This is a genomic window from Terrabacter sp. NPDC080008, from assembly GCF_040702505.1.
Classification (GTDB): domain Bacteria; phylum Actinomycetota; class Actinomycetes; order Actinomycetales; family Dermatophilaceae; genus Terrabacter.
In genome coordinates this window covers 167,205-221,168 of record NZ_JBFBLC010000002.1, presented here as the reverse complement: position 1 = coordinate 221,168, position 53,964 = coordinate 167,205, and the positions used below count along the sequence as shown (strand labels likewise).

Annotated in this window: 62 protein-coding genes (2 of these 62 running past the window's edge); 25 read left to right on the top strand and 37 right to left on the bottom strand. The window is 70.3% G+C overall.

The features are described from left to right. A protein-coding gene (locus AB0316_RS06970; RefSeq protein ID WP_366271697.1) for a RecQ family ATP-dependent DNA helicase crosses the window boundary here: on the bottom strand, positions 1–629 show its start. 1,018 nt of this gene lie to the left of the window's left edge; the window shows 629 of its 1,647 coding nt (coding positions 1–629); its start codon is at positions 627–629; its stop codon lies off the left edge, out of view. Positions 630–757: 128 nt separating this feature from the next. On the opposite strand from AB0316_RS06970, the gene AB0316_RS06965 reads away from it, so the two are divergent. After that, positions 758–1,255 (top strand): hemerythrin domain-containing protein, encoded by a 498-nt coding sequence (locus tag AB0316_RS06965; protein WP_366271695.1) that lies wholly within the window; start codon positions 758–760, stop codon positions 1,253–1,255. Between the two features lie 69 nt (positions 1,256–1,324). After that, entirely contained in the window at positions 1,325–1,921 is a 597-nt protein-coding gene (locus AB0316_RS06960; protein WP_366271693.1) for a DUF2231 domain-containing protein, read from the top strand. A 19-nt stretch (positions 1,922–1,940) separates the two neighbouring features. On the opposite strand, the gene AB0316_RS06955 is transcribed toward AB0316_RS06960, so the two are convergent. Then, on the bottom strand, positions 1,941–2,225 hold the full coding sequence (locus tag AB0316_RS06955) for a hypothetical protein (RefSeq protein ID WP_366271691.1): 285 nt from the start codon (positions 2,223–2,225) through the stop codon (positions 1,941–1,943). 163 nt (positions 2,226–2,388) lie between these two features. Between AB0316_RS06955 and AB0316_RS06950 the strand changes: the two genes are divergently transcribed. Next, positions 2,389–2,748: a VOC family protein gene (locus tag AB0316_RS06950; RefSeq protein WP_366271689.1), complete on the top strand. Its 360-nt coding sequence runs from the start codon at positions 2,389–2,391 to the stop codon at positions 2,746–2,748. Between the two features lie 14 nt (positions 2,749–2,762). Here AB0316_RS06950 and AB0316_RS06945 read toward each other — a convergent pair whose 3' ends face one another. Next, entirely contained in the window at positions 2,763–3,011 is a 249-nt protein-coding gene (locus AB0316_RS06945; protein WP_366271687.1) for a hypothetical protein, read from the bottom strand. A gap of 65 nt (positions 3,012–3,076) precedes the next feature. Next, the gene (locus tag AB0316_RS06940) at positions 3,077–3,544 is read right to left on the bottom strand and encodes an ArsI/CadI family heavy metal resistance metalloenzyme (protein WP_366271685.1); all 468 of its coding nucleotides are present in this window, start codon (positions 3,542–3,544) and stop codon (positions 3,077–3,079) included. A gap of 104 nt (positions 3,545–3,648) precedes the next feature. Between AB0316_RS06940 and AB0316_RS06935 the strand changes: the two genes are divergently transcribed. The 7 genes from AB0316_RS06935 (at position 3,649) to AB0316_RS06905 (ending at position 9,647) form a co-directional block, all read left to right on the top strand. Next, on the top strand, positions 3,649–3,996 hold the full coding sequence (locus AB0316_RS06935; RefSeq protein ID WP_366272813.1) for a metalloregulator ArsR/SmtB family transcription factor: 348 nt from the start codon (positions 3,649–3,651) through the stop codon (positions 3,994–3,996). Beyond that, positions 3,993–4,673 (top strand): aquaporin, encoded by a 681-nt coding sequence (locus AB0316_RS06930; protein WP_366271683.1) that lies wholly within the window; start codon positions 3,993–3,995, stop codon positions 4,671–4,673. Before AB0316_RS06935 ends, AB0316_RS06930 begins: the two co-directional genes overlap by 4 nt. A gap of 13 nt (positions 4,674–4,686) precedes the next feature. Continuing rightward, positions 4,687–5,106, top strand: coding sequence for an arsenate reductase ArsC (locus AB0316_RS06925; protein WP_366271681.1), 420 nt, complete (start codon positions 4,687–4,689; stop codon positions 5,104–5,106). Between the two features lie 84 nt (positions 5,107–5,190). Further along, positions 5,191–5,763, top strand: a complete 573-nt coding sequence (locus AB0316_RS06920) for a GNAT family protein (RefSeq protein WP_366271679.1) — start codon at positions 5,191–5,193, stop codon at positions 5,761–5,763. Between the two features lie 66 nt (positions 5,764–5,829). Next, positions 5,830–6,357 carry an RNA polymerase sigma factor gene (locus AB0316_RS06915; protein ID WP_366271677.1) on the top strand — a complete coding sequence of 176 codons (528 nt, stop codon included), beginning with the start codon at positions 5,830–5,832 and terminating at the stop codon, positions 6,355–6,357. After that, positions 6,354–7,313, top strand: coding sequence for a hypothetical protein (locus AB0316_RS06910; RefSeq protein WP_366271675.1), 960 nt, complete (start codon positions 6,354–6,356; stop codon positions 7,311–7,313). The genes AB0316_RS06915 and AB0316_RS06910 overlap by 4 nt, the downstream gene beginning before the upstream one ends. A 144-nt stretch (positions 7,314–7,457) precedes the next feature. Continuing rightward, positions 7,458–9,647: a catalase gene (locus tag AB0316_RS06905; RefSeq protein ID WP_366271673.1), complete on the top strand. Its 2,190-nt coding sequence runs from the start codon at positions 7,458–7,460 to the stop codon at positions 9,645–9,647. 74 nt (positions 9,648–9,721) lie between these two features. On the opposite strand, the gene AB0316_RS06900 is transcribed toward AB0316_RS06905, so the two are convergent. The 3 genes from AB0316_RS06900 to AB0316_RS06890 all read right to left on the bottom strand — a co-directional run bounded on the left by AB0316_RS06900 (position 9,722) and on the right by AB0316_RS06890 (position 11,439). Further along, entirely contained in the window at positions 9,722–10,411 is a 690-nt protein-coding gene (locus tag AB0316_RS06900; protein WP_366271671.1) for a GPR1/FUN34/YaaH family transporter, read from the bottom strand. 265 nt (positions 10,412–10,676) lie between these two features. Next, positions 10,677–10,985, bottom strand: coding sequence for a hypothetical protein (locus AB0316_RS06895; RefSeq protein ID WP_366271669.1), 309 nt, complete (start codon positions 10,983–10,985; stop codon positions 10,677–10,679). Between the two features lie 13 nt (positions 10,986–10,998). Then, complete coding sequence (locus tag AB0316_RS06890) at positions 10,999–11,439, bottom strand: Hsp20 family protein (protein ID WP_366272811.1); 441 nt, start codon at positions 11,437–11,439, stop codon at positions 10,999–11,001. A 162-nt stretch (positions 11,440–11,601) separates the two neighbouring features. On the opposite strand from AB0316_RS06890, the gene AB0316_RS06885 reads away from it, so the two are divergent. After that, positions 11,602–11,907: a MerR family transcriptional regulator gene (locus tag AB0316_RS06885; protein ID WP_366271667.1), complete on the top strand. Its 306-nt coding sequence runs from the start codon at positions 11,602–11,604 to the stop codon at positions 11,905–11,907. Here AB0316_RS06885 and AB0316_RS06880 read toward each other — a convergent pair. Continuing rightward, complete coding sequence (locus AB0316_RS06880; protein WP_366271666.1) at positions 11,873–13,162, bottom strand: cytochrome P450; 1,290 nt, start codon at positions 13,160–13,162, stop codon at positions 11,873–11,875. The two genes, AB0316_RS06885 and AB0316_RS06880, sit on opposite strands and share 35 nt — an antisense overlap. 158 nt (positions 13,163–13,320) lie before the next feature. Here AB0316_RS06880 and AB0316_RS06875 point away from each other — a divergent pair, with 158 nt between their 5' ends. Continuing rightward, complete coding sequence (locus AB0316_RS06875) at positions 13,321–13,860, top strand: SRPBCC family protein (protein WP_366271664.1); 540 nt, start codon at positions 13,321–13,323, stop codon at positions 13,858–13,860. Continuing rightward, complete coding sequence (locus AB0316_RS06870; protein WP_366271662.1) at positions 13,857–15,032, top strand: zinc-dependent alcohol dehydrogenase; 1,176 nt, start codon at positions 13,857–13,859, stop codon at positions 15,030–15,032. Before AB0316_RS06875 ends, AB0316_RS06870 begins: the two co-directional genes overlap by 4 nt. 94 nt (positions 15,033–15,126) lie before the next feature. On the opposite strand, the gene AB0316_RS06865 is transcribed toward AB0316_RS06870, so the two are convergent. Continuing rightward, entirely contained in the window at positions 15,127–15,789 is a 663-nt protein-coding gene (locus AB0316_RS06865; RefSeq protein WP_366271660.1) for an HAD family hydrolase, read from the bottom strand. Between the two features lie 21 nt (positions 15,790–15,810). Continuing rightward, positions 15,811–16,695 carry an MBL fold metallo-hydrolase gene (locus AB0316_RS06860; RefSeq protein ID WP_366271658.1) on the bottom strand — a complete coding sequence of 295 codons (885 nt, stop codon included), beginning with the start codon at positions 16,693–16,695 and terminating at the stop codon, positions 15,811–15,813. Positions 16,696–16,926: 231 nt separating this feature from the next. On the opposite strand from AB0316_RS06860, the gene AB0316_RS06855 reads away from it, so the two are divergent. Together AB0316_RS06855 and AB0316_RS06850 are read left to right on the top strand one after the other, a co-directional pair. Continuing rightward, positions 16,927–17,676: a GAF and ANTAR domain-containing protein gene (locus AB0316_RS06855; protein ID WP_366271656.1), complete on the top strand. Its 750-nt coding sequence runs from the start codon at positions 16,927–16,929 to the stop codon at positions 17,674–17,676. A 50-nt stretch (positions 17,677–17,726) separates the two neighbouring features. Beyond that, positions 17,727–18,620, top strand: coding sequence for an SDR family oxidoreductase (locus AB0316_RS06850; protein WP_366271654.1), 894 nt, complete (start codon positions 17,727–17,729; stop codon positions 18,618–18,620). Between the two features lie 70 nt (positions 18,621–18,690). On the opposite strand, the gene AB0316_RS06845 is transcribed toward AB0316_RS06850, so the two are convergent. Beyond that, positions 18,691–19,065 (bottom strand): PRC-barrel domain-containing protein, encoded by a 375-nt coding sequence (locus AB0316_RS06845; protein ID WP_366271652.1) that lies wholly within the window; start codon positions 19,063–19,065, stop codon positions 18,691–18,693. A 179-nt stretch (positions 19,066–19,244) separates the two neighbouring features. On the opposite strand from AB0316_RS06845, the gene AB0316_RS06840 reads away from it, so the two are divergent. Further along, entirely contained in the window at positions 19,245–19,973 is a 729-nt protein-coding gene (locus tag AB0316_RS06840; RefSeq protein WP_366271650.1) for a TetR/AcrR family transcriptional regulator C-terminal domain-containing protein, read from the top strand. Positions 19,974–20,008: 35 nt separating this feature from the next. Here the strand turns inward: AB0316_RS06840 and AB0316_RS06835 are convergent, their stop codons facing one another. The 5 genes from AB0316_RS06835 to AB0316_RS06815 all read right to left on the bottom strand — a co-directional run bounded on the left by AB0316_RS06835 (position 20,009) and on the right by AB0316_RS06815 (position 27,701). Then, complete coding sequence (locus AB0316_RS06835) at positions 20,009–20,935, bottom strand: hypothetical protein (RefSeq protein WP_366271649.1); 927 nt, start codon at positions 20,933–20,935, stop codon at positions 20,009–20,011. A gap of 220 nt (positions 20,936–21,155) precedes the next feature. Continuing rightward, on the bottom strand, positions 21,156–24,008 hold the full coding sequence (locus tag AB0316_RS06830) for a cation-transporting P-type ATPase (RefSeq protein ID WP_366271648.1): 2,853 nt from the start codon (positions 24,006–24,008) through the stop codon (positions 21,156–21,158). A gap of 103 nt (positions 24,009–24,111) precedes the next feature. After that, positions 24,112–26,517: a phosphoenolpyruvate synthase gene (gene ppsA / locus AB0316_RS06825; protein ID WP_366271646.1), complete on the bottom strand. Its 2,406-nt coding sequence runs from the start codon at positions 26,515–26,517 to the stop codon at positions 24,112–24,114. Between the two features lie 64 nt (positions 26,518–26,581). Next, positions 26,582–27,415 (bottom strand): pyruvate, water dikinase regulatory protein, encoded by an 834-nt coding sequence (locus tag AB0316_RS06820; protein WP_366271644.1) that lies wholly within the window; start codon positions 27,413–27,415, stop codon positions 26,582–26,584. Positions 27,416–27,539: 124 nt separating this feature from the next. Further along, positions 27,540–27,701: a hypothetical protein gene (locus AB0316_RS06815; RefSeq protein WP_366271643.1), complete on the bottom strand. Its 162-nt coding sequence runs from the start codon at positions 27,699–27,701 to the stop codon at positions 27,540–27,542. 122 nt (positions 27,702–27,823) lie between these two features. On the opposite strand from AB0316_RS06815, the gene AB0316_RS06810 reads away from it, so the two are divergent. Continuing rightward, positions 27,824–28,021: a hypothetical protein gene (locus AB0316_RS06810; protein WP_366271641.1), complete on the top strand. Its 198-nt coding sequence runs from the start codon at positions 27,824–27,826 to the stop codon at positions 28,019–28,021. A 40-nt stretch (positions 28,022–28,061) separates the two neighbouring features. Here AB0316_RS06810 and AB0316_RS06805 read toward each other — a convergent pair whose 3' ends face one another. The 7 genes from AB0316_RS06805 to AB0316_RS06775 all read right to left on the bottom strand — a co-directional run bounded on the left by AB0316_RS06805 (position 28,062) and on the right by AB0316_RS06775 (position 37,121). Beyond that, positions 28,062–29,354, bottom strand: a complete 1,293-nt coding sequence (locus tag AB0316_RS06805; RefSeq protein WP_366271639.1) for an alpha/beta fold hydrolase — start codon at positions 29,352–29,354, stop codon at positions 28,062–28,064. A 452-nt stretch (positions 29,355–29,806) separates the two neighbouring features. Beyond that, positions 29,807–31,168 (bottom strand): hypothetical protein, encoded by a 1,362-nt coding sequence (locus AB0316_RS06800; RefSeq protein ID WP_366271637.1) that lies wholly within the window; start codon positions 31,166–31,168, stop codon positions 29,807–29,809. Between the two features lie 107 nt (positions 31,169–31,275). Continuing rightward, entirely contained in the window at positions 31,276–32,622 is a 1,347-nt protein-coding gene (locus AB0316_RS06795; RefSeq protein ID WP_366271635.1) for a hypothetical protein, read from the bottom strand. Between the two features lie 657 nt (positions 32,623–33,279). Then, positions 33,280–33,960, bottom strand: coding sequence for a hypothetical protein (locus AB0316_RS06790; protein ID WP_366271633.1), 681 nt, complete (start codon positions 33,958–33,960; stop codon positions 33,280–33,282). Positions 33,961–34,171: 211 nt separating this feature from the next. Further along, the gene (locus AB0316_RS06785; RefSeq protein ID WP_366271631.1) at positions 34,172–34,702 is read right to left on the bottom strand and encodes an EVE domain-containing protein; all 531 of its coding nucleotides are present in this window, start codon (positions 34,700–34,702) and stop codon (positions 34,172–34,174) included. A gap of 231 nt (positions 34,703–34,933) precedes the next feature. After that, positions 34,934–35,716: an alpha/beta fold hydrolase gene (locus AB0316_RS06780; protein ID WP_366271629.1), complete on the bottom strand. Its 783-nt coding sequence runs from the start codon at positions 35,714–35,716 to the stop codon at positions 34,934–34,936. Between the two features lie 382 nt (positions 35,717–36,098). After that, positions 36,099–37,121, bottom strand: a complete 1,023-nt coding sequence (locus tag AB0316_RS06775) for an aldo/keto reductase (RefSeq protein ID WP_366271628.1) — start codon at positions 37,119–37,121, stop codon at positions 36,099–36,101. 160 nt (positions 37,122–37,281) lie between these two features. On the opposite strand from AB0316_RS06775, the gene glsA reads away from it, so the two are divergent. Continuing rightward, positions 37,282–38,307: a glutaminase A gene (gene glsA / locus AB0316_RS06770; protein ID WP_366271626.1), complete on the top strand. Its 1,026-nt coding sequence runs from the start codon at positions 37,282–37,284 to the stop codon at positions 38,305–38,307. A gap of 90 nt (positions 38,308–38,397) precedes the next feature. Here the strand turns inward: glsA and AB0316_RS06765 are convergent, their stop codons facing one another. Continuing rightward, complete coding sequence (locus AB0316_RS06765; RefSeq protein ID WP_366271624.1) at positions 38,398–38,757, bottom strand: hypothetical protein; 360 nt, start codon at positions 38,755–38,757, stop codon at positions 38,398–38,400. Positions 38,758–39,432: 675 nt separating this feature from the next. Next, entirely contained in the window at positions 39,433–40,089 is a 657-nt protein-coding gene (locus tag AB0316_RS06760) for a TetR family transcriptional regulator (RefSeq protein WP_366271622.1), read from the bottom strand. A 71-nt stretch (positions 40,090–40,160) separates the two neighbouring features. On the opposite strand from AB0316_RS06760, the gene AB0316_RS06755 reads away from it, so the two are divergent. Next, positions 40,161–40,631 carry an SRPBCC family protein gene (locus tag AB0316_RS06755; protein WP_366271621.1) on the top strand — a complete coding sequence of 157 codons (471 nt, stop codon included), beginning with the start codon at positions 40,161–40,163 and terminating at the stop codon, positions 40,629–40,631. A 158-nt stretch (positions 40,632–40,789) separates the two neighbouring features. After that, on the top strand, positions 40,790–41,695 hold the full coding sequence (locus AB0316_RS06750; protein WP_366271620.1) for a haloalkane dehalogenase: 906 nt from the start codon (positions 40,790–40,792) through the stop codon (positions 41,693–41,695). Between the two features lie 74 nt (positions 41,696–41,769). On the opposite strand, the gene AB0316_RS06745 is transcribed toward AB0316_RS06750, so the two are convergent. From AB0316_RS06745 to AB0316_RS06735, 3 genes are all read right to left on the bottom strand, one after another. Continuing rightward, the gene (locus tag AB0316_RS06745; protein WP_366272857.1) at positions 41,770–42,234 is read right to left on the bottom strand and encodes a maleylpyruvate isomerase family mycothiol-dependent enzyme; all 465 of its coding nucleotides are present in this window, start codon (positions 42,232–42,234) and stop codon (positions 41,770–41,772) included. Continuing rightward, complete coding sequence (locus tag AB0316_RS06740) at positions 42,126–42,368, bottom strand: maleylpyruvate isomerase N-terminal domain-containing protein (protein WP_366272809.1); 243 nt, start codon at positions 42,366–42,368, stop codon at positions 42,126–42,128. Before AB0316_RS06740 ends, AB0316_RS06745 begins: the two co-directional genes overlap by 109 nt. A 68-nt stretch (positions 42,369–42,436) precedes the next feature. Further along, the gene (locus AB0316_RS06735; protein WP_366271619.1) at positions 42,437–44,041 is read right to left on the bottom strand and encodes a bifunctional NAD(P)/FAD-dependent oxidoreductase/class I SAM-dependent methyltransferase; all 1,605 of its coding nucleotides are present in this window, start codon (positions 44,039–44,041) and stop codon (positions 42,437–42,439) included. A 67-nt stretch (positions 44,042–44,108) separates the two neighbouring features. Here AB0316_RS06735 and AB0316_RS06730 point away from each other — a divergent pair, with 67 nt between their 5' ends. Both AB0316_RS06730 and AB0316_RS06725 read left to right on the top strand, forming a co-directional pair. Next, positions 44,109–44,675: an XRE family transcriptional regulator gene (locus tag AB0316_RS06730; RefSeq protein WP_366271617.1), complete on the top strand. Its 567-nt coding sequence runs from the start codon at positions 44,109–44,111 to the stop codon at positions 44,673–44,675. A gap of 113 nt (positions 44,676–44,788) precedes the next feature. Then, complete coding sequence (locus tag AB0316_RS06725; protein ID WP_366271615.1) at positions 44,789–45,193, top strand: hypothetical protein; 405 nt, start codon at positions 44,789–44,791, stop codon at positions 45,191–45,193. A gap of 15 nt (positions 45,194–45,208) precedes the next feature. Here the strand turns inward: AB0316_RS06725 and AB0316_RS06720 are convergent, their stop codons facing one another. Then, on the bottom strand, positions 45,209–45,805 hold the full coding sequence (locus AB0316_RS06720) for a GNAT family N-acetyltransferase (RefSeq protein ID WP_366271613.1): 597 nt from the start codon (positions 45,803–45,805) through the stop codon (positions 45,209–45,211). Between the two features lie 32 nt (positions 45,806–45,837). On the opposite strand from AB0316_RS06720, the gene AB0316_RS06715 reads away from it, so the two are divergent. The 3 genes from AB0316_RS06715 to AB0316_RS06705 all read left to right on the top strand — a co-directional run bounded on the left by AB0316_RS06715 (position 45,838) and on the right by AB0316_RS06705 (position 48,050). Beyond that, a complete protein-coding gene (locus AB0316_RS06715) occupies positions 45,838–46,236 on the top strand; it encodes a nitroreductase family deazaflavin-dependent oxidoreductase (RefSeq protein WP_366271612.1) in 399 nt (132 codons plus the stop codon). 78 nt (positions 46,237–46,314) lie between these two features. After that, the gene (locus AB0316_RS06710; RefSeq protein ID WP_366271610.1) at positions 46,315–46,740 is read left to right on the top strand and encodes a VOC family protein; all 426 of its coding nucleotides are present in this window, start codon (positions 46,315–46,317) and stop codon (positions 46,738–46,740) included. After that, positions 46,737–48,050, top strand: coding sequence for a cyclopropane-fatty-acyl-phospholipid synthase family protein (locus AB0316_RS06705; RefSeq protein ID WP_366271609.1), 1,314 nt, complete (start codon positions 46,737–46,739; stop codon positions 48,048–48,050). Before AB0316_RS06710 ends, AB0316_RS06705 begins: the two co-directional genes overlap by 4 nt. Positions 48,051–48,085: 35 nt before the next feature. Here AB0316_RS06705 and AB0316_RS06700 read toward each other — a convergent pair whose 3' ends face one another. From AB0316_RS06700 to AB0316_RS06665, 8 genes are all read right to left on the bottom strand, one after another. Further along, positions 48,086–48,739: a class I SAM-dependent methyltransferase gene (locus AB0316_RS06700; RefSeq protein WP_366271607.1), complete on the bottom strand. Its 654-nt coding sequence runs from the start codon at positions 48,737–48,739 to the stop codon at positions 48,086–48,088. A gap of 81 nt (positions 48,740–48,820) precedes the next feature. Continuing rightward, on the bottom strand, positions 48,821–50,458 hold the full coding sequence (locus AB0316_RS06695) for an SLC13 family permease (protein ID WP_366271605.1): 1,638 nt from the start codon (positions 50,456–50,458) through the stop codon (positions 48,821–48,823). Continuing rightward, positions 50,458–50,997: a gluconokinase gene (locus AB0316_RS06690; RefSeq protein ID WP_366271603.1), complete on the bottom strand. Its 540-nt coding sequence runs from the start codon at positions 50,995–50,997 to the stop codon at positions 50,458–50,460. The genes AB0316_RS06695 and AB0316_RS06690 overlap by 1 nt, the downstream gene beginning before the upstream one ends. Before the next feature lie 100 nt (positions 50,998–51,097). After that, entirely contained in the window at positions 51,098–51,931 is an 834-nt protein-coding gene (locus AB0316_RS06685) for a hypothetical protein (protein WP_366271601.1), read from the bottom strand. Between the two features lie 438 nt (positions 51,932–52,369). Beyond that, positions 52,370–52,750 (bottom strand): hypothetical protein, encoded by a 381-nt coding sequence (locus AB0316_RS06680; RefSeq protein ID WP_366271599.1) that lies wholly within the window; start codon positions 52,748–52,750, stop codon positions 52,370–52,372. Next, on the bottom strand, positions 52,750–53,310 hold the full coding sequence (locus AB0316_RS06675) for a hypothetical protein (RefSeq protein ID WP_366271598.1): 561 nt from the start codon (positions 53,308–53,310) through the stop codon (positions 52,750–52,752). The genes AB0316_RS06680 and AB0316_RS06675 overlap by 1 nt, the downstream gene beginning before the upstream one ends. Positions 53,311–53,429: 119 nt before the next feature. After that, positions 53,430–53,762: a TfoX/Sxy family protein gene (locus tag AB0316_RS06670; RefSeq protein WP_366271596.1), complete on the bottom strand. Its 333-nt coding sequence runs from the start codon at positions 53,760–53,762 to the stop codon at positions 53,430–53,432. An 8-nt stretch (positions 53,763–53,770) separates the two neighbouring features. Continuing rightward, positions 53,771–53,964 carry the final stretch of an NUDIX domain-containing protein gene (locus AB0316_RS06665; protein ID WP_366271594.1) on the bottom strand. Its footprint extends 217 nt past the window's final position, so 194 of the gene's 411 nt are visible here — the last part of the coding sequence; its start codon lies beyond the right edge, outside the window; its stop codon occupies positions 53,771–53,773.

Sequence of the window (53,964 nt, the reverse complement as noted above, 5' to 3'; positions counted from 1 at the left end):
AGGTTGGGCCGGTCGAAGCTCGTCACGGTCTCCCTGACGTCACGCAGGCCCAGTCGCGTCACGATGTCGTCGCGGACGGGTTGGGCGGCGGTAGCGGTCAGGGCCACGACGGGTGGGTGCCCGAGACGCTCGATCACGGGCCGCATACGCAGGTAGTCCGGTCGGAAGTCGTGGCCCCACGAGGACACGCAGTGCGCCTCGTCGATGACGAAGAGGGCGATGCCGGCCGCTCTCAAGCGCTCGACGACGTCCTGGTGTGCCAGCTGCTCGGGAGCCATGAAGACGAAGCGCGCCTCCCCTGCCTCCACCGCGTCCCAGGCCTGCTGGCGCTCGGCGGCCGACTGGGTGGAGTTGACGACCACGGCAGGCGGGGCGCCGGCCTGCGTGAGGGCCTCTACCTGGTCGTGCTGCAGCGCCAGCAGTGGCGAGACCACGAGCGCCGGTCCGTCGACGAGCAGTGCCGGGACCTGGTAGATGGCGGACTTGCCTGCGCCCGTGGGCAGCACGGCGAGTACGTCGTGGCCCTCGAGCACGTGCTCCATCGCCTCGAGCTGGTATGCGTGCAGCTCGTCCCAGCCGAAGGTCTCCTTGGCGGCGCCCTGCAGCCGCTCTCTGTTCGTCGTCGACACGGGCCCCACCTACCCGATCACCGGCGCCGGCGAGCAGGTGAGGTGACCCCCTCCCGTGAGTGGGTACGAGCAGGCCGGTGGCCGCGAGAGGGCTGCCGCTATCGCCGCGCACCGATGGAAGGAGTGTCATGTCGAAGGACGCCATCGTCCTGCTCAAGGAGGACCACCAGGAGGTGCGCAAGCAGTTCCGCGCCTTCCGCAAGCAGGGCCAGACGCCGGTGCAGAAGCAGGGCATCGTCGACACGATCCTCGAGCTGCTCACCGTGCACACCTACATCGAGAACGAGGTGATGTACCCACGGGTGCGGCAGCTGCTGCCCGACCTGGAGGACGACGTGCTCGAGTCCTACGAGGAGCACCACGTCGCCGACGTGCTCTGCATGGAGCTGGCCGCCATGGACGCCACCGACGAGCGCTTCGACGCCAAGACGACCGTGCTCATGGAGAACGTCGAGCACCACATCGAGGAGGAGGAGCAGGAGTGGTTCCCCAAGGTGCGCGAGGGCCTCGGCCGCAACCAGCTGCAGGAGCTCGGTGAGGAGCTGCTCGAGGCGAAGAAGCGCGCTCCCCGACGCCCGGAGCAGCCCAGCGCGATGAAGAAGGCCATCGACGCCGTCGTGTCCTGACCGGCACCGCCGGCCGTTCGCTGAAGGGCCGGGCGGCGTCACCGGGGCGTGAGCGGGTACCTGTGTCGCATGACATCGAACCCCACCACATCCGTGGCGCCGCCCAGCGCGGCCTCCCGCCTGCTCGAACGACTCGTCGAGGGCCGCGAGAGCCTCGACGGCGCGGCCGAGGCCCTGCAGCCGGCCGCTGAGGTGGCCCGCGGCCGCGGACTGTGGCGCCGTGTGGTCACCGGTGAGGTCCTGGGGCATGCCGCGCACCCGCTCATGACGGACCTGCCCATCGGCTTCTTCTCCTCCGCCGCCCTGCTCGACCTCGCGGGCGGCGCTGCCGGACGCGACGCGGCGCGACGCCTCGTCGGGGCCGGCCTGCTCGCCGCCCCCGGCGCAGCCCTGACGGGGCTGGCCGAGTACGCCCCCCTCGGGGCGCGACCCAAGCGGGTCGCGGCCACGCACGCCGCCCTGAACACCGCGTCACTGGGGTTGTATGCCGCGTCGTGGGCACTGCGGCCGCGGAACCACCGCGCGGGTGTGGTCTTCGGGATGGCGGGGCTCGCCGTGTCCGGGCTGTCGGCATACCTCGGTGGTCACCTGGCCATCGGCGAGAAGGTCGGCACGGCCGCGCCGGTCGAGGAGGCCGGGATCCCGCAGGTCGTCGACGCCCTCTGACGCACGACGCCCTCGGCGCTCAAGGTCGTGGGTTCGTGCGAGTCCAACGGCGTTCGTCTCGGCGCCGCCCCATTCCGGCCGCGCACCGTGCGCAGACGGCGATCACCTCGTCGGCGACCCGGCCGGTCGCCGGCTGCACGTCGAGCCAGTCGACGTGCGAGAAGCGCAGCAGCTGGGACCGATGGAGCGACAGGCGGCACACGGTCTGGTTGGTGCCGGGGACCCACGCGTGCACCTCACCCGAAGGCGCGCGTACGCCGTCGGGGTCGGTCCACGAACCGGTTGCGGCGACGGCAGCTCTCATGGGATGCGGGTACCCAGCGCAATGGGATCCACGCGCGTCGGTTTTCCGGAGGGCCGGGTGCGGCCTGCTCTGACCACCTGCATGACGTGAGGTGGTCGGAGTCTCTGGCCGGCGGGCACCTCTGACGTCAGCGGCGCTGCCATCCCACCGCTACGGTCGGCCCATGGCCATCGCTCGCTATCCCAGCTTCGTCATCGACTGCCCTGACGCCGGCGCGCTCGGCACCTTCTACGCCACGCTGCTCGACTGGAACGTCAAGACGTCCGACGGCTGGGCCGAGATCCGTGACCCCCAGACCGGCCAGTGCATCTGCTTCCAGCAGGTGCAGGACTACACCCCGCCGGAGTGGCCGGCCCAGGAGGTGCCGCAGCAGATGCACCTCGACGTCATGGTCGAGGACCTCGACGCCGCCGAGCCGCAGGTCCTGGCCCTCGGCGCGACCAGGGCCGACCACCAACCGGGCACCTCCTTCCGCGTCTTCCTCGATCCGGCCGGCCACCCCTTCTGTCTCTGCGTCAACTGACGGCGCAGCATGATTCAGCGCGCTCTGACCTCAAACCGCCTGCCGCCCTGCGCCCGGACGACCGTCCGGTTGCCCAGCGGCTCTTCCAGCCGCAGGTAGTCGCCTGCCGTCACTCCGTCGCTTCCGACGCCGGAGCAGCCCTCGTCCTGGCTGATGGTGCGCGCTCTCACCGGATTCACCGCGACCTGCGTCGACGTCTCCGTCGCAGTGACGATGAACTGCTCCACGCAGTAGCCGGACTCGCGCCAGGGGAACACGACCATGACGGCCCGCTGATCGGCACCCTTCTGTCGTCATCAGGGGGCATCGAGCGCGTCCGAAGTGTGAGCTACCGGCAGCACGCCCCAGCAGCAGACTCCGCGTCGGCGCCTGCACCCGTGTCGCAGCACACGGGTTCCGCCGGCGTCTCGGGTGCTGCTGCGAACGTGGGGCTGTCGGCGAGCACGGTGTAGACCTCCCAGCGTTCGCCGTTCGGGGCGCCCTCGACCCAGAACTTGTCCTGCTTGGCGTAGCAGCACGTCGTGCCCCGCTCGTCGACCGTGGCCAGACCGTGCTCGGCCAACCGGGTCTGCTCGGAGTCGACGGTGTCGACATCGCGCACCTCGACGCCGAGGTGGTTGAGGCTGCCGCCTCGCCCCGGGTTCTCGATGAGGACGAGCTTGAGGGGCGGCTCGGCGATGGCGAAGTTGGCATAGCCGGGGTGGATCTTGGCCGGTTCTACGCCGAACAGCGCGGAGTAGAAGGCGATCGAGGCCTGCAGGTCCTCGACGTCGAGGGCGAGCTGGATGCGGCTCATGGGATGACACTCCTCAGTCGATATCGATAGTTGTCGATGTTCGGTGCATCGAGGTTGCACCGGGCATCGACGTCTGTCAATATCGACGCGTGTCGAACTCTCAGATGTTGTCGCTGACACCGGTCGAGGTGGCGGCCTGCTGTTCACCGCTGAGCCGGGAACCGTTGAGCCAGGAGGCGGCCGAGGGCGTGGCCCCGATGCTCAAGGCGCTGGCAGACCCGGTCCGCCTGCGGCTGCTCTCGCTCGTGGCCAGCCACGAGGGCGGCGAGGCGTGTGTCTGCGACCTCAACGACGCGTTCGACCTGTCGCAACCGACCATCAGCCATCACCTCAAGGTGCTGCACGAGGCCGGCCTCCTCGACCGGGAGAAGCGGGGGGTGTGGGTCTACTACCGGTCCAGCCCGACCGCCCTGTCGTCGCTGGCCACCCTCATCGCCGGCGCCACCCCGTGAGGCTCCGGCAGAAGGTCGCTGCCGAGTTCGTCGGTAGCGCGTTCCTCGTCGCGGCCGTCATCGGCTCGGGAGCCGCCGCCAGCAGGCTGTCTCCTCACGACGTCGGCCTCCAGCTGCTGGAGAACTCGATCGTCACGGGCGCCGTCCTGGTCGCCCTGATCCTGGCCCTGCACCCGGTCTCGGCCTCCTTCAACCCGGTCATCACCGCGCTCGAGCGCGTCCTGGGCGCGATCACGAGCCGGGTCGCCGTCGCCCTCATCTGCGCCCAGCTGGCAGGCGCAGTGACCGGAGCCGTCATCGCCAACCTCATGTTCGACCTGCCCGCCGTCTCGCTGTCAACGCACACGAGGACGGGCTCCGGGCTGTGGCTCGGTGAGGTCGTCGCGACCCTGGGCCTCGTCCTCATCGTCTTCGGAACGCTGCGCGGCACCGAGAGCAGTCGCGTCGCGTATGCGGTCGGCGGCTACATCACCGGCGCGTACTGGTTCACCAGCTCCACGTCGTTCGCCAACCCCGCCGTCACCCTGGCCCGCACTCTGTCCGACACCTTCGCCGGCATCGCACCCGCCAGCGTGCCGGTCTTCATCCTCGCCCAGCTCCTCGGTGGTGCCGCCGGACTCGGCGTCCTGACGCTGCTGCACCCGCGTCGACGCGAGCCCGTGGCGACCACGCCCTGAAAGGACCGCCTCCATGACCGACCCGTCCTCCACCGACCGGCCCACCGTCCTCTTCGTCTGCGTGCACAACGCCGGCCGCTCCCAGATGGCCGCCGGCTACCTGCAACACCTGGCCGGTGACCGCATCCGAGTGCTGTCCGCCGGATCCCAACCGGCCCACCAGATCAACCCCGTCGCCGTACAGGCCATGGCCGAGGACGGCATCGACATCACCACCGAGACCCCGAAACTGCTCACTGACGCCGCCGCACGCGAGGCCGACGTCGTCGTGACCATGGGCTGCGGCGACGCGTGCCCCTTCTACCCCGGCAAACGCTACGAGGACTGGGAGCTCGACGACCCGGCAGGACAGGACCTCGAGCACGTGCGCCCGATCCGGGACGAGATCCGCAACCGCATCGAGGACCTCATCGCCGAGCTCACCCATACCTGAGGGCTACACGCCGATAAACCCTTGCGAGTGGATGGCACAGGGTGACTGACTGAGGGCCCGTCCAACCCCAGGAGTGTTGAGCGCATGCCGCTACCCACGCCCACCTTGAGCACCCCCCGACTGCGACTGCGCCCGTTCGAGGACGCGGACGTGGAGGACCTCTTCGCGCTGCAGAGCAACGCCCTCGTGCTGCGCTACTGGGACTCCCCACCGTGGACGGACCGCGCCCGGGCCGCACAGTTCCTCGCGACGTGCCGGCAGATGGCTGAAGACGGCACCGGGGCGCGGCTGGCGGTCGATCGAGCCGCGGACGGCGCGTTTCTCGGCTGGTGCACCCTGAACAACTGGAACCCGACCTACCGCAGCGTGTCCTTGGGCTACTGCTTCGGAGAAGCCGCGTGGGGGCACGGCTATGCCACCGAGGCCGCACGCGCCTTGCTGCAGTGGGCTTTCCCGACGCTCGACCTCAATCGTGTCCAGGCCGAGGCTGACACGCGCAACGTGGCGTCTGCTCGCGTCCTGAAGAAGCTCGGGTTCGTGCTCGAAGGGACGCTGCGAGAGGACTGCGTGGTGGACGGCGACGTCTCGGACTCGTGGGTCTTCGGGCTTCTGCGACGGGAGTGGCAGGCCTCGCCAGCGCACGTTCCAGCCGGCTGAGCCATTCGCCGTCCTGCCGTCGAGGCAACCATCGCTGGGCTCGTTCGTGGTGTAGACGTGAGAGTGATGACAGGGGACGTACGCGCCGCCAGCGCGGCGGCGACGGACGGCGCCTTCGCTGCCGTGTTCGACGCGAACGCGGCACGGCTGGTCCGGTTCGCCGCCTTCCTCGGCGCCGAGGATGCCGAGGACGTGGTGCAGGAGGCGTTCTGCCGCCTCTACGCCCGCCGGGCCACCTTCACCGGCGACGTGCACCAGGCGGGCGCCTACCTGCACCGCACCGTACTCAACCTGGTGCGGGACCGAGGGCGCCGTCACGTCCGGACGGTACGCATACTTCGTCTCCACCACCGCGACGCGGAACGCGTCGCACCCTCGGTCGAGCTGCTCTCGCAGGCATCCGAGGAGGGCCGTCGTCTCGTGGCCGCGCTCGGCTGCCTGCCCCGACGCCGTCGCGAGGCGGTGACGCTGCGCTTCTGGCTCGACCTGTCCTATTCGGAGATCGCGGCCGCGATGGGCACGAGCGTCGGCGCTGCCAAGTCCGCCGTGTCACGCGGCATCGACGACCTCCACCGACACCTGGAGCAACCATGAGCGACACACCCGCACGCACGCCCGATGCCTCGACCGGCGCCAGGACGCCCGACCCCCGTGAGCACGACCTGGCCCTGCTCTTCCGGCAGGCCGGCACCGCTCTGGACGCCGACCCCGAGCGGGTACGGCCGCGAGTCCGTGCCCACACACCAACCCGGGCGGGGAGACGCGCGGCCCCGTGGGCGGCGGCCGCAGCCGCGGGCATCGTCGCGATCGGCGCGGTCGGTGCAGCAACAAGCTGGCTCGGCCACTCCAACTCGGTCACGGCCGCGGCTCCCACGACGAGCTCTTCAGCGTCTCCCGATGCTCAGGTGTCTACGCCCGCCCGGGTCACGTCCGACGCGGGTCGCACGACGACAACCGGGCCGTCGCCCTTCCGACTGACACCGGGTATGCCGTTGCCGGCCGCCCAGCGGCGCGCTGACTACGTGCCCGTCAGCTCCGACCTGCGGCTGCGCGGTCAGGTGCTCGGCCTGGCGACGGTGCACGTGCAGGGCAAGCCCTACCACCTGCTGCTGGTGCCCGGCCGCGCGCTGCCCGGGCACGAGATCGACGGCCGGCTCCCGCAGGGCGCCTGTCTCGTCTGGTTGCCGGCCACCGCGTCACTGAACGGCACCTCGGCCTCGAACCACCAGGCCGGGGCCTGCAACCAGCTTCCAGCGCCGGGAGCGCAAGGCCACCGAGCCCTGGGGGGTGCCGGACTTCTCGACCCCGGCACGAATGACATCGACGAGTTGCGCGACCAGTCGGTCGCGTTGGTGATGACCACCACGGAGGTCGCGACGGTGCAGCTACGCCAGTCGGGACGCACCCTCGCCCTCCCCCACCGGCTCATCATCCCGGGCCTCGACGGTGCGATCTTCCTCGGGGTCCAGCCCTACATACCGGAGAACAAGGCGTCGCAAGCGCAGTTCATCGGGCTCGATCGCACCGGCACCGAGGTCTTCCGCTTCTGAGGGATCACCGGGCGACGCGCCGGGATCACTTCGGGACGCGGTGGACGCTTCGGCGCCCTCGGTCCGGTGGACAGGTTCCCGGCGTGTCGTCTCCCGGTTCGACCCGATGGGTACTGGTTCGGCACCCCATCGAAGGAGATCGCTGTGGAAGAGCCACGGACGCCCCCGACCCTCACCGAGCCGACGGAGCCCCACGACCCCTACCCGCCACAGCCGGACCAGGGGGCACCCGAGACCGTCACCGCGACCGGCAAGCCGACCGGTGCGCCGGACACCGCCCGCGCGCAGTCGGGCGCCTACCTCACGACCAGCCTGGGTGTGCGGCTGCGCGACACGGACCACTCCCTCAAGGCCGGCGAGCGCGGACCGACACTGCTGCAGGACCACCACCTGCGCGAGAAGATCACCCACTTCGACCACGAGCGCATCCCCGAGCGCGTCGTCCACGCCCGCGGCAGCGGCGCGCACGGCGTGTTTCGCGGCTATGGCACCGCGTCGTCCGTGACGACCGCCGGGTTCCTCGCCGACGGCGTCGAGACCCCGGTCTTCGTGCGCTTCTCGACGGTGCTGGGCTCCCGGGGCTCCGCCGACACGGTGCGAGACACCCGCGGCTTCGCCGTGAAGTTCTACACCGACGAGGGCACGTTCGACCTCGTCGGCAACAACATGCCGGTCTTCTTCATCCAGGACGGCATCAAGTTCCCCGACGTCGTGCACGCCGCGAAGCCGCACCCGGACCGCGAGATCCCCCAGGCGCAGTCGGCGCACGACACCTTCTGGGACTTCGTCTCGCTGCACACCGAGGCCCAGCACCACACGATGTGGAACATGTCCGACCGTGGCATCCAGGCGTCCCTGAGGATGATGGAGGGCTTCGGCGTCCACACCTTCCGGCTCGTCGACGCCGAGGGCGCCTCGACGCTCGTGAAGTTCCACTGGAAGCCGAAGCAGGGCGTGCACTCCCTCGTGTGGGAGGAGGCGCAGCTGGCGGCCGGTGGTGACCCCGACTTCCACCGCCGCGACCTCGCCGACGCGATCGAGGCCGGCAACTTCCCGCAGTGGGAGCTGGGCATCCAGACGTTCCCGGACACCCCGGAGCAGATGTTCGAGGGCATCGACCTGCTCGACCCGACGAAGCTGGTCCCCGAGGAGCTGGCGCCGGTCCAGCCCATCGGCCTGATGACGCTCACGGCCAACCCGACGAACTTCTTCGCCGAGACCGAGCAGGTCGCCTTCCACGTGGGCAACCTCGTGCCGGGCATCGACGTCACCAACGACGCGCTGCTGCAGGCGCGGCTCTTCTCCTACGTCGACACCCAGCTCACCCGGCTCGGCGGCCCGAACTTCAACCAGATCCCCATCAACCGTCCGCAGGCACCGGTCAACGACATGCTCCGCGACGGCTTCCACCAGCACGCCGTGCACGCCGGCGTTGCGCCCTACCGGCCGAACTCGCTCGACGGCGGCTGCCCGTTCCACGCCGGCGCCGGCGACCGGCCCTTCGTCGAGGTGCCGGCCGTGGTGCAGGAGAGTGCGAAGGTGCGTGCCCAGGCTCGCTCGTTCGACGACCACTTCTCGCAGGCTCGACTCTTCTACCGTTCGATGAGCCCGGTCGAGCAGGACCACATCAAGGGTGCGTATGCCTTCGAGCTGGCCAAGTGCTACGAGCAGGTCATCCGCGAGCGTCAGCTGCAGTGCCTGGCCAACATCGACGAGGGGCTGAGCGCGTCGGTGGCTGCAGCGCTCGGCATGCCGGCGCCCTCCCCGACCATCGAGGTCCCCGACGTCGAGCCGAGCCCGGCGCTGTCGCAGCTGGGCACGCCCTACCCGGCGACGGGTCGCAAGGTGGGCATCGTCGTCGACACGTCCACCGACCCCGAGGCGGCGGCGGCCGTCGTCTCGGCCGTGACGGCATACGACCTCATGCCCTTCGTGATCGCCCCGACCGGCGGAACGCTGGGAGAGCTCATCGTGGCGAGGACGTATGCGACGGCCCGCTCCTTCGAGTTCGACGCGCTCGTCGTGCTCGGCGCTGCACCCGGCGCCGACGCGATGCCGGGGCTCGACGCCCGCGCCGGCCAGCCGAGCGACGGGGGTCCCGCCGTGGACCCGCGCATCGACGTGGTGCTCGCCGAGACGTGGCGGCACTGCAAGGCGCTCGGCGCCCTCGGCGATGCGGGACGCGCCGCGTTCGACGCTGCCGGGATCCCGGACTCCGCGCCCGGGGTTCTCGCGGGCAGCGACGCGAGCGCGCCGGCGGACCTGCTGGCCGAGCTGACCGAGCTGCTGACCATGCACCGCGTCTGGGACCGGTTCACCCCCGCCAGCGCCTGACGCGTGACAGCCCGAGCGCCCGCCCCCAGCCTGGAGGCGGGCGCTCGGTGCGTCTGGCCGGCGCGGACGGGCAACTACAGCTCCCTGCGGACCCCGGCCTCGTGCACGAGGGACGCGAGCTCGCTGTCCGCGTCACCGGTCATCGTGTCGGCGCTCGGGCCACGGCGGCCGAGCGGCAGCACGGTGCGGTGGCGGACGTCCTCCAGCTCGAAGCCCAGCGCCGCGTAGGCCGCGATGATGCCGAGCACGACTCCCACCCAGCCGGCAGCGGTGAGCCAGCCCGACGACCCGGTCAGCTCGCCGACTCCGGTGACGGCGAAGCGCAGGGCGCTGACGCCCATGACGAGCAGGCCGGCCAGCTTGCCGGTGGCCGCGATCGTGGGCACGCACATCGCGACGGCCGAGCACAGGAGCAGCACCCCGAGCGCCGGAGAGGTCGCTCCCGGGGGCGAGGTCAGCATGGCGAAGCCGATCCCGGCCCAGGTGCCGGCCAGGATGCCCATGCCGGTGCCCGCCACCGGGTCGCGCGCCAGGTAGCCGAGCACACAGGCGACCAGCTGGAGCGGCACCGTCAGGGCGAGCACGCCCATCGCCACGACGTGCCGCTGGTCGGGCGCCAGCACGTGCAGCTGGAGCATCGCGAGCGCGGTCGTGGCGACCATGAGGGCGAGGAACCCCAGCGGCAGGGGGTTCCCGAGCGGGCGCACCACCACGCGCACGGCGGGTGGCCCGTCGAGGCCCGGGGAGGGCGATCCTTGTCTCACGACATACAACCTGGAGTCCTGGGCGGGCACGGTGTCCTCCTCCTCGTCGGGCTCAGCCGTCGGCGAGCGGCATCGCGGTCGGGACCTCCATGGTCACTGCCGCTCCCTTACCCGACGCGACCCGCGTGACGCCGCCCCCCGCCGCACCCACGCGACCCCACCCCAACGCCAAGTCGAGGGAAGTGCCCCTCGGGTGGCACGAACCCACCCGAGGGGCCGCGAACGAGAACTGAGCGATGACGAACGCTGCTCGAAGGACCTCCTCTCAGTCGCATCCACGACCGTGGACTCCGCGTCGCGGCGGCGACCGCTCCCGACCGGTCCACTGACGCCTCACCAGCCGTGCACCGGCATGACGAGCCCGGTGCGGCGTCGCGGCGTCGGCGCCTGCGCGCCCGTCACCAGGCCACGACCGCGGCACGACCGGCGGCGTGCAGCGGGGCGGTTCCAGGGCCTCGACGATCGCCGCGAACTCGGCGTCGAGCAGGTCCGTGTCGGAGCACACGAGTGCCAGGAACTCGGCGTCGACGTCCGGCGCGAGGACGGCGTCGGACGCCTGGAGCTCGACGAACACGGCTGCGCCCCCCTCAGGCGGTGATGGCCTGCCGGTCCTGCCGCTGCTCGACCTGGATCTTCCGGGGCCTCGCCTTCTCTGCCACCGGGATGGTCAGGCTCAGCACTCCCGCGTCGTACCTCGCCTCGATCCGCTCGGTGTCGAGGCTGTCGCCGAGGACGAGCTGCCGGCTGAAGACTCCCCTGGGCCGCTCGGCCGCCACGAGCTCGGCATCGCTCGCGCGCGTGGGCCGTTCGGCCCGGACCGTCACGACGTTGCGCTCGACGTCGAGGTCGATGGACGCCGGGTCGACACCGGGCAGGTCCAGCTCGACGTGGAAGACGTCTCCGTCGCGCCACGCGTCGAGCGGCATGGCCGAGGGTCGGGCGGCCGTGCCGGTCGCTCCCATCGCGAGCTGCGCGATCCGGTCCAGCTCACGGAAGGGGTCACGGAAGGGGTCGGTGCGCATCAGCATCGTCGTCACCTCCATGTCATCTCTGATGCTCCTGGTGGCCACGACCGCACGCTGCGATCTGTGGCATGCGCTATAGATTTCTTGTAGCACCGATGACAACCTGATGCAAGAGGAAGAGCCGGTACCCGGCAGTCCGGCGCGCACGAGGAGAGGAACCACCCGATGAGCGGACCCGCGCCAGCCTCCGACCAGGGGGTCTACGGCATCACCGTCGCGGCCCAGCTCGTCGGGATGGAGGTGCAGAGCCTGAGGCTCTACGAGTCGCGGGGCCTGCTCAAGCCCGACCGCACCGAGGGCGGCACGCGGCGCTACAGCGAGGACGACCTCGCCCGACTGCGCCGGATCGCAGGGCTGCTCGCCGACGGCGTCAACCTCGCGGGCATCAGGATGCTGCTCGAGCTGCAGGACGAGAACCACAGGCTGCGCGGCGAGATCAAGCGGCAGGGTCCCCCTCGTCGAGGGCGATGACGACGCCCGATCGGGGCAGGGCGGGGATGCGACCCCATGCCCACCCGAGGTCCTGACCACGCGCCAGGTGGCCGCCGAGCGTCGCCAGACGGGCGCACGTCAGGGCCAGCAGGCCGTTGGCCACGAGCTCGCCGGGGCAGCGGTGGCCGCTCTCGGGCCGACCGCCGCCGTGCGGCACGAACGGGGGGCTCCACTCCGCCCCGGTGCCGAGGAAGCGCTCGGGGTCGAAGCGTTGGGGCTGATCCCACTCCTGCGCGTCGTGGTTGGTGGCCATGACGTCGAGGAGCACCCGCCGCCCGGCGGGTATGGGGCACCGCTCGAACTCGGTGTCGCGCGTGGCGATCGCGGCGAGCGCGGGGACGAACGGGTAGAAGCGACGGACCTCGTGGGCGAAGGCCGTCGCCAGCGGACCGGCGACCGCGCTCCCCCGCTCCGCCACCTCGTCCGCCAGCCGTTGCTGCCACTCTGGCGCCTCGAAGAGGGCGAGGGCTCCGAAGGCCGCGAACCGGGCCACGGCCACGGTGGGGCGCAGCACGTTGAGCAGCTCGACCGCTGCGGTGCGGACGCCGAGCAGCTCACCGTCCGGCCCACGGTGGCTCGCCACCTGGGCCAGCACCGAGTCCGCGGGTGGCGTCCGCTGCCCGGACCGGGTCTCGCGCACCAGGGCAGCAGCCCAGCGGTCGCACACGACCCGGCGTCGCCAGGCCGCCACGTAGGGGACGACGGGTGTGGCGAAGCTGTCGACGATGACCGCCAGGTCCTCGGAGCGGCGCGCCTCGACCTCGGGAGGCACGTCGATGCCCGCCCACCGGATGACTGCGCGGCCGTAGACCTGCGTCGTCGTCGGGAAGACGACGCCGCCGCCCTGGCGCCGCCACTGCCCCAGAGCATCTGCGAGGAGATCGTCGGCGAGGTCGAACAGCCCGGTGAGCCGCTCGGGGTCCATCAGCGCGTCGACGAACATCCGCTTGCGCTGCCGGTGCGGCTCGCCGTCCAGACCGTGCACGGCGCCACGGCCGAACAGCGGCGCCGCGACGGCCTGCGGCATGGCACCGGTGCGACGCATCACCGTCGAGTCGTAGAAGAGGCGCACGCCGTCCGACCCGCCCACGACGGTGGCGGGCCGTCCGAGGAGACGGACCGTGACGGCATACCTCGGGCACGTCGCCGACTCGGCGGCGCTGCGCTCCCGTCTGGCGCGCGCCGTGAACTCGTAGCCGTGGCGGATCAGGTCGACCGTCTGGTCGAGCCACATGGGAGCCTCCCTCGCTGTCCCGGTGCGGGTCGGGGCTGGTCTACCCGATGGCCGGGTGCTGAACCACGGGCGCTCCGGCGGCGCGTGGCGCGCCGACCGCTGGGTAGGGGCGAGACCAATGGCGGTCCGAGCCGCCAGCCCGACTCGAAGGAGGATCCATGGATCTGCTCGCGAGCACGACCATCCGCGCCGACGCTGCACGCGTCTACGACTTCTGGCGCGACTTCACCAACCTGGCGCAGGTGATGGCCCATCTCGAGAAGGTGGTCGTCACCGGCGAGAGCACCTCGCACTGGACCGCCTCGGCCCCGTTCGGCAAGAGCGTCGAGTGGGACGCGGAGATCACCGAGGACGTCCCCGGCGAGCGCATCGCGTGGACGTCCGTGGGCGATGCCACCGTCCCCAACCAGGGGAAGGTCTGGTTCGGCGCGGCACCGGACGGCGAGAGCACCGAGGTGCACGCCCTCATCGCCTACGACCTGCCGGGCGGCGCGGTCGGCAAGGCCGCGGCGAAGTACTTCGGCGAGGAGCCGAACCAGCAGCTCGACGACGACCTGCGCCGCTTCAAGCAGGTCATGGAGACGGGCGACATCGTCCGCTCCGACGGGGCGCCCTGGGGCAAGCGGGCGCGCAAGGAGTTCCCGCAGCGCCCGGCTCAACCCATGAGCGCCGAGGAGCGCGAGGAGGTGCTCGCATGAGGGCCGTGACCTGGGCAGGCCGCAACTCGGTCGAGGTCCGCGACGTGCCGGACCCGTCCATCCTGAACCGGCGGGACGCGATCGTGAAGGTGACGTCGACGGCGATCTGCGGGTCCGACCTGCACCTCGTCGACGGCTACGTCCCGTCGATGGAGAACGGCGACATCCTCGGCCACGAGTTCATGGGCGAGGTCGTCGAGGTGGGCCCGGACATCGCGCCGGACACCCTCAAGGTCGGCGACCGCGTCGTGGTGCCCTTCCCCATCGCCTGCGGCGCCTGTGCGTCGTGCGCCGCCGGGCTCTTCTCCTGCTGCGAGAACAGCAACCCCAACGCGGGAATCGCCGAGAAGCTCTACGGCCACCCGCTCTGCGGCATCTTCGGCTACTCCCACCTCACGGGAGGGTATGCGGGAGGGCAGGCCGAGTTCGTGCGCGTGCCCTTCGCCGACGTGGGGCCGCTCAAGATCGAGTCCGACCTGACCGACGAGCAGGTGCTCTTCCTCAGCGACATCCTGCCCACCGGCTACATGGGCGCCGACATGTGCGACATCGAGTCGAAGGACGTCGTGGCCGTCTGGGGCGCCGGGCCCGTGGGCCAGTTCGCGATGGACAGCGCCCGCATGCTCGGGGCGCACGAGGTCATCGCGATCGACCGGGAGCCCTACCGCCTCGAGATGGCGGCGGCCGCCGGCTACACGACGATCAACTTCGACGAGGTCGACGTCCGCGACCGGCTGCAGGAGCTGACCGCCGGCCGCGGCCCGGACAAGTGCATCGACGCCGTGGGTCTCGAGGCCACGCACGGCAGCCCGCACATCAACGCGTACGACCGCGTCAAGCAGGCGGCCCGGCTCGAGACGGAGCGGCCGCACGCGCTCCGGCAGGCCATCGTCGCGTGCCGCAGCGGCGGCATCGTCTCCGTGATCGGCGTCTACGGCGGCTTCATGGACAAGTTCCCCGTCGGCTCGTGGATGAACCGGTCGATCACGTTGCGCACCGGGCAGGCCCACGTCCAGCGCTACATGGAGCCGCTGCTGCGGCGCATCGAGGCGGGCGACATCGACCCCACGCGCATCATCACCCACCGGCTGCCTCTGGAGGAGGCGCCTCGCGGCTACGAGCTCTTCAAGGAGAAGCAGGACGGCTGCGAGAAGGTCGTGCTCAAGCCCTAGCCAGACACGACGAGACCCACGGAGCCCCCGGTCCGAGCGGACCGGGGGCTCCCTGGTGTCTGCAGGCATCCCGTCGCCGGGCGCCGTGTTCCGACTACTCGGTCAGACGGTCGAGCAGGCCCGACGCGATGGCCTCACCGAGGGCCTCCGGGCCGTCGAAGACCTCGACGGCACCCGCCTCGCGCAGCTCGGCCTCGCTGAACCCGCCGGTCCGCAGCCCGATCGAGGGAATGCCGGCGGCCTTGGCGGCGCGAGCGTCCCAGATCGAGTCGCCGACCATCACGCCGCGTGTGCCGCCGACGCGCTCCAGGGCGACGTCGAGCAGGTCGGCGGCCGGCTTGCTCTCCTCGACGTCCTCCGAGGTGGTCCAGGCGTCTGCGATCGACGTGCCGTCGAAGAGGTCGAGGAACGTCTTGATGTGCTGCGGCTGCCCCGAGCTCGCGAGCACCAGGCGGCGGTCCTGGCCCTTGACCGCCTCGAGCAGGGCGCGGGTTCCCTCGAAGGCCGTCACCTCGCCGATGATGCGGTCGAACTGCTCGCTCCAGAGGTCACGCAGCTCGTCTCCCGACTCCTTCTCGACGTCGTCGCCGGCGACGTGGCCGACGAGCTTGTCGCCGCCCATGCCGATGGCACGGTGCACGCGCCACAGCGGCGGGTGCAGGTCCTTCTCCCCGAAGGCTCGGGCCCAGGCGAGAGTGTGGTGGTAGTTGCTGTCGACGAGGGTGCCGTCCACGTCCAGGATCACGGTGTCGATCATGGAGACCTCGTACCCAGCCGGTCAGCTGCGTGGCGTCGGGCGCAGCTCGGCTCGCTCGCCGGGCCTGACCACCCGGATGCCGGAGTGCCCGGCGTCGCCGGCCTTCGCGAGGAAGGCGCTGAGCGGCGAACGGAAGACGCCGTAGTCGGAGTGGTGCACCGGCACGGTCTGCCGGGGCCGGATGCGGCCGAGGAAGTCGACGCCCTGGTCAGCGTCCATGGTCACCGTGTGGAAGAGGACCCGCGTGCCGCCGAGGTGCACGACCGCGGTGTCGATGTCGGGGAAGCGGCGGCGCACGGCGTCGAGGTGGTCGCCGGTCAGGGTGTCCCCACTGACGTAGACGCGGTGCTGCACCTCGTCGCCGACTCGGTGCTCGATGACCGAGCCCATGACGGGAGGCAGCATCGCCCCCATGACGCCGCGCGCGTGGATGCCGGGCACGGCCGTCACCGTGAGCGACTCGCCGCCGTCGCCGAGGACGTGCTGCTGCCAGTCGCTCAGGGCCCGGGTGTCGAAGCCCCAGGAGCCGAGGCGGCGAGCCGCTTCCGGCGTCGTCAGCACCGGTGGGCGCCGGTCCAGCCCGCGGCGGGCGACCCGGTCGAAGTGGTCGCCGTGCAGGTGCGAGAGGACCACGGCGTCGAGCCGCGGCAGCTGGTCGATCTCCAGGGCCGGGTCGGTGAGGCGCCGGGACCACAGGCCCTTGCCGAGGTAGGCGCGCTGGCCCTTGTGCAGGAAGTTGGGGTCGGTCAGCACGGTGAACGACCCGAGCTCGAGCACCGTCGTGGCGGTCCCGACAAAGGTGAGCGCCGCGGTGGGGGCGGTGCCGTCCTCGCCCGCGGTGACGGCGGTCGCCTCCTGCGCCGCGCTCGTGGCGGTGGACGTGCTCGGCTCCGGTTCGACGCTCATGGTGACCTCTTCCCACTGGTGGTCGACCGCGGCGTTCTGCCCCGCGGTCCTTGCCCACGTTCCCGCGCGGTGCGTCCCTAAACGGAACAGCCACGGGCAGATCGCCTGCGCGGTGGGTATGACCCTGGGAGTCGAAGGGAGCGACTCGCGCGCGCAGGCCGTCTGCCGCGCCACCGCCCGCACGATCGCCGGCCCCGGAGGGGACGGCTCGGAACACCTGGGAGCCAAGGGATGAGCACGACGAGCAGCGCAGCGGAACGCCCCGCCACGCGCTACCTGCACCGGGTGGCCGAGGACTTCGAGCAGCTGGGCGAGCGGCTGGCCCGCTCGGGCGACGCCGACCCGTTCGGCGCCGTCGCCCGGCTCGCCGCCGAACGGGTGCCCGCGGCACGGGCCGCGAGCATCACGACGCTGCGAGACGGCCGCTTCACGACCGCTGCGTCCAGCGACGACATCGGGCGCAGGGCCGACGCGATCCAGTACGACGTCGGCTCGGGTCCGTGCCTCGATGCCATAGTCGAGCGCACCATCTACCAACCGAAGGAGCTCGGCGCCGACGAGAGGTGGCCGGAGTTCGGGCGTCGCGTGGTGGCAGAGCTGGGCCTGCACAGCATGCTGTCCTTCCGCATGACCGTCGATTCGGCGGACGTCATCGCGGGCCTCAACCTCTACGCCGAGGCACCCGACGCCTTCGACGAGCACGACGTGGCTGAGGGCCTCCTGCTGACGACGTACGCGGCCCAGGCCGTGGCCACCGCCCGGATGGTGGCGCGCGCAGAGAACCTCGAGCGCGCCCTCGCGTCCAACCGCGACATCGGCACCGCCATCGGCGTCCTCGTCGCCCAGCACCGGCTCACCCGCGAGCAGGCCTTCGACCTGCTGCGGATCGCGAGCCAGAACACCAACCGCAAGCTGCACGACGTCGCCCTCGACGTCATCGACACCGGCACCGTCGACGTCGCTCCCCACGCGCGCGCGTAGCCGCCGGTCTCCCCCGCCAGCCACCAGATCGACCGACAGGAAGAGCTCCCGTGTCAGACCAGACGACCCCCCAGGACCCCGCCGAGCAGTACCCGCAGCCCGACACCGCGGACGAGAGCATCCCGCACCCCGGCCTGACCCGTGAGATGGACTCCGAGCCCGACCACGGCGAGCAGTCCTACCAGGGCTCGAACCGCCTCTCCGGCAAGCGGGCGGTCATCACCGGTGGGGACTCGGGCATCGGCCGTGCCGTCGCGATCGCGTTCGCCCGGGAGGGAGCCGACGTGCTCATCGCGTGCCTGCCGGACGAGAAGGAGGACGCCGAGCAGACCCGCCGTCTGGTCGAGGAGGCCGGCCGGCGCGGCGTCGTCTGCCTGACCGACCTCACCGAGGAGGCGGAGTGCAACCGGGTGGTCGACGAGGCGGTCGAGCAGCTCGGCGGCCTCGACATCCTCGTCAACAACGCGGCATACCAGATGGCCCAGCCGGGCGGCCTCGAGGACATCACGACCGAGCAGCTCGACCGGGTCATGAAGACGAACCTCTACGCGATGTTCTGGCTCACCCGGCGCGCGCTGCCGCACCTCGGCAAGGGCGCCACCATCATCAACACCTCCTCTATCCAGTCGCGCCAGCCCTCCCCCGAGCTGCTCGACTACGCCACGACCAAGGCGGGCATCGTCGCGTTCACCCAGGGCCTCGCGCAGTCCGTCGCGGAGCGCGGCATCCGGGTCAACGCCGTGGCGCCCGGACCCATCTGGACACCGCTCATCCCCGCGACCATGCCGGGGGGCAAGGTCGAGGGGTTCGGCGAGCAGACGCCGCTCGGACGCGCCGGGCAGCCCGCCGAGCTCGCGCCCGCCTACGTCTTCCTCGCCTCCCAGGAGTCGAGCTACGTCACCGGCGAGGTCATCGGCGTGACCGGCGGCAACCCGCTCACCTGAGCCGCCCACCGCGACACGGCAGCGCCCCCGGGTGGTCGTCGGACCACCCGGGGGCGCTTGTCGTATGCCGTCAGCCGCGCTCGTCCGTGACCCCCGAGCCGGGCGCCCTGCCGCCCGGCTCGGACACCGACGGGCCGGTCTCGTAGTGCCGGAAGAGCCGCTGCTCCTCGGCCTCGTCGAGGTGCCCGTTCTCGGGGTCGACGTTCGGGGCGTCCTTGACGTGGTTCCACGTGTAGGCGACGGTGAGGCCCTCGTCGGTCAGCTGCGCGCCCTCCAGCGGCACGAACGTCTCACGGGTTCCGAAGAGGCCCGTGTTGACGGTGACCCACTCCGGCCGGCCGCTCTGGTCGTCGACGTACGCCTGGCCGGCCGGGCCGATCTTCTCTCCGTCGCTGCCGTAGACGGTCGTACCGGGCAGGGTGCTGAGCTCGTCGGTGCTGATCATCGCTTCTCCTTCGCGGCGCGGAGCGGCTCGAGTGCAGCTGCTGCCGGGCGCAGCAGCTCCCCGCCCGCGTACCCCCGGCTCCTCGCGCCAACCGCATCGATGACGCCGGGCCCTCCGGGGCGGCCGCGCGACCGGGGCCTTGGTGCGGTAGACAGGGTGTCGGACGAAAAGAGGACCCCATGGCTCCGACGAGTCCCGCTGACACCCCGCACCCCGCCCGCCCCGGTGGCGGCCTCAGCCGCGAGCGCATCGTGGACGCCGCGATCCAGCTGATCGACGCCGACGGAGTCACCGCCCTGACCATGCGGCGGCTCGGCTCGAGCCTCCAAGTCGAGGCGATGTCGCTCTACCGCTACGTCAACGGCCGCGAGGACCTGCTCGAAGCGGTCGTCGACGCCCTCGTCGACTCGGTCGAGGTGCCACCTCCTGGTCGCCTGCAGCCGGTCGACGGCTGGCAGGCGTTCCTCCAGGTGCTCGCGCACGACGTGCGCCGGCTCGCGCTCGAGCACCCCGCCGCCTTCCCCCTCATCGCCACGCGGCACCCCGCCGCCCCGTGGCTGCGCCCGCCGCTGCGCAGCCTCCGGATCGTGGAGGCCTTTCTCGAGGGCCTGCGCGCCCGCGGGTTCACCGACGACCAGGCCGTCCGCGCGTACCGCACGTTCACGAGCTTCCTGCTCGGTCACCTGCTGCTGGAGTCGGCGATGCAGGGGGCGGACATGTCGCCTGTCGAGGAGCCGCTCGACGAGGGCGACGCGGCGCTGCCCAATCGCGACGAGTCGCTGGACCTCGGCCACTACCCCTCCCTGACCCGTCTACGACCGCGGCTCACCGAGGACCACGCCGAGGAGGAGTTCGAGGCAGCCCTCGAGCACCTCCTCGTCAGGCTGGACCTCGAGCTGGCGCAGTAGCCGGGAGCCGCGTCAGCGTTGCTGACGAGCGGATCTCACGAGGCCATCGCGGCGTAGCCGCTCGCGTCGTGGAGGGCGAGGCCGGCATACGAGCTGTATGCCGAGGCACCCGAGTCGACGAGCGCGAGCTGGGCCTCCATGTCGGTGCGGGTCCACCCGAAGAAGGTCTGCTTCCGGTCGACGGCCGTGTCACCGAGGTGGGTGGTCTCCTGGCCCAGGCGCACCGGCTTGCCGAGCGCAGAGCCGGCTGCCAGCTCGGTGGACGCGACGTCGAGAGTGCCGTCGGGGCCGGTGGCCGTGTTGCGGTAGGCCATGACGGTGACACCGGCCGTGCGCTTCATGATCTCGCGGTCGAGCGTCGAGGAAGCGCCGGTGCTCGACTTGGCGGCGATGGTGCCGAACCAGAACGGGATGTCCGACTCGATGGGCATGCTGCCGGCGTTGGCGTTGAGCTTGTCGAGCAACGTGAGGTAGCTCGCCACGACCGTGGACTGCTTGGTGGTCCAGGCCGGGAGGGAGTAGGGCTCGACGTCGGTGTGGATGCCGGTGAACAGGCCCGAGCTCTTGGCGGGCTTGAGCCAGTAGGTGACGACCCAGCTCGCGTTGTCGACCCAGGTGGGGTCGCCGCCGAGGGCGTCGACCCGGATGCCGGCGGCGCGGGCACGCTGGCTCAGGGTCGTGATGTCGGGCAGCTGGCTCGAGGTGGCGAGGTTGGGCGGGACGGCCACGTAGAGCTGGCCGATCCCGGAGCTGACGGCCAGGTCGACGGTGGCCTGGGGCGTGCTGGTGTCCCACACCCACATCGCGCGGGTCCGGTTCACGGCAGCCGCCGTGGTGGCGCCGGCCGCGCTCGCCACGCTGGACGCGCCGCCCCTCTGGGTCGCGCCCGCGGTGGGCGCTGCGACGAGCGCGGTGACGACCACGGCGAGGAAGGCGAGGAAGGGACGAAGGGCGACACGCATGGAAAACTCCGGAGGGCGACGAGACTGTTACCACCCGAATTGTCCGTATCGCGGGCCACCGCTGCAGGGTTATCGCAAGATCCGCGCAAGAGGGTCACCGGCTCGAGCCCCCGAGCTCGCGAGGCAGCGCCGCCTCGAACTGGTGCTCTGCACGGTGCAGGCGGTGCTCCCGTGCACCCTCGTAGGCCATTGGTTCCTCACCGCAGGTTTGGCTCATCCGTCACGGCCAACCTAGCTCCCGCGTCCCCGACGACGAGCCGGAGATGTTCTCCTCGCTCGCGTGCTGAGGACCCTCGGGGCGGCCGGGGTGCTGGGAGCCCTCAGGACGCCGTCCGGACGGTGCCCGGCGCCTCGCGTTCCAGCGCCAGAGCTCGTCTGCACCCCAGACGACCACCGGGAAGGGCAGGATGACGAGCAGCTGCCAGGGCTCCGGGGTGGCCGTGCCGAAGACGACCTGCAGCAGCGGCACGGTCACCAGCTCGGCGGCGAAGACGAGCTCGTAGCCGATGCCCCACAGCAGCAGCTGGTTGCTGAACACGCCGACCTGGCGCAGCGAGGCGTGCTGCGTGCGCGCCGCCATCGCCGTGCCGATCTGGCAGGCGACGATGCCGAGGAAGCTCATGGTGGTGGCCTGCCGCCACACGTGCAGCAGCGGACCGGAGCTCACGTCGGCGCCGAGGTGCCACCCTCCCTCGACGAGCGTGACGAGGAAGACCGCCATGACGAGCACGGCCGAGATGCCGCCGAGCAGTCCCCAGGCACGGCCGAGCATCGGGGCGTCGATGACGTTCTGCGTGCGCTGCCGTGGCGGGCGCGACATCAGCCCCGGCTCGGCGCGCTCGCGCCCGAGCGCGAGGGCCGGCAGGGTCTCGGTGCCCAGGTCGATGGCGAGGATCTGCATCACCGTGAGCGGCAGCGGGATCCGCCCGCCGGACAGGGCGTAAGCCAGGAACGGGACGACCTCCGGCGTCGCGTGGGCGAAGATGTAGACGATGAACTTGCGCACGTTGTCGTAGACGCGCCGCCCAGCCTCGACGGCCGCGACGATCGAGGCGAAGTTGTCGTCGGTGAGCACCATCGTGGCCGCCTCGCGCGCGACGTCGGTGCCCGACTTGCCCATGGCCATGCCGATGTCGGCCCGCCGCAGGGCTGGCGCGTCGTTGACGCCGTCGCCGGTCATCGCGACGACGTGCCCCTGGTCCTGCAGCGCGTCGGCGATGCGCATCTTGTCCTCGGGCGAGCTGCGGGCGAAGATCAGCTCCTCCCCCGTCGCGAGCACCTCGTCGAGCTCGGCCTCTTGCATGGCGTCGAGCTCGGCGCCCGTGATGACGCGTAGCCCGGTGTGACCGATGCCGACGGCCTCCGCGACGCCGCGCGCCGTGACCCCGTGGTCGCCCGTGACGACGAGCAGCCGTATGCCGGCCGAGTGGCACCGCGCGACCGCGCCGGCGACCTCGGGGCGGGGCGGGTCGCTCATCCCGGCCACGCCGAGCAGGGTGAGGTCGCGCTCGGCCTGGTCGCGGGTCAGGCCCGGCAGCTCGGCGTCGGTGGCGCCGCGCTCGGCGACGGCGAGCAGACGCAGGCCGTCGCGCGCCCAGTCCTCGACCAGCCGGGCGAAGGTCGCCCGGTCCTCGTCGCCGAGAGGGCGCTCACCATCAGGCCCGGCCACACGCGTACACAGTGGCAGGAGCTCCTCGGGCGCTCCCTTGGTGTGCACGCCCAGCACGCCCGAGCCCCGGTCGACGGTGGACATCCGGCGCAGCCCCGGGTCGAAGTGGAACTGCGCAACCCGCTCGGCGCCGGTGCGGCGGAGCGGGACGCCGAGCCGCACCGCGAGGTGCAGCACTGCCAGCTCCGTCGGATCGCCGCGCTCGGCGTTCGGGAAGCGGGGGTCGAGGTCGGCGTTGTTGCAGGCGACGACCGCTCGCGCGAGCCGCGCCGTGGCCGGGGCACCACTCACCTCGGCCGGTGCCGCCGTGAGGTCGAGGACCTCCGACATCGTCCAGACCCGGGTGACGCGCATCCGGTTGAGCGTCAGGGTGCCGGTCTTGTCGGTGCAGATGACGCTCGTCGAGCCGAGGGTCTCGACGGCGGAGATGCGCTTCACGAGCACGCCGCGCCGGGCGAGGATGCGCACGCCGACGGCGAGGGCGAGCGTGATCGTGGGCAGCAGCCCCTCCGGCACGTTGGCCACGAGCAGGCCGATGGCGAAATTGACGGCGTCACCGAGCGACAGGCCCGCAGCCAGGGTCCCGATGGGGATGAACGCGACGCCCATCCCGACGGCGACGAGCGCGATGAGCCGGGCGACGTGCTTGACCTGCTTCTCGAGGGGGCTGTCCTCGTGGCCGACCCTTTGCGACAGCGCGGCGATGCGGCCGAGCTCGGTGTGCATGCCGGTGTTGAAGACGACGGCGGTCGCCTCCCCCTCCGTGCAGCTGATGCCGCTGAAGACGAGGTCACGGGCCTCGAGCACCGGGCCGCGCGTGTCGAAGGGCTCGGCCTCACGCAGCAGCGGAAGCGACTTGCCCGTCAGCGTCGACAGGTCCACCTCGACGGCGCCCGAGAGCAGCCGGGCGTCCGCGGAGATGCGCTCGCCCTCCTCGATGACGATGACGTCGCCGGGCACGAGCTCGCGCGCCTCCACCGGCCTGGCGGCGCCGTCCCGGACGACCCGCACGGTCACCGGCAGGTAGGCGGCGAGTGCCTCCACGGCCTGCTCGGCGTGCCGCTCCTGGACGAACGCGAAGAGCGCGTTGAGCAGGATCACCACGACGATGGCGACGGCGAGGGCAGGCGTCCGGCTCACCCAGGCCAGCAGGGCCGCCACCCACAGCAGCAGCGCCAGCGGGTGCACCAGCTGGCGGAACAGGTCGCGCGGCCACGTGCGGCCGCCGCGCCGGGTCAGCTCGTTGGGGCCGAAGACGACGAGGCGGCGGGCCGCCTCGCGGTCGGTCAGGCCGGTGCGCCGGGTGCGCAGGTCACGCAGCAGGCGGTCGATGGACTCCTGCGGGTCGACGGTCGAGACGCTGTCCCAGCCGGACTCGGCCGACCCCGTCACCGGCTGCGACATAGGGCCTCCCCGCGCACAACGCCCCTGCTCCCCCATTGAAACGAGGGAGCAGGGGCGTTGTCCGCGGTTTGGCGCCTCCCGGGTCAGGCTCGGTCAGGCTGGGTCAGGCTCCGGTCGTGCCGACCTCGGCGCGGTGCTTGGCGAGGGCCGTCCACGTCTCGACGACGGTGTCGGGGTTGAGTGACATCGACTCGATCCCCTGGTCGAGCAGCCACTCCGCGAGGTCGGGGTGGTCCGACGGGCCCTGACCGCAGATGCCGACGTACTTCCCACGCTCGCGACAGGCGGTGATCGCCATGGACAGCATCTTCTTGACCGCTGGGTCGCGCTCGTCGAACGAGCCGGCGACGAGCGAGGAGTCGCGGTCGACCCCGAGGGTCAGCTGGGTCATGTCGTTCGAGCCGATCGAGAAGCCGTCGAAGTGGTCGAGGAACTCGTCGGCGTTGACGGCGTTGCTCGGGATCTCGCACATCATCACCACCTGCAGGTCGTTCTCACCGCGGACGAGGCCGTGCGACGCGAGCAGCTCGATGACGCCCTTGCCCTCGGCGACGGTGCGCACGAAGGGGATCATGATCTTGACGTTGGTCAGGCCCATGTCGTCGCGCACGTGCTTGAGCGCCTCGCACTCCATCGCGAAGCACTCGGCGAAGTCGGGCGACAGGTAGCGCCCCGCGCCGCGGTAGCCGAGCATCGGGTTCTCCTCGTGCGGCTCGTAGCGCTCACCACCCAGCAGGCCGGCGTACTCGTTGCTCTTGAAGTCGGACATGCGCACGATGACCGGCTCGGGCGCGAAGGCGGCCGCGATGGTCGCGACGCCCTCGGCGACGCGCTGGACGAAGAAGTCGCGCGGGCTCGGGTAGGCGGTGATGAGCGACTCGATCTCGGCCTTGACGGCCGGCTCCTGGGCGTCGAGCTCGAGCAGCGCCTTGGGGTGGATGCCGATCTGGCGGTTGATGATGAACTCGAGCCGCGCGAGGCCGACGCCCTTGTTCGGCAGGCGCGAGAACTCGAAGGCCTGCTCCGGGGTGCCGACGTTCATCATGATCTTGACGGGGACGTCGGGCATGTCGTCGAGGGTCGTCTCGGTGACGGTGAACTCGCGCTTGCCCTCGTAGACGAAGCCGGTGTCGCCCTCGGCGCACGAGACGGTGACCTCCTGCCCGTCGGTGAGGGTCGAGGTGGCCGAGCCGGTGCCGACGACGGCGGGGATGCCGAGCTCGCGGGCGATGATCGCCGCGTGGCAGGTGCGGCCGCCGCGGTTGGTGACGATGGCCGAGGCGCGCTTCATGATCGGCTCCCAGTCGGGGTCGGTCATGTCGGCGACGAGGACCTCGCCCGGCTGGAAGTCGTGCATCGAGTCGATCGAGGAGAGCACGCGTACGCCCCCGGCCCCGATCTTCTGGCCGATGGCGCGGCCCTCGACGACGACGGGCCCACGCTCGTCCATGCGGTAGCGGCGCATGACGCCGGCGGCCTGGCGCGACTGCACCGTCTCGGGCCGGGCCTGGAGGATGTAGAGCCTGCCGTCGACGCCGTCCTTGCCCCACTCGATGTCCATCGGGCGGCCGTAGTGCTCCTCTATGCGCAGCGCGTGCTGGGCGAGCTCGGTGACGTCCTCGTCGGTGATCGAGAGCTTCGGCCGGTCGGCCTCGGGCACCGGGACGAACTCGATGGTGCGTCCGACGCTCGCGTCGCCGGTGTAGACCATCTTGGTCGCCTTGGCGCCGACGCCGCGCTTGAGGATCGCCGGGCGGCCGGCGCGCAGGGCCGGCTTGTAGACGTAGAACTCGTCGGGGTTGACGGCGCCCTGCACGACCGCCTCGCCGAGGCCGTAGCTGCTCGTGATGAAAACGGCGTCGCGGAAGCCGGACTCGGTGTCCATCGTGAACATGACGCCGGAGGCGCCGACGTCGGAGCGGACCATGCGCTGCACGCCCGCCGACAGGGCGACGACGGAGTGGTCGAAGTCGCTGTGCACGCGGTAGGCGATGGCGCGGTCGTTGTAGAGGGAGGCGAAGACGAGCTTGACGGCGTGCAGCACGTTGTCGATGCCGCGCACGTTGAGGAAGGTCTCCTGCTGGCCGGCGAAGGACGCGTCGGGCAGGTCCTCGGCCGTCGCGCTCGAGCGCACCGCGAAGCTGACCTCGGTACCGTCGGTGCCCTCGTGCTCGCCGACGAGGCGGTCGTACGCCTCCCGGATGTCGCGCTCGAGGTCCTCCGGGAAGGTCTGCTCCTCCACCTGCCGGCGGATGTCCGCGCCCACCTCGGCGAGCTTGCGGGTGTCGTCGACGTCGAGGTCGGACAGCAGCGCGTTGATGCGGTCGGCGAGCCCGTCCTCGGCGAGGAAGCGCCGGTAGGCGTCGGCCGTGGTGGCGAACCCGTCCGGCACCGAGACGCCGGCGGCAGCCAGGTGCTGCACCATCTCCCCCAACGAGGCGTTCTTGCCGCCGACGATCTCGACGTCGGCGAGGCCGAGGTCGGCGAACCTCATCACGTTCTCGGTCACTGCAGGTCCTTCCATCGGTGGTGGGTGGCGGTGCGGTTCGGTGACAGCGCGGGTGGGCTGCCGGTCAGCCGACGTCGTTGAGGCGTCGGGTGTGCATGATGACGGCCGCGATCTCCTCGACGGACATCGCGGACGAGTTGACGACGGGTATGCCGTGGGCGCGGTACATCGCCTCCGCGCGCCGCAGCTCGTAGCTGCACTGCGCGAGCGTCGCGTAGCGCGAGCCGGGACGACGCTCCCCGCGGACCTGCGCCAGCCGCGCGGCGGTGGAGAGCAGGCCGAAGCACTTCGCGGCATACGGCCGGACGGGGCGCGGCAGCTCGCTGGACTGGAAGTCCTCGTCGACGAGCGGGTAGTTCGCGACGCGCACGCCGTGCTGGAGGGCGAGGTAGATCGACGTCGGCGTCTTGCCGCAGCGCGAGGGCGCGATGAGGATCAGCTGCGCCTGCTCGAGGTTGCGCATGCTCTGGCCGTCGTCGTGCTCCATCGCGTACTCGACGGCGCGCATCCGGGCCTCGTAGCGGCCGACGTCGCCGACGCCGTGGAGGGCCTCGACGCGGTGCACGGCGTTGACGTGGAGCACGCGCTCGACGGTGGACAGGTGCGAGCCGAAGAGGTCGATGAAGGCGCACTTCGTGGTCTGCAGCTCGGCCCGGACCTCCTCGTCGGAGACGGTTGAGAAGACGAGGGGCGTGACGTCCTCCGTCATGGCGGCGTCGAGCTGCTTGACGACCTCGCGGGCCTGGTCGACGGTCGTGATGAAGGGGATCTTGCGACGGCTGAAGTGCACCGACGGGAACTGCTGCAGCATCATGTTGCCGAGCGTCTCCGCGGAGATGCCGGTGCCGCCCGCCAGGAAGAAGGCGGGCGTGATCGGAGGCATCGTCGATGAGGCCATGGGACGCACTGTGGCACAGACTTCTCCGCTCACCGTCCGCGGGACGCCCCGCGTGTGACCCACGCCTCAACCACGGCCCACCCAGCGGACATCCGGGCGACCCTCGAGCACGTTCGCTCGGCGCTCAACCGTCCGGCTCGGCGAAGGGATTGACGAGGAGGCGGGCGAGGACGGCGTCGTCGGGTGAGGAGGCGTCGTGGACCCGCACCACGCGTACGCCCTCGCCGGGTTTCACGGGCGTCGCCCCGTGGGTGTGGGCCGGGACTCGGGCGCGCTCGGTGGCCATGCGTCGAGCATGGGCACGCGGAGCGGTCTCCGGCAAGGACGAGGTGGGTCGGACCGCCATGGGCGTCGAGTGGCTGCGTTCCTTCCACTGACATCGGACGAGGCTGGGAGCACGCTGGAGAGATGGATGAGACCACACGGCGCGAGCCTGGTCAGGAGCAGCGCCGCCGCGGGCGGTGGTGGTGCCGACTGCACGTGTGGCACCGCTGGCGGACGCACCGCTACCCCAACAGCCTGCAGTACGGCGCGCGGTACCAGGAGTGTCTCGACTGCGGCAAGCAGCGCGACCTGCCCGTCGGGGGCGGGCCCCCGCTCGGCTGAGAGGCGGCCCGAGGGCCGCCCGGTCAGGTGGCGCGCTGAGTCAGTGTCGCTCGCCGCCGCGGTCGCGGACGAGGTCTCGCAGGTGCGTCAGCACCCGGCCGCTGCCGATGCCGTCGTGCTCGAGCTCGTTGGTGACCCACGCCTGCGAGTTGCCGACGCGCGAGAGGGTGTCGAGCTGCAGGTGCGCGTCGACGTACATGTCGTCGTAGTAGACGGCGGCGGCCACGGGCACCTCGTTGCCGGCGAGGCGGTCGAGGGCGTAGAGCGGCGACCAGCGCGGCCGTGTGGCGAGCTCGTGGACGGCGGGTCCGAAGCCGCGCAGCAGCCGCACCTCCTCGAACATCCACGGGAAGGTCATCTCGCCGGTGAAGAGCAGCGGGCGCCGGCTGGGGTCGAACTGCGGGCGGCGGTCGCGCTCCTGCTGCGCGGCCCACGCGATCGGGCCGTTGGTGCCGTCGCCGTAGATCGACTCCTGCAGGGTCCAGAAGAGCGGGTTGCCGGCCGAGGAGGACCGCGAGAGGCACTCCTCGAGGAAGCCGGCGGAGAGCCGGCCCGGCCGGGCGAAGGCCTTCTCGACGAGCCAGTGCATCCGCTCGAAGCCGGGCTTCATGCCGAAGTCGACCCCGAGCGACTGGAAGCGGTGCACGGTGAGGACGTCGCCGTCGGGAAGGTGGACGTCGCCGGCGGCGAGGCGGTCGGCGATCGCCGCCACGGCGTCGACGTCCTGCGGGTAGCGGCGGTAGTACTCGGCCGTCTTCGCCTCGACGCGGGTGAAGGTGCGCCGGTAGACCTCGGCCGCGTCGGCCGGGGTGCCGGGTATGCCGCCCGCGACGTAGCAGGCGGCCAGTCCCTCGGGTGCCTGGCTGAGGTAGCAGAGGGTGATGAAGCCGCCGTAGCTCTGGCCGAAGGTCGCCCAGCGTTTGGCGCCGTAGACGCTCGTGCGCACGTGCTCGAGGTCGCGCACGATGGAGTCGGCGCGGAAGTGCGTCAAGTGGTCGGCTGCCGCCTTCGCGTCGGGTAGCTCGGCGAGGTCGACGGCCTCGAGCGGCGTGCTGCGCCCGGTGCCGCGCTGGTCGACGAGCACGACCCGGTGCGTGCGCACCGCCTCGTCGATCCAGCCGCTGCGGTCGACCGGGCGCGGGTTCGCTCCGCCGGGCCCACCCTGCAGGAAGGCCAGCAGCGGCAGGTCGTCGTCGCGCCTCTCCGGGTCGACGAGCTCACGGACGAAGAGCTCGATCGACGCGCCGTCGGCGTCGTCCCAGTCGAGCGGCACGGGCACGGTCCGCTCGCGGACGTGCAGGCCGGGCAGGTGGTATTCGACAGTGGACGGCATACGGTCAGGCTCCTGTTCGCCGGGGGGCAGAGTCAGTCCGCGCAGCCTCCCACCGAGACGTCTCCGTGGCCACCTCGCCAGCAGCGGGTGCAATGCAGACCGGCATCCATCCCAGCAGGAGCAGCCGTGACACACCGCCCACTATGCGCCAGCGTCACAGCCCCCAGATTGGACTGCCTCACAACGTTGCCAGCGCGGAGCCACCGTGGAGCGTGAGCACAGGCCGGCGTGGAACATGAAGATGGAAACTGACGCGGCTCAGTCAGCAAGATTGACCCCTGACTTGGTGCTCGACGTAAGTAGCAGACATTCTCCATACGCAGACGAAGTCGCCACGCTGTTCAGTGCCCGTGAGGCCGGGGGCCCGACGATAGCCTCGACTCGACGGCGTTGAGAGCCGGAGGGCGTGCCCACGAGAATCTTCAAACTGGTTGGGACCTCGGCGAAGTGCCTCAACCGCTTCCGAGGAACGCAATCTTGAACACGTCGGCAGCGTCGATGGGTTCGGCCGTGGTGACTTCGAACTCGCCGCTAGTGACCGCGTTGTTCCCGTCCTCTGTGAGGACCCATGTCACGGAGACCGAGGCCGCTTGCGGATCCCGCGCAAGGATCACGTAGTCGTCCTGGTCACTCGTCCATGTCACGTTAGGTCGAAAGGATTCCGGCGTGAGCACGACCTCGGCATCGTTGCCTCGGTTGACCCAGGCGACGGGGTAGTCGCGCGGCGTGATCCTAAGCTCGCCGGGGTTAAAACCCGTCCAAAAAGGCTCCTGCTGACGCATGACGGGCTCAACCACCTTCTTGTAGTCAGCGTCGTCGGTATCTCGATAGTCGAAGACTTCGCAATCGTGGAAGGTCACGATCAGATGTGGCTTGGCAACGAACCGGTCGCGGCTCACGACGCTGATTCCTGCGCCAGGCAGGCCGACGCCGATCAGGTGCTCGCGGCCTTGCGCTATATGGGCAGGCTTCTCGTTCCGCCACGCATCTAAACGCTCTCCTCGTTCCTCCGTCGTTAGGGGTCGTCCACCTCGAAGGATGTGAGATGCCAAGAGGGTCGATGTGCCTGCGAGAGTCTTGTGCTCTGGCTCTTCCGGCTTGCTGAACTCTTCTTCCTCGAACTCATACAGCCGCTCCAGCACCTCGTCGATGCGGTCGACGCGCCCGATGGACCCGACGAGCTCCACGTCGAGCTCGATCGGCGGTCTGCCGCCGCCGCGTGCCCGCTCGACGAGGGCCAGGACCTCGCCGGCACGAGCCGGGCGGGTGTTACTGGTTCCCCGCACATAGACACTTCCGTCCTCCAGACTGTCCCGGCGGTCGTCTGCCTGGAAGCTCTTGTGGCACGGGAAAATCGGCTGACCATCCTGTGGCGGCTGCGCGATGACAAACACCACCTCGCGATCGTTGTCGACGCCGATTCTCCCGAACTCAAATGCAGGGAATTGCGCTCCGAGGTAGGGGCGCAGCCGGTCCTCCAGCTCGTGGGCCTCCATGCCACGAGGGACCCCCGGCGTGCTGCCCTTCTCTGCACCGATGACGAGCACCGCATAGCCGTTGAAGTGGCGTGCCGCCTCGCGCGGACGTCGGTTGGCCGCGCCCAGCAGGAACTTGGCCACCTTTGCCACGCCGGCCTTGCTGCTGAGATCCAGGCTGCTCTTCACCTCCAAGTACGGCGTCTCGGCCTCGTCACCGACGGCGATCACGTGATCGAGAATGCTGCGCTGAGCGCGCTCACCGAGAGGCATGACGTTGGTCGCAAACGCCAAGGGCTCCGGTTCAGATGCGTTGGACGCGGTCGGTTCAGCAGGCATACATGGAGTGTCCCATTTGGCGCCGACGAAACGGCACGTCCATCCGATGCGATGACGAGGTCAGTGGATGAGACTCCAGCCAATCTTCGTCGCTCCTGCGGCTTGACCTAAGTCGACAAGAACCGCTTGTCTTGAATGACAACCCCGTTGCGCTCAAATGCTTGAACAACAGTGTCCACGCCACCGTCGCGCACTCGACGGAACTTGTCTTGGACACCCAAGAGTTCGGCTGTCTGCATCCTCATCACCAACAGGGCCAAGTCGGCGACCAGGCGCATGACGACCCCGTCGGGGCGATGGTCTCGGTCCGGATGCTTGATGTCGTTGTTCACGTGAGCAATGGCCATCGCGACTTGCCGCACCGAGCCCAGAGCCGACACGTCCAGCCCGCTCGCCCACAAGCAACGCTCAATCTGCGTGTTGAGCGGTGTCTGCGGCTTGCGGAGCGGGTCTCGGAAGTAACCCATGGCATCGAGGCCGAGAACCGTCATAAGGAGGCGTGGCTCCACGAATCGTGTCGCGCCGTTTATCACCTCCACTGCCGGCTCCACGGCGCGGCGGATGAGGGGGTCGGAGTAAAGATCGAGCCACCGCTGTAGCCCACTGGCACCCAAGTCGGCCAATCGGATGGCTGGCCACCGCAGATCGGCAGTCTCTGCCGGAGGCGCCACGAAGTCGCCCGCGGTGCGCTGATAGAGCACGTCGACGAAGGAAGGTTTCTGTGCTTCGCCACTGAGCATCCAGGTCGGAAACTGGTCATCGAGCACCTTGTGGGCTCGCCAACGAACCTGTGTTCCTTGCACGAGGGAGAGAAGGGCGCGAACCGCCCACTGAGCCTGTATGTGGTCGTCAACGGTTGCGCCGTCAGCGCACGTCGTTTCGAGCTCTGCATCTGTTTGCGTGGTGAAGCCGACCCCATCCATGGCATCCCACGGTGCCGTAGCCCGTATGGCGACGGTAAAGGCCCCAGACTCCGCCTCAACCACGCCCTTCGGGTCAAGAGTCACACGAACCTTGAATCGGTCAGCCTTGCGCTTTAAATGGATGTCGATCGACTCGAAAGCGGCGAAGTGGTGTAGTCCATCGATGCGGGAACGCAGCGTCTTGACCCGGTACTCGCGTTCAAGCTTCCGGGGTTGTCCGAAAATCGCGACACGAGCGTCAAGCCGGCCAAGGGAGTAGACAAGACCGCGTGTCCCTCTGAACCGTAGGCCTGTCAAGGTGACATGACCATCGGGGTCAGCAAATAGCAGGGAGTCAGGGGGCGAGGCGGTGCCGAAATCGAACCACTCGCTCGGCAATTCGAACTGCTCCACCCCGTTCACGAAGGGGACAGACAGCAGCGCACCCTGCGAAGCATCGCGAGTCAGAGTGCACTGTTGATACGGCGTCCCTTCCACGTCATCAATGAGCATCCCCACCCTGATGCGATCGGCTTCCAGCGAGTTCTCCATTGGGCGGACGCTACGGTAACTGAGCGACAGAGAACGCGGTCTTGTCAAAATGTGACTGGGCTGTCATGCGGGCCCCCGATTCGTATGCATGGGCCGCACTCGGGGTGTCGCGAGGCGCTCCGGTCGGTCGAGCCAACTGATTGATGCGTCTTTCCGCCGCCGATGACCGCGGCCAGCAGTCGCACTATGGCCTGCGCAGCGGCGTGTCGTTCCGCTCCAGCTCCACATCAGCCGAATGCCGCGTCCACTTGAGGCCGAGGAGCACCACTCTCTTCACGCCCTGTTCGTCCGCCTATAGAGCAGGTCCTTTGTGATCTCGTGCAATTCATCGGCCAGGTTTGGGTGTGTCTTCTCAGCCAGCCGGCAGGCACGCCCAGCGTGCATCAGCATCTCTGCCTGGGTGACGACCGGCGGACGCTCTGGGAGAGTTGCCGCGAGCTCGAGCATCCGGCCCACCTCCGCCTCAAGGCGGTCATCGTTCCGAATCTTGTCCTCACGCGTCCACTGCGCCCGCAGCAGGACCCACGACGTCACCGCAGCGATGGCACCACCAACAACAGCACCGGCCAGGGCAGCTCAGAACTCATTCACGACGGTGAGACCGGGTAGCGGAGCATCCGGTTCCGACGCGTGATTCTGCCCGACGGAACCTTCGGTCTACGCGTTTGGGTGACCCTGAAACAAGGCACGCTCGATCTCGTCCGGCCACACATGGGCGCTCAAGCGCTCACTCTCCTCGTTTGCCCACCGCTTGAGGAGTTCGCAGTAACTCGCGTACGTGGCCGTGTACCAGTTGTAGCTGTAACTCGTTCGATTGGAGCGCGGCAGCGAGGACCAGCCCGCCTCTGCGAGGTTGCCTGCCACGCGAGCGTCCAGGATGAGGCATCGCGTACCGGGTGCACCCTCCGAAGCGAAGTAGAGCAACTTGGTGAAGAAGGCTGGACCAAGCCCGCGGATCTTTCCGCCGCCTCGGCGAATTAGAACGCGGTAGGCCGCAGCAGGGTCGCCTGCACGAGCGAATGCCATCGCCTGCTTCAACAGCGCGATGTTCCTCTGTCGATCTGTCGGATCCGCGAACGCCCTGACTCTCGCGTCATTGCCGCGCTGGCTGCTCCCGGTGCCCCATGCCAGTGCGTGCCACAGGAACATCAAAACATCGTCGTCGCTTGCGCCGTTCTGCGCGGCGGGGCCCGCTAGTTGGAAGAGGTCGCGACGTGTCAAGCGTCGCTGCTCCGCTTGTTCGCCTGGTCCAAAACGTTGAGGAAGCCCTAGCGAGGCGAGGCGCTGGTTCCACCAGCCTGCGCCAACGCTCTTGTCGTCGAAACCGTGGTCTAGCACGTACTCGGATCGTCGTCCGAGCCGACCTCTCACATAGGTCGGCATTGTCATTCCGCCCGGTGCGGCCGCTTCACCATTCACATTGCGAGAGGCTAGCGGCGCAACTCTGAAATGGGCCCTAACTCCTGGCGAGTCCCTGCTCTGTGGGCGGTGCGCAGACTTGCGTACCCCCGCCGCGAACCAGCGCCAACGGGCCCGTTCGAACGGGTAGTCACCGCAGCGCGCGCCCCCACTTCGCATCCCTCAAACGGGCCATCGGCACCCGCGCTGCGATGAGGTGTGCAAGGGCCTTCGTCTCATCTGGATCCAGATATGAAGGGTTCGACGCCTGAGGAGCTCGGAACTGCTCGCAGCGACAGAGCACGGGATCGGCCTTCATCTCGGGACGTGGCACGAAGTTGTCGTAGAGCCGGACGGCCGAGTATTCGATCGCCAGCGCCTTCTCCCTTGCTCGCTGCTGATCCAACGCGTAACCAGCATCGAAGCCGTCAACTTCGTACGGCTCGTCGGTCACCGTTCCGAACTCGTGGATCCCAGGGTTCTTGGTGCCCGTGACCCACAGCGCGATCAAGTCACCCTTGCGGATCATGCCGTTGCGGTAGGTGCGTCCCAGCGTCCAAGCGCCAGGGTACAGATGGGGCTTTATGGGGGGCGTTTGGTCCTCAGCTAAGGCTCTGAAGTAGTCCCAGGTCTTCGGGTCGGCCTTGACGATCCAGCATCCGACCTCTGTGTGGTCGATCAAAACTCCCCCTGGCTCAACGACATTCGGTTGAACGAGCCTACCGAAGAAGGGCAAGCTGCTCGAAGGACAATTGCTGAGATCGCCCCCTTGCTAGGTGCGTCTATTCGCCGCCAGTCGGCGCACCCGAGCCGCGGGTCGTGGGATTCCGGCGACCGTCGCTGCGATCACAGCCTGATGCCATCTCGGTCCCTCCCCGAGAGGGCTGTGGTCGCCCGGAGCACGGCGCGAACCTCAGTCGGTGTTCTCCAGGATCAGTCGGGTCGCTTCGTCCGGTGCATCCCATTGCGGAAAGTGACCGCAACGCTCGAACCAGTGCAACACGGCGTCAGGAAATAGCTCCGTGGCACGTACGGCCTGTTTCGGCAGGGTCACCAAGTCACGCCGCCCCCACCCAATCGTGACCCGGCCCGGCACGGTGCCCGAGGGGGCGCCCTGTTGCTTGGGCCCTCGGGTCAAGGCGTCCATCGCGGCGCCAGTCGACGGGGCGTCAGCCAGCCCAACCACATCCGGCAAACAGGTCTCACGCGCGATCGCCCAGGGTCGCGCCGACAACTGGGCCAACAGCACCGTCCGCCCCGCGCGCGTGCCCAGCAGCGAGGGCACCGTGCCGCGCAACGCTCGGACCAAAGCAATCGACGGCCGCAGCGTGGCGCCGAACACGGCAAGCTCACGGTCACTCCAGAAACCGCCTGGGTCCAGAGCCACCGTGTCGCCACCGACTCCCCGCCGGGCGAGTTCAAGCACAATCCGTCCGCCCATCGACTGGCCAGCAGTCGCGACCCCGTCCAAACCCTGTTCACGGATAAAGTCCGCGACGGACTCGGTCAGAGATGCGATCGAGACCTCACCCGTCAGCGGCGGCGTGTCACCAAATCCCGGCAAGTCGACAGCGAAGACCTCCCGGCGCTCCCCAAGTTGCTCGATGATCGGAGCCCACGACCGCCATCCCGCGCCCAGACCGTGCACGAGCAACAGCGGCCGGCCGCGTCCACGACGAATGTGATTGAGCGTCATTCCAACGACGCTATCTCACGCGAATCCCCGCGTTGTTGAGGCCGAGGCGCGCCCATGGTAAGGACCGCTGGCATCCAACCGCAGCCCACTCCTGCCGGACAGCACGGAGCCGGCCCGGGCGGGCGGCCGGAACATAAACCAAAACGTCATTCGAGCTGTGTCACATCGCCGCAAGCGTGCGGCAGATGTGTGATCGCCATAGCCATGATCGCGACCGCTGTTCCGTGACCGTCGGGTGCCGCAAGTGCGGCACGCGAGCGATCGAACAACTGCCCGACTGCCCAAGGGGGCGGCCCACCGTCGTAGTTCCTAGTGCCGCCAGGCGCGGCCCAGCTTGACTGCGATGGCCCGGGTGACGACGGGGCCCGCTCGCAGCCGGCGCTCACCCGATGTCGCGGTGGCGCTGGGCGATACCAGCGGGGCCGTAGGGGTAGTCGTCCATGCGGGGCCTGCTGACCTCGCTGAGGTGAGACAGCTGATCTGCCGTCAGGTCGAGGTCGGCGGCGGCGAGGTTGTCGGTGAGCTGCTCGACGGTGCGGGCACCGAGGATTACCGACGTGACCGCCGGCTGCGCCGCGACCCAGGCGAGGGCGACCGCTGCGGAGGTGACGCCCTGCTCCTTCGCGACCTGGGCCACGGCGTCGATGACCGCCCACGTGCGCTCGTCCGAGTTGCGCGGCCCGTAGGCCTCCATACCGCGCTCCGGGTCCTCGCCGAGGCGCGAGGCTCCGGTCGGGGTGGTGTCGCGCTGGTACTTGCCGGTGAGCCACCCGCCCGCGAGGGGCGACCAGGGCAGCAGGCCGAGTCCGCCATCGAGACAGGCCGGCACGACCTCGTGCTCGATGTCCCGAACAAGAAGGTTGTACTGCGGCTGCAACGTCACCGGCGGCGCCCAGCCGTGCTGACGGGCGGTGTGCACTGCCTTGGTTACCTGGTGGCCGAGGTAGTTGGAGAAGCCGTAGTAGCCGATCTTGCCCGCTCCAACAGCGTCGTCGAGGAAGCGCAGCGTCTCCTCGAGCGGTGTGACAGCGTCCCACGCGTGCATCTGGTAGAGGTCGATGTGCTCGACCCCGAGCCGGGTCAGGGACGCGTCGAGCGCCTGACGGAGGTGGCGTCTTGAGAGACCGACGTCGTTGCGCCCCTCGCCCATCGGGAACCGGCCCTTCGTCGCCACGACCATCTGGGCCGCGTCCTCGGGGTGGGACTTCAGCCACCGGCCGATGATCTCCTCGGAAACACCATTGCTGTAGACGTCCGCCGTGTCGAGGAAGGTGCCTCCAGCCTCCGCGAAGGCCTCGAGGATGGACCCGGAAGACTCCTCATCGGCCTCCGCCCCGAAGGTCATGGTGCCGAGGCACTGACTGGAAACGATGGTGCCGCTGCTGCCGAGAGTCGTGTAGCGCATGACTGCCACCGTATGCCGGATGAGTCGCGCTACTCGTGCCGCCGCTCACCTGCATCGCTGGGTGGGCCTTTGATCGACGCCTGAGTATGCGAGCCAATCGTCTTGGGGGCGGCCTTCGGTCGTCGTACGCTGCCGGCATACGGCGGGTGGGAGGCGACCCATGACCAAGCTCTCGATGCACGAACAGCTCCCGTTCGACGAGGACGCCACAGCGTCGCCGGTCTCCACCGGGGATCTTCCCCGCCCTGACGAGGTGCGGGCCATGGTCACCGAGGCGTACGAGCGGTATCGCGCAAACGTCGACGGACACGTGGCCGACTACATCCCCGTGCTGGCGAAGGCGTCTCCGAGCTGGTTCGGGATCTCGGTTGTCGGGGTCAGTGGAAAGTCGTTCGAGATCGGTGACGTCGCCACGACGTTTTCGATCCAGAGCGTGTCCAAGCCCTTCGTCTTCGCGTTGGTCTGCGACGCCATCGGATACGAGGAGGCTCGTCAGCGCCTCGGCGTGAACAGCACGGGATTTCCCTTCGACTCCCTCATGGCGGTCGAGCTCAACGTCGACCGGACGATGAACCCGCTGGTCAACGCGGGGGCGATGGCAGCCACGAGCTTGGCCCCCGGAGCGACGGCGGCGGAGAAGTGGGAGCGGATCCGAGACGGGCTCTCGCGGTTCGCCGGCCGGGAGCTGAGCGTGGACGAGGAGGTCTACGTGTCCGAGTCGGCCACGAACCTGCGCAACCAAGGCATCGCCCACCTGCTCGAGAGCTACGGCCGCCTCTACTTCGATCCGGACCAGGCCACCGACATCTACACCCGTCAGTGCTCGCTCGGCGTGACCGTGCACGACCTGGCGGTCATGGCCGCCACGCTCGCCAACGGAGGCGTGAACCCATTGACCGGCGAGGAGGTGGTCGGCCGCGGAGTGTGCCGGCGTGTGCTCGCGGTCATGGCCACCGCCGGCCTCTACGAGCTGTCGGGCGACTGGCTCTACGAGATCGGGGTGCCGGGAAAGAGCGGCGTGAGTGGCGGCATCGTCACCGTCTCACCCGGCAAGGGTAGTTTGGCGACGTTCTCCCCACCCTTGGACCCGGCAGGCAACAGCGTTCGCGGCCAGCTCGCCACGAAGTACCTCGCCGAACGGCTCGGGCTGAACCTCTTCAGCTCCGCAGCGGCTTCCCGAGACTGAGCTTCGCTGTCGCGATCACGCTGGCTCTCCCGCGGGAGCGACCGGACGAGGCAGCCTCCTACGACACGCGGCGAGCGGGCAGCAGACTGCTCAATCGGCGACGTCGCCGCCAGACGCAACCCTGGTCGTCGAGGCAAGCAGCCTTCGGGCTCGACGACCGAGGTCGCTCAGGTCCACCCGGCCCTCATTGGCAGCGGCCGCCAGGCGCGCGGCGAGATCCAAGGCCTCGTCGAGCTCCGGACCGACGACGGCGGCCTCCTGACCCATGTCACGAAGGATGGTGGCCTCGGTGCGCGAGGCAATCAGCGGATCGGAGATGCCGTCGATCCAAACACGCGTACGGCGGCCGTCCCCACGTTCCTCTCCGGTGATTCGCTCAAGGGCAAAGATGCGGTCCGCACGCGCGAACTTGCCGAAACCCAAGGCAACCATCCGGGTGTCTGACGCCACGCTCAGATCTTGGCACGGCGCAGCCGCTGAAACTGTCTCTTGAGGCCGCCTCAGACGGACCGCCTGCTCGACGGCGTCCTTCCGGCGCCGAGCGTGCGGGTTCACACAGCGAACTATCCCGGATTACCGGGATCGAAACATGCTGCTGGCGGTCCGCCGGTCCCAGGTTTGGGCCAGCGTTGAGATCTCGCAGGTGTAGAAGGCCGCGTCAGTCGTACGTGCGCCGGTGCGCGGGAGAGCCGACAATCGTCGCTGGAGTGAGCTCCTAGTTCGACGAGCCGTCGTCGCCTGGATCCTCGGACATCCAGGTGAGCCTGCAGTGTCCACACTCGCGGTCATATCCCGGGTGGATACAGCCCACCCACTTGACCCAAGGTGGCGTTGACATCACAGCGTCCGCATCGCCGGGAAGTCCGATCACCAAGTGCCGGACGTCGCTACTGCCGCAGCCCGGGCAAGTGCCGCGAGGAACGTCGTAGGCCGTGCCCTCGTTTGCCTTCATCCCACCAGGGAGAATCATCACCTCGGCATGCTCCCATCGAGGTCGTGCGGTCGCCATAACTTTGGGCCATGTCGCGCACCCCACTGGGGGGCTGGCGTGCTTCGAACGGCGTGTGTTGGCCGCGGCTGTGTCTGCCTACGTGTGCCCCTGGCGTGACGCGGAAGCGGTTGCGCTCATGTCGGGCGAGGAAGGAGTGCGGCTACGAGCGTCTCGGCCACCCAGTCCTGGTATTCGCGGTCGCTCCATCCGCACTGAGCGACGAGCGCGTCGTAGTTGGCGTGGCCACAGACGGCGTAGACGATGTCGCCCGCGCGCTGAGCGGTGAGCCCCGAACGGAGCGCGCCGCGCCGCTCGAGCGATCGTCCCAGCTTGCGCAGTCCCTGACGCCGCTCCGTGATGATCTGGTCGCGCAACTCGAGCAGCGACTGCTCGCTGGTCGCTGCCGCGTCGAGCACGTGCAGCAGAGGACCCACCCGCGCCCAGATCCCCGGCTGGGTGGCCGCATACAGCTGCAGCTGCCGTACCGGATCGGGTTCGTCGATGACCCGCCGGACCGCGGGGCGCTCGCTCACCGGGATGTCGGCCCGGGCCGCACCGCCCGCGACGGCGGCGCGCACCGCGGCGCCGAGCAGGCCGGCCTTCCCACTGGCAGTTCGGTAGACCGTCTCCACGGCCACCCCGGCGGCACCCGCGATGGCAGGGATGGTCGTGCCGGCATACCCCCGCTCGACAAAGAGCTGCTGGGCAGCCTCGATGATCCGCGCACGCGTGTCGGCGGCCCGCGCCTGCCGCAGCCGCGAATCGTAGGGACGCCTTGCCTCGCCGCTCATTGAGGAGAATGATACTGGCATCAATTTGTTCGACCGGGCCCAAGCTCGGCCACCGACACCAGGTGGAAACCATGTCCAAAGTCATCGAAGCCAGCACCGACATCGCCCGAACCCCTCAGGAGGTGTTCGCCTACGTCGCCGACCCGGCCCGGTTGCCAACCTGGCAGCCGTCAGTCGATGCGGCCACGTTCGAACCACCCGGCGCCTCTGCCGCGGTGGGGGTCCGGGGCCATGAGGTGCGGCGGGTTCCAGGCGGCGCGCGCACCTTCCGGTGGGAGGTCACGGACTGTGAGCCGGGCCGACGCTGGGGCATCCGAGGTATCGACGGCGCCCTCCGCGCGCACGTGACGTTCTCATTCGCTGCCACCAGTGCCGGCACCGGCACTCATGTCGACTACCGAATCCAGCTCGAGGGCCACGGCGTCGGCAAGCTGATCCAGCCGGTCGTCAGTCAGGGCGTCCGCAAGGAAGTTCCCGCCAACCTAGCCCTCCTCAAGGAGCGGCTGGAGGGCGAACACCACCCAGCCGACCAGGCCCTCTGAGCTCAGCAGGCCTGGCACACCGGCGATGTTCGCTCACGCCTCCAGACGAAGGCCAGGAGTCACACCCACCGGGTGCCCGCCCTCCTGAGCCGGCGCCATGGGTACACGGCATGTACGCGCAAAGACTCCCTCAGTAGGCGCCTGACACACTGGCGCGCATGGAGGTCTATCGAACCCCGGACGCCGCCTTCGAGCAGCTGCCCGACTTCCCGTGGGAGCCCGCCTACGCGCAGGTCAGCGACTCCGACGGCGGCACCCTGCGCATGGCGTACATCGACGCGGGACCGGCGGACGGAGCGGTGGCGCTGCTGCTGCACGGCGAGCCCACGTGGTCGTTCCTCTACCGCCACGTCATCCGCACGCTCGTCGCGGCAGGCATCCGCTGCGTGGTGCCTGACTTGGTCGGCTTCGGCAGGTCTGACAAGCCAGTCGACCCGGCTGACTACTCCTACGCGCGGCAGGTCGAGTGGACCCGAGAGCTTGTTATGGACCACCTCGACCTGCGCGAGGTCACCCTCGTCGGCCAGGACTGGGGTGGGCTGATCGGGTTGCGCCTGGTGGCCGAGCATTCCGATCGCTTCGCCGGAGTGGTCGCGGCCAACACCGGACTGCCGACCGGTGACGTCAACATGCCCGAGGTGTGGTGGCGGTTCCGCCGCGCCGTCGAATCAGCTGAGGTGCTCGACGTCGGACGACTGGTCGCCTCTGGCTGCGTGCGTCCGCTGGCCGAGGAGGTACGCGCGGCTTACGACGCGCCGTTCCCCGAAGAGCGCGCCAAAGCCGGCGCCCGAGCCATGCCCGGGCTGGTGCCCACCCGCCCAGACGACCCCGCCAGCGAACCCAACCGCGCCGCCTGGCAGGCGCTCTCGGCCAGCCCGCTGCCGTTCCTGGTCGCGTTCAGTGACAGCGACCCCATCACCGGGGCCATGGCATCGAACCTGCGCAAGCACTTCCCCGGCACCCGCGACCTCAGCCATCCGACCATCCGCAACGCCGGCCACTTCCTGCAAGAGGACGCCGGCGACGAACTGGGCCGGGTCATCGCGGCATTCATGCAGAGATAGACACGACCAAGGCGCATTGCGAGGCATTCAGCACCGCAAGTAGGACGGGCGAACGTCGCCGCCTTGACGGACCCTCAGCGGGCCATTCGCTCGGCCACCACTGACACTCCGGGACCATGCAGCTCCCCCAGAGCACTCCCCCGGCCGGTGATCGCCATCAGGACGGCCTCGGCCGGCCCGACGACCTCCGGTCCGCGGCCATGGCTCCAGTCGAGGTCGGTGGCCTCGAGCCGAAGACCTCGGGAAAGGCGCCACCCCGGCAGCTCGGGGCTCAGCAGGGCGTCGTGCAGCACACAGCGCAGCCGGTCAGCCGGGATCTGGCGTGGCTTGCCGAGGGGCCGGCGGATGTCCTGGTGGTGGATCGTGACGTCGAGCAGGGCGAGCCTGCCTCCGAGGATCGTGGCCAGCCTCGTGGGTCGCAGACGCGCCCTCAGCCTGTCGAGCAGCTGCTCTGGATCCAGAGAGGCGAGCTCGTCGACACCCACCTGGTTGATGTCGGTGAGCCGGGCCTCGACGGCGCGGCGGAGCATGTCCAGCAAGCCCACATCGAAGCGATCACGTGCGCGACCACATCTCGCACGCGCCAGCCCTCGCACAGCGATTCCACCAGCCACTGCGCGGGATTTAGCCCCGCCAGCAAGTCGGCCAGGTCGGTCCGCTCAGCCGTGGCCATCTCCAGACCGTTCACCCCGACACTCTCCTCCCCGCGTCTCGAGGGACGGAAGGCGCGGGACAGACAGCTCACCTCATCCGACGGGCACGCAATACCCGGTCGTCAGCGTGCTGCGGCGCACTCGCCGAGCCCGCAGGCCGGGGACGCTTCTCGTTGACCTCGATCGTCCAACCCGGTGCCGCCTCGATGACCGCGGCGAAGTCGTCGAGGTGGATGTAGGCGTCGGGATCGAACGACGCGTGCTGGTGCTCCGGGTCGTGCATCGCCTCCAGGTCGTGGCTGAGGACGACGAGCGTGCCGCCGGGGGCGACGGCGTCGAGGACGTTGAACACGCCGCGCCGGTCGGGCGTGCGCGGAATCGACGCATACGCCGCGGACACGAGGTCGAATCCGCCTCGGGCGAAGGGCTCCAATGCGTTGGCGTCGGCCAGCTCGCACGTGACGGACAGGCCTCGACGCTCGGCCTCGGCCCGGACCCGGTCCAAGCCCCGCGAGGAGATGTCGCTCGCGGTCACCTCCCAGCCCTGCTCGGCCAACCAGATCGCATCCCCGCCCTCACCGGCGCCGACGTCCAGTGCCCGCCCGATGGCCAGGTCGGCCACCTCGGCGACCAGCGAGCCGTTCGGGTTGCCGCTCCAGATCGGTTCCCCGGAGTAGCGGTGGTCCCAGTCGGCGACCGAGCTGCTCGGGCGACCAGCGTCCCTCAGGTCCTCCACGGCGAGGCTCATCGCCACTGCGCCACCGACGCGGCTGCCGTGCGCGGCGGCAGGGAGCACCTGTTGGCTCGGATCGGTGATGCTGCCGGCCGCGAAGACTCCCTCGACGGCCGTGGCACCCGTCGCGTCGACCTCGATGACCTCACCCAGGCCGGTGGCGTGCGCCGTGGGGCGGAGCCCGAGCCCGGCGAATGGCTCCGCCCGCGGGTGAACCCGAGGCCCCACGAGCATCGCGTCCGCCTCGATCCGCGTGCCGTCGGCCAGCTCGACCGCAGCCAGCCGGCCGTCGCCGTCGGTGACGACCTGCTTCGCCGTGGCCCCGACGCGCACGTCCACCCCTCCGGCCGTGAGCGCGTCGAGCTCGGCCCCGTCGAGCTCGACCCCGTCGGCGATCAGCACCGTCAGGCGCTGGGTCAGCTGGCGCAGCAGCGGGACGACGTGCAGCCCCATCGGGTGGGTCACCAGCTGGACCAGTCGCTGGTCCCGCACCTCGTAGCCATGGCAGAACGGGCAGTGGATCACCGCCCCACCCCAGTGCTCGGACAGCGCTGCGACATCAGGCAGCTCGTCGACCAGGCCGGTCGCCACGACGATCCGGCGAGCCACGAGGCTGGCCCCGCTCTCGAGCTCGACGACGAAGCTCCCGTCGTCCCGACGCACTCCCACGACCCGGCCGGACAGCACCTCTCCCCCGTAGCTGCGCACCTCGGTCCGGCCCGCGGCCAGCAGCTCAGCGGGGTCGGTGCCGTCACGGCCGAGGAAGCTGTGCATGTGCGCCGCCGGCGCGTTGCGGGGCTCGCCGGAGTCGACCACGATCACCGACCGGCGTTGACGACCGAGCTGCAGGGCGGCCGCTAGTCCGGCGGCTGATCCGCCGATGACGGCGACGTCGCAGTGCCGGACGTCCGCGGATGCCGCCGAGGCGGCTGGGTCTGAGTGGTGATGTCCGTGGTCCATGCTGTCGATCGTAGGCACGACCTAGCAGGATGTGCCAGACTCCTTGCAGGATACGCAAGGAGGACCCATGCCCGCTCTCGCCGACATCGAGCACATCGTCCGCACCCGTCTGCGCAGCCTGCGCACGACGCTCGGGCTGTCGCTCGACGACCTCGCCGCCCGGACGAACTTGAGCCCGTCGACGATCAGTCGCATCGAGACGGGCAAGCGCACCATCAGCCTCGACGTGCTCCTCCCCCTCGCCAACGGCCTGCAGGTGGGCCTCGACGCCCTCCTCGACCTGAGCGGCGACGACGACGTCGTCATCCGGCCCACGGCCAGCCGGATCGGGGACCGCACCACGTGGGCGCTGAGCCGCCCGGACAGCAGCACCGTCGCGGTGAAGCTGCTGGTCGAGCCGACCAGGACCCGACCGGAGCAGCGCGTCCACCCGGGCCACGACTGGCTCTTCGTCCTCAGCGGCCGCCTCCTGCTCCTGCTCGGCGGCCGGGAGATCACCGTCGAGGCGGGCGAGGCCGCCGAGTTCGCGACGATGACGCCGCACGCCTTCACCGCGGTCGACGGACCCGCCGAGGTGCTGATGATCTTCGATCGCGAAGGCCAAAGGGCTCACGTCCACCGCGGCACGGACTGACCCACCGCAAAATTCGGCATACGAGACATACGACCCCGAGACGGGCCCTAGCCTCCGAGTGGGTCCGGCACGTGAGGGTGCTCGGCATGACATCCGCCTCGACAAGGAAGTGAATGACGCCCACCTCCATGACCAACGTCGCTATCGCCGCGAGCGCCCTGCTCCTGGTCCCGATCGCGTTCCAGCTCATGCTGGCAGCAGGTGCGCCGTGGGGACGCGCCGCCTATGGCGGCCGAGTCCCGACGACGGACGGGCAGCTCCCCCTCCGGCACCGCTACGCCAGCCTGGCCACCGCCGCCGTCCTGCTGGTCATCGGCTGGATCGTTCTCCAGCGTGGCGAGGTCGTCGCCTCCTCCTTGAACCCCACCGCAGTTCGCGTCGCGTGCTGGGGCTTCGCCGCCCTGTTCGCGGTCAACACCGTCGGAAACCTCGCCGGCCGGCACCCCGTCGAACGGTGGGGCATGGGCGCGCTGACCTCGTGCCTAACCCTCCTGTGTGTGCTGCTGGCCCTCGGCTGAGCAGACGAAGCCGCGCTACTGGTCGTCGCCGAGCCGGTGCCGCACGACCCTGCGGCGGAGGGTGGGCGACGCCTCCACCTGGTAGCCCGCCTCGAGGAAGACCTGCAGCAGGCCGACGGAGGCCTCGTCCCAGATCACCGTCTTCCCCGGCGGCGACGGTTCGGTGGGATAGCCCTCCAGCACGCGAGCGCCGACCTGCCTGCCGTACTCGACTGTGGCCGCGGCGAGCTCGTACATCAGCCCCTGCCGACGGAAGCCCTTGCGCACGACGAAGCACGTGACCGACCAGACCCCGTCGAGCTCGGGGTCCATCCGCATCCACGCCTTCTGCCGGGCCCAGATCCGCGGGTAGTTCTCCCTCGGCTCGACCGCGACCCAGCCGGCCGGTTCACCGTCGACGTAGCCGATCAGACCCGACGTGGGGCCGCTGGTGCCGCAGCCGGTCTGCTCCATGAGCGCGGCATCCCGCTCCTCCTGGGTCGTGTCGCGCCAGATCCAGCCGGGGACCTTCAGCGACTGGCACCGGCACTTGCGGGCGCCGCCGGCGTCGAAGACAGCGTCGACGTCGCTGCGCGTCGCCTCGTTGGCCGGTCGCCAGCTGAATTCGGGCACATCGCGAGACTAGCGGCGCGCACGATGGAGGGGTGAGCTCCAACGTGAAGCGGCCGCCCGCGGCCGCGCAAAGGTTCAACCAGCTCGCCGTGAAGGTGGCCGGCTCCCGGTTCCTCCCAGTCTGGGCGGCCGTCGAGCACCGTGGCCGCCGCAGCGGCCGGACCTACACGACGCCCGTCGCCATCGCCGCCTCCACGGCCGACGCGATCTACATCGGGCTGCCGTGGGGACCGAGCACCGACTGGGTGCGCAACCTCCGGGCCGCCGGCGGCGGCACGGTGCGCTGGAAGGGAGTGGCGTATGCCGTCACCGACCCCGCCGTCGTGACCAGCGCCGAGCCGCTGGCCGTGGCCAAGACGCTGCAGCGGCTGGTGCTGCCGCGGATGGGGCTGGAGCACTTCCTGCGGTTGCAACTCGAGCGCCGCACCTGAGCGGAGGGCTGTCGCCGGCCGGCTGCGCCTTCTAGTGTGACTCGGGTGCTGATGAACCGATCTGCGCCGCATGCCCGGGTGACACCCGTCCTGACCGTGGCCGACGTCCGCGCCGCCGTGGACTGGTACGTCGAGGTCTTCGGCCTCGTCGAGCACGTCCGTATCGGTGAGGGCCATCGCGCGCAGCTCGGCTTCCCGGACGGGCCGCCGGCCGAGCTCGTGCTCTCCGAGGTCCGCCCCGGACGGCGGACGCCGGAGCACGGCCGGTCGCACCAGGTCATGCTCAAGGTCGAGGACGTCGCGCAGCTCGTGGAGGTGGCGGTCGCACGAGGCGCCACCCTCGTCGACCCGCCGCACGACTGGCAGTACGGCGAGCGGCAGGCCACGATCGACGACCCGTTCGGGCACCAGTGGGTCCTCAACCAGACCCTCGTCGACGTCGCCCCCGAGGACTGGGGCGGCCAGACCGTCACGCCGCGCCCCGCCGAGGGAGGGGAGGCATGAGCGTCGCCGAGGTGCTTCGCCCGGTCGTCGACTCCGCGCTCGGCACGGAGGTCCCGGTGCGGATCCACTGCTGGGACGGCAGCTCCCTCGGGCCGGCCGACGCCCCCGTCGCCGTCCGCTTCACCTCCCGCCGCGCCCTGCGACGAATCGCGTGGGCGCCCAACGAGCTCGGCTTCGCCCGCGCGTACGTCTCCGGCGACGTCGAGATCGAGGGCAACCTGCTCGACGCCCTGACCCGCTTCGACGCGATCGCCGACCCCGAGCGCGGCCCGGGCGTCCACGTCGGACCCGACACCATCGCCGCCGTCGCCAAGGCGGCCCTGCGGCTCGGCGCCATCGGCCTGCCGCCCCGTCCGCCGGCCGAGGAGATCAAGCTCTCCGGCCACCGGCACCAGCAGGGCCGGGACGCCCAGGCCGTCTCCCACCACTACGACGTCGGCAACGACTTCTACGCCCTGGTGCTCGGCCCCTCGATGGTCTACTCCTGCGCGTACTTCGAGAAGGCGCCCTCGGCGGCATACGCCCTCGAGGACGCGCAGCGCGCGAAGCTCGACCTCGTCGCCCGCAAGCTCGGGCTGCGTCCCGGCATGCGGGTCCTCGACGTCGGCTGCGGGTGGGGCTCGTTCGTCCTCCACGCCGCCGAGACCTACGGCGTCAACGCCGTCGGCGTCACCCTCTCGCAGGAGCAGGCGGCCTTCGCCCGCGCCGCCGTCGAGGCCCGCGGGCTCGGCGACCGCGTCGAGATCCGCGTCCAGGACTACCGCGACGTGCCCGACGGGCCGTACGACGCCATCGCGAGTATCGGGATGGCCGAGCACGTCGGCCTCTCGCAGCTGAGCACGTATGCCGCCCACCTCCACGCGCTGCTCACGCCCGGCGGGCGCCTGCTGAACCACGCGATCTCGCGCCGCCCCGGCCCGCCGGCCGACCCGAAGGGCGACAAGACCTCGTTCATCGACCGATACGTCTTCCCCGACGGCGAGCTGCACCCGCTGGCGACGACCGTCGACGTGCTCGAGTCCGCCGGGTTCGAGGTCCGCGACGTCGAGTCGCTGCGCGAGCACTACGTCGACACGTTGCGCGCGTGGGTGGGCAACCTCGAGGCCAAGTGGGACGAGGCGGTCCGGCTCTCGAGCGCGGGCCGCGCGCGGGTGTGGCGGCTCTACATGGCCGGCTCGGCACTCGCCTTCTCGTCCAACCGGATCGGCGTCAACCAGGTCCTCGCGGTCAAGCCCGGCCCCGGCGGGACCAGCGGCCTCCCCCGGATGCGGGCCTCGTTGCTCGACGGCGCGAACTCACCCGCTGCGTAGGGCTGCAGCCGGGGGCCTGCCGGCCGCAGCCCGGGTCAGCGCCGTCGGGCGATCGTCAGCCCGTCGAACGCCGTCAGGACCATGGCCTCCACGCGCTCGTCGGCGGCCACGAGGTCGTTGAATTCCCGCAGCGCTGTGGCGTTCGCGTCCGTCGGGTCCGGATCGGCGATCCGGCCGCTCCACAGGACGTTGTCCGCGAGGAGCAGACCGCCCGGACGCACGCGCGGGACGAGCTCCTCCCAGTAGCGGGCGTACGACGGCTTGTCGGCGTCGATGAAGGCGAGGTCGATGTCCGCGGTCTCCGGCAGGGCACGCAGGGTGTCGAGCGCGGGCGCGATCCGCAGCTCGATCCGGTCGGCCAGACCGGCCGCGGCCCAGGCCCGCCGGCCGATGTCGGTCCACTCGGCGCTGACGTCGCAGCACAGCAGCGAGCCACCCTCGGCGAGGCCCCGGGCGATGCACATGCTCGAGTAGCCGGTGAAAGTCCCGACCTCCACCGCCCGTCGTGCGCCGACCAGGCGGGCCAGCATCGTGAGCAGCTGGCCCTGGTCGTCGCCGATCTGCATCCCCGCCACGTCCCCGAGCTCGGCCGTCCGCGCCTGCAGGTCGCGGGCCACCCGGTCGGGACGCCACGTCCCGTGGGCCACGGCGTAGGAGCGGATCTCGTCGGTCACCGGGAAGCTGCGCATGCTCGGACGCTACGCCTCCCGCCGCGAGCGAGGGCCGCGATCCGTGAGGCGCCCGGCCGGCCGCACGAGCCGGAGCGCGCCTCAGGTGACGAGGACGCTCGCGACCATCACGAGGGCGAAGCCGACGACCGAGATGACGGTCTCCATGACGGACCAGGACTTGATCGTCTCCCCCACCGTCAGGCCGAAGTACTCCTTGACGAGCCAGAAGCCGGCGTCGTTGACGTGCGAGAAGAACAGCGATCCGCAGCCGACTGCGAGCACGAGCAAGGCGAGGTGGTTGGCCGACAGGGTCGGGGCCAGCGGCGCGACGATGCCTGCCGCGGTGATGGTCGCGACCGTGGCCGACCCGGTGCCCAGGCGGATGAGGACGGCGACGAGCCAGCCGAGGAGCAGCACCGAGATGTTGACTCCCGTGGCCCAGCTCTTGATGACGTTGCCGACGCCTGCGTCGACGAGCGTCTGCTTGAACCCGCCGCCCGCGGCGACGATGAGGATGATGCTCGCCACCGCCGGCAGCGCGGAGCCGACCGACTCGCTCACCTGGTTCTTGTTCAGGCCCGACCCGAGACCCAGCGCGATGTAGCAGTAGAGCACCGCGACCAGCAGGGCGACGATCGGGGTGCCGATGAAGTCCATGATCGTGCGCACGCCGGCCTTCTCGTCGGTCACGACGAGCTTGGTGATCGCGTCGATGAGCATGAGGACGACGGGCAGGGTGATGCCGATGATCGCCGTTGCGAAGCCGACCCGCTTGCGCCCCGGTTCCAGCGGCTGGTCGAACGAGCCGAGCCCCTTGTTGGCGCCGGCGTCCTCACCGACCGTGCCGGTGGCCCCGGCACCCGCCCCGGTCCCCGGCGTTTCGGCGCGGGTCAGCGTGTCGGTCCCACCGCCCGAGACTCCGGCGGCGGCCCGGTCGTCCCCGCCGACTGCCCGCGCACCGACGAGGGCTTCCGCCCGGTCCTGTCCGCCTGCGCCGCCGGCCGACGAGCCGAGGAACGCCAGGTCCTCCGCGGACTTGGGCACCCACCGGTCGACGTAGTGGGCCAGCAGCGGCCCGGCGACGATGACGGTCGGGATCGCGATGATGACGCCGAAGATCAGGGTGCGCCCGAGGTCGGCGTTGAGCAGGCCGATGGCCGTGAGCGGCCCCGGGTGCGGGGGCACCAGCCCGTGCAGCACTGACAGCCCCGCCAGGGCAGGAATCCCGATCTTCATCAGGGACAGGCCCGTCCGTCGGGCCACGAGCACGACGACCGGCACGAGCAGCACGACGCCGACCTCGAAGAAGAGCGGCAGCCCGAGGATCGCGGCGATGGCCGCCATCACCCACGGCAGACGGCCGGGGCCGACGCGGCCCACCATCGTGCCGACGATGCGGTTGGCGCCACCGGAGTCCTCGAGCAGCTTGCCGATCATCGCCCCGAGCGCGATGAGGATCCCGACCGCACCCGCGGTCGAGCCGAAGCCGGCCACGAAGCTCTTGACGACATCGCCCGCCGGCATCGTCGCCACGGCCCCCAGCACGGCCGAGCCGAGCATCAGCGACAGGAACGGGTGGACCTTGGCCCAGGTGATGAGCACGACGACGGCGAGGATGCCGAGGATGCAGGCCACGATCAGCTGGGCGTTCCCGGCGTACGCCGGGGGTGCAGCGGCCGCCGGGAGGCCGGCCGGAACCGCCGCGGACGCGGCGGCGGGAAGCGCGATGAGAGTCATCAGACGTTCTCCTTCTGGTAGCCGAGGGCGGCGAGCGCCCGGTCGAGGACCTGCGCGGCGCTCCCCTCGTTGGTGATCGTCACGCCCGGTTCGTCGGCTCCCAGCGGCTCGAGCGTGGCGAGCTGGCTGGGCAGCAGGGACGGCGGCATGTAGTGGCCCGGGCGGTGCTCCATCCGGTCGCGGATGACGTCAGACTCCGCGGTGACGTGGAGGAAGCGGACGTGCGGCCTGCCTTCGCGGAGCAGGTCACGGTAGGCCCGGCGCAGTGCCGAGCACGTCACGACCGCCGACTCGCCGCGGCTCTCCTTCTCCGAGATCCACGCCCCGATCGCCTCGAGCCAGGGCCACCGGTCCTCGTCCGTGAGCGGGACGCCGCCGCGCATCTTCGCGACGTTCGCCTCGGGGTGGAACGCGTCGCCCTCGGCGAACTCCCACCCCAGCATCGTCGAGAGCCCCTTGGCGACGGTCGTCTTGCCGCTGCCGGACACGCCCATGACGACCACGACGTCGGGGTCAGGACCGCTTGCGCTGTCCACCATCCTTCGAACGTAGCGCGCCGCTGCCTGCCGTCGGACTTTGGGCTAGTGGCAAATTGGAGACGTCGCATCCGTCCCCTCGAAGGACCCTGCGGCCTGTGGTCTAGCTAGTGAAGCAGGGACCGAGCCCGAGCTGCCTGAGGCCTTCCAGGTCACCGGGCCCGAAGGCGAGCTGACCGAGGTTCTTCTCGTACATGAGCTCGCCCTGGACCGGCGCGTGGTCGAGTCCGACCAGGTGGCCGAGCTCGTGCATGACGATCGCGCGGGCGGCGGCCCATCCGTCGGGCCTCGTGAGGATCTCCCGGAACGCGGGCCCGTCCAGATTGACGGTTCCGCTCACCCAGTGCTGCTGGGTAGGCGTGTAGTACGAGGCGCCCGTCGGTCCGGCAACCCCCGCCACCCGCCCCTCCAGCTCAGGGACCACGGAGGGGTCTGTCCAGCCGACCAACACGGGTGACCACCGGTTCCCGTAGCGGGCGTTGTCTACGGGCGCACGGTGCGTCGACGGTGTCTCCGTGCTCGTGGCCTCTATGACGAACTGCAGACCCGTCGCCTTCGTGACCGATGCGGCCGCTTCGCGAAGCAGCAGGTCAGCGCCTGCAGGAGCCTCGGCGTTGTTGACGACCAGATGGATGGGGCGGCACGGGTCCCACGAGACAGGCCGACCGCCGGCTTCGGGGATGGTGCTCATGAAGACGTAGTCGTTCGACCACGAGAGGCGTGGCCCCGGAGCCCCGATGGGTCGACTGCGCGCGTCGGGCGGCACAGGGGGCCAGATGTCTCTCGTGTCGCCACCGGCGCCTCCGGTCAGCGGCGTGCCGTTGACCCAGCCGGGCTGGTCGCCCACGGGGATGGGCACTCCGGCGACCACCACGCTGCTGCTCGGCGTTCCGAACAGCGCGGGGCGGGCGAAGAAGGCGCCGACCACCACGAGCACGGCGACCACCAACGGCACAGCGGTGGCGCCGCGTTGCCGTCGGTTCGGGGCAGCGCGCCGGCCAGATCTCCGACCCGCGGTTTCTCGGACGACCGTCGGTGCCGGCCACGGTGTCTCGATGCGCCGCCTGCGCGGTCGCCGGCGTCCCGCCTGGAGGTCGGCGAGGCACCACAGGCACAGCAGCTCCGGCTCACCGACGACAAGTCCCGCGCGCTCGCCCGGCAGCAGGCTCTCGCCGCACGCGCATCTGCTGGTGAGTCCCACGCGGACCATCTCCACCTGCACGTGCATGGCACCCCCGTGAGCCCGCTCCCCTGCTATCCGAGCCACGAGTATCGAGGATCGACACGACAGCCGGGGCGAAATCCGTCTACATCGCGTGAGTCATCGCGCGCCCGACCCGGGGCAGGACCAGCTCGACCGCTCCGCCATACGCCCTCAGCGTCGCAGCGCCTGGGCCAGCCCTTCGACGTCCTCGACCGTGACCGTCGCACCCGGGTGGCGGAGCATCCCGGTGGGCTCGATGGCCTGAACCGGCGCCACGAACGACACGCACAGCCCTCGCCATGAGTTCGTCGCGAAGGTGACGCCGCGGTCGGTGAGCGAGAGGTGGGCCGGACCGGCGGTGCGGTGAAACGCGTACCCGCTGGTGACCTGGGTCCCTGAGACGTTGGCGAGCGGGGTGCGCAGCCGCCAGGGACCGAACCGCACGAGCAGCTCGTCCTCCGTGACCCGGACCCGCGCCGTGGACGGCATGACCCCGAATAGTCGGGCCGGCAGCCGGTAGCGCTCCTCGAAGGCGAACTCGAACTCCTGCATCACGACCGTCGCCCGAGCCGCAACCCGCCGGCCAACCTCGACGGCGGGTCGAGCAGCCCGGCCACGCCGCGCTGCTGCTCGCCGAGGTAGGCATCGAGCACGAGGAGCCCGGCGGTCGCCGCCGGCGTCCCCCACTGCAGCCAGCTCATGCGCTGCGTGAGCCGGCGCGCCGTGTTCCGCGCGCCCTGGTCGGTCTCCGCCCGCTCGAGCGTGTCACCGAGCTCCGCACCCGAGCGGTACGCCTCGGCGCTGACGACGATGGCCGCGCCCGTCAGCGCCGTCTTGGCGATGACGGCGGCCGTGGTCGGACGGTGCCCGGCCACGCGGCGGCGGTTGTCGGCGAGGATCGCGATGCCGCTGAGCAGGTGCAGGCCGATCGCCGCCCCCTGCACCGGCCCCCATCCCCGCCACCCCTCGTCGGCGATGTGTGCGCGCTCCCGCGCGTCGTCCCCCGTGCGCGCTGCTGGGTTCAGTGCAACGGCTCCCGCCAGGGAACCGCCGAACCACGCCGCGTTCGTGAGCAGGTGCGTGGCACGAACGAGAGTGCTGTATGCCGTCATGGGAGTCCTGGGGCCTGTGGCGCCGTCGGTGCGGCGCGGTGTCCGGTGTGGACAGTGCCGTACCCGCTTCCCCACCGCGGACACCGGCCGAGGGCGTATGCCGTGTCGCGAGCGCGAGGTCAGGTGGCCTTGGGCGGGAGCGAGCGCGCATACGACACGCCTCGGGACACCCACGTGTCCAGCTCCGCCGCGTCGAGCTCGCCGACGACCCGGAGCCACCCGCGCATCTCCCGTCCGCGCATCACCATCGGGCTCACGCGACCGTCCTCGAACCACGCCTCCCCGGCGTCCGGGTCGACGCGGACCAGCAGCCCTCCCCCACCGCTCGCCGCGACCGCCATGTTGCCGTGCACGAGGAACGCCAGCCCGCCGAACATCCGCTGCTCGACGACGCCCTCCGCGCCGGCGAGCAGCTCACGGACCCGCTCGGCAAGCTCGCGGTCATAGGCCATGGGACCCATTATCCGCGGACGCTACGGCCGAGCCCGGCCTGCACGAGGACCGCGCCCAGGTGCTCGTGCGCCAGCGGAGGCAGCGCCTCGCGCCCGAACCAGCGAAGGTCGTCGTGCTCGTCCGGTGCCGCGTTCACCGGCGTGCCCTGCCAGTCGCCGACGAGCCAGGCGCTGAGGTACACCGGATCCTCATCGTGGTCGG

Excerpts from the sequence above, each read along its gene's own strand:
- AB0316_RS06915 (WP_366271677.1), top strand. The coding sequence starts at position 5,830 with ATGACAGGGGACGTACGCGCCGCCAGCGCGGCGGCGACGGACGGCGCC.
- AB0316_RS06800 (WP_366271637.1), bottom strand. The coding sequence starts at position 31,168 with ATGCCTGCTGAACCGACCGCGTCCAACGCATCTGAACCGGAGCCCTTG.
- AB0316_RS06875 (WP_366271664.1), top strand. The coding sequence starts at position 13,321 with ATGGATCTGCTCGCGAGCACGACCATCCGCGCCGACGCTGCACGCGTC.
- AB0316_RS06960 (WP_366271693.1), top strand. The coding sequence starts at position 1,325 with ATGACATCGAACCCCACCACATCCGTGGCGCCGCCCAGCGCGGCCTCC.
- AB0316_RS06735 (WP_366271619.1), bottom strand. The coding sequence starts at position 44,041 with ATGGACCACGGACATCACCACTCAGACCCAGCCGCCTCGGCGGCATCC.
- AB0316_RS06810 (WP_366271641.1), top strand. The coding sequence starts at position 27,824 with ATGGATGAGACCACACGGCGCGAGCCTGGTCAGGAGCAGCGCCGCCGC.
- AB0316_RS06750 (WP_366271620.1), top strand. The coding sequence starts at position 40,790 with ATGGAGGTCTATCGAACCCCGGACGCCGCCTTCGAGCAGCTGCCCGAC.
- AB0316_RS06840 (WP_366271650.1), top strand. The coding sequence starts at position 19,245 with ATGGCTCCGACGAGTCCCGCTGACACCCCGCACCCCGCCCGCCCCGGT.
- AB0316_RS06835 (WP_366271649.1), bottom strand. The coding sequence starts at position 20,935 with ATGCGTGTCGCCCTTCGTCCCTTCCTCGCCTTCCTCGCCGTGGTCGTC.
- AB0316_RS06925 (WP_366271681.1), top strand. The coding sequence starts at position 4,687 with ATGACCGACCCGTCCTCCACCGACCGGCCCACCGTCCTCTTCGTCTGC.
- AB0316_RS06795 (WP_366271635.1), bottom strand. The coding sequence starts at position 32,622 with ATGGAGAACTCGCTGGAAGCCGATCGCATCAGGGTGGGGATGCTCATT.
- AB0316_RS06855 (WP_366271656.1), top strand. The coding sequence starts at position 16,927 with ATGAGCACGACGAGCAGCGCAGCGGAACGCCCCGCCACGCGCTACCTG.
- AB0316_RS06690 (WP_366271603.1), bottom strand. The coding sequence starts at position 50,997 with ATGGTGGACAGCGCAAGCGGTCCTGACCCCGACGTCGTGGTCGTCATG.
- AB0316_RS06865 (WP_366271660.1), bottom strand. The coding sequence starts at position 15,789 with ATGATCGACACCGTGATCCTGGACGTGGACGGCACCCTCGTCGACAGC.
- AB0316_RS06880 (WP_366271666.1), bottom strand. The coding sequence starts at position 13,162 with ATGTGGCTCGACCAGACGGTCGACCTGATCCGCCACGGCTACGAGTTC.
- glsA (WP_366271626.1), top strand. The coding sequence starts at position 37,282 with ATGACCAAGCTCTCGATGCACGAACAGCTCCCGTTCGACGAGGACGCC.
- AB0316_RS06860 (WP_366271658.1), bottom strand. The coding sequence starts at position 16,695 with ATGAGCGTCGAACCGGAGCCGAGCACGTCCACCGCCACGAGCGCGGCG.
- AB0316_RS06680 (WP_366271599.1), bottom strand. The coding sequence starts at position 52,750 with ATGCAGGAGTTCGAGTTCGCCTTCGAGGAGCGCTACCGGCTGCCGGCC.
- AB0316_RS06935 (WP_366272813.1), top strand. The coding sequence starts at position 3,649 with ATGTTGTCGCTGACACCGGTCGAGGTGGCGGCCTGCTGTTCACCGCTG.
- AB0316_RS06845 (WP_366271652.1), bottom strand. The coding sequence starts at position 19,065 with ATGATCAGCACCGACGAGCTCAGCACCCTGCCCGGTACGACCGTCTAC.
- AB0316_RS06755 (WP_366271621.1), top strand. The coding sequence starts at position 40,161 with ATGTCCAAAGTCATCGAAGCCAGCACCGACATCGCCCGAACCCCTCAG.
- AB0316_RS06700 (WP_366271607.1), bottom strand. The coding sequence starts at position 48,739 with ATGCGCAGCTTCCCGGTGACCGACGAGATCCGCTCCTACGCCGTGGCC.
- AB0316_RS06870 (WP_366271662.1), top strand. The coding sequence starts at position 13,857 with ATGAGGGCCGTGACCTGGGCAGGCCGCAACTCGGTCGAGGTCCGCGAC.
- AB0316_RS06760 (WP_366271622.1), bottom strand. The coding sequence starts at position 40,089 with ATGAGCGGCGAGGCAAGGCGTCCCTACGATTCGCGGCTGCGGCAGGCG.
- AB0316_RS06890 (WP_366272811.1), bottom strand. The coding sequence starts at position 11,439 with ATGCTGATGCGCACCGACCCCTTCCGTGACCCCTTCCGTGAGCTGGAC.
- AB0316_RS06910 (WP_366271675.1), top strand. The coding sequence starts at position 6,354 with ATGAGCGACACACCCGCACGCACGCCCGATGCCTCGACCGGCGCCAGG.
- AB0316_RS06830 (WP_366271648.1), bottom strand. The coding sequence starts at position 24,008 with ATGTCGCAGCCGGTGACGGGGTCGGCCGAGTCCGGCTGGGACAGCGTC.
- AB0316_RS06950 (WP_366271689.1), top strand. The coding sequence starts at position 2,389 with ATGGCCATCGCTCGCTATCCCAGCTTCGTCATCGACTGCCCTGACGCC.
- AB0316_RS06815 (WP_366271643.1), bottom strand. The coding sequence starts at position 27,701 with ATGGCCACCGAGCGCGCCCGAGTCCCGGCCCACACCCACGGGGCGACG.
- AB0316_RS06940 (WP_366271685.1), bottom strand. The coding sequence starts at position 3,544 with ATGAGCCGCATCCAGCTCGCCCTCGACGTCGAGGACCTGCAGGCCTCG.
- AB0316_RS06820 (WP_366271644.1), bottom strand. The coding sequence starts at position 27,415 with ATGGCCTCATCGACGATGCCTCCGATCACGCCCGCCTTCTTCCTGGCG.
- AB0316_RS06805 (WP_366271639.1), bottom strand. The coding sequence starts at position 29,354 with ATGCCGTCCACTGTCGAATACCACCTGCCCGGCCTGCACGTCCGCGAG.
- AB0316_RS06885 (WP_366271667.1), top strand. The coding sequence starts at position 11,602 with ATGAGCGGACCCGCGCCAGCCTCCGACCAGGGGGTCTACGGCATCACC.
- AB0316_RS06945 (WP_366271687.1), bottom strand. The coding sequence starts at position 3,011 with ATGGTCGTGTTCCCCTGGCGCGAGTCCGGCTACTGCGTGGAGCAGTTC.
- AB0316_RS06780 (WP_366271629.1), bottom strand. The coding sequence starts at position 35,716 with ATGACGCTCAATCACATTCGTCGTGGACGCGGCCGGCCGCTGTTGCTC.
- AB0316_RS06955 (WP_366271691.1), bottom strand. The coding sequence starts at position 2,225 with ATGAGAGCTGCCGTCGCCGCAACCGGTTCGTGGACCGACCCCGACGGC.
- AB0316_RS06705 (WP_366271609.1), top strand. The coding sequence starts at position 46,737 with ATGAGCGTCGCCGAGGTGCTTCGCCCGGTCGTCGACTCCGCGCTCGGC.
- AB0316_RS06775 (WP_366271628.1), bottom strand. The coding sequence starts at position 37,121 with ATGCGCTACACGACTCTCGGCAGCAGCGGCACCATCGTTTCCAGTCAG.
- AB0316_RS06965 (WP_366271695.1), top strand. The coding sequence starts at position 758 with ATGTCGAAGGACGCCATCGTCCTGCTCAAGGAGGACCACCAGGAGGTG.
- AB0316_RS06675 (WP_366271598.1), bottom strand. The coding sequence starts at position 53,310 with ATGACGGCATACAGCACTCTCGTTCGTGCCACGCACCTGCTCACGAAC.
- AB0316_RS06670 (WP_366271596.1), bottom strand. The coding sequence starts at position 53,762 with ATGGCCTATGACCGCGAGCTTGCCGAGCGGGTCCGTGAGCTGCTCGCC.
- AB0316_RS06920 (WP_366271679.1), top strand. The coding sequence starts at position 5,191 with ATGCCGCTACCCACGCCCACCTTGAGCACCCCCCGACTGCGACTGCGC.
- AB0316_RS06695 (WP_366271605.1), bottom strand. The coding sequence starts at position 50,458 with ATGACTCTCATCGCGCTTCCCGCCGCCGCGTCCGCGGCGGTTCCGGCC.
- AB0316_RS06730 (WP_366271617.1), top strand. The coding sequence starts at position 44,109 with ATGCCCGCTCTCGCCGACATCGAGCACATCGTCCGCACCCGTCTGCGC.
- AB0316_RS06740 (WP_366272809.1), bottom strand. The coding sequence starts at position 42,368 with ATGGCCACGGCTGAGCGGACCGACCTGGCCGACTTGCTGGCGGGGCTA.
- AB0316_RS06725 (WP_366271615.1), top strand. The coding sequence starts at position 44,789 with ATGACGCCCACCTCCATGACCAACGTCGCTATCGCCGCGAGCGCCCTG.